The sequence below is a fragment of the Thioclava sp. PTB-PU3-1 genome (genome assembly GCF_055666785.1).
On the sequence record NZ_JBVNVL010000001.1, the window covers coordinates 838859 to 895152 of the forward strand.

Consider the following 56294-nt stretch of genomic DNA (forward strand, 5'->3'; position numbering starts at 1 on the left):
CCTCCAAGGCGGCGGCGCATTCGACGATCTCGAAGCGATTGGCGGGCACGATCCGCGCGCGCGAGGGTTCGTCATAGCGATGATTGGCGCGCCCGATCCGCTGCACGAGGCGTTTGACGTTCTTCGGCGCGCCGACCTGCAGGACGAGATCGACATCCCCCCAGTCGAGCCCCAGATCGAGCGAGCCGGTGCAGACCACCGCGCGCAACTCGCCGCTCGCCATCGCCTCCTCGACCTTGTGGCGCGCCTCGCGCGAAAGCGAGCCGTGATGCAGCCCGATCGGCAATGCGTTGTCGTTGACCTCCCAGAGCGCCTGAAAGAACAGCTCGGCCTGCGCGCGGGTGTTGAGGAATACGAGGCTGAGCCGCGCGTCCTCGATCGCCGCCATCACATCTCGCGCGGCGTGCCGCCCGCCGCCGCCCGCCCACGGTGCGGGACGCTCGGTCGGCAGCATCTCGATATCGGGGGGCGGGCCTGGATCGGCCATGATCACCCGCGCGCCGCCCATGAAATCGGCCAGCGCCTGCGGGGCTTCAACCGTGGCCGACAGCCCCGTGACGGTCAGGCCCGGCGACAGGCTGCGCAGCCGCGCCACGCCCAGCATCAGCTGATCGCCGCGTTTGCTCTCTGCCAGCGCGTGGATTTCATCGAGCACCACCCGCTTCACCCCCGCGAAGATCTTCGGGGCCTCGGGGTAGGACAGCATCAGCGCGAGGCTCTCCGGCGTCGTCAGCAAAATCTGTGGTGGATCGACCCGCTGACGGCGACGCTGCGTGGCGGACGTGTCGCCGGTGCGATCCTCGATCCGCAGCTCCAGCCCGATCTCGTCCACCGGCGCGCGCAGGTTGCGGGCGATGTCCTTGGACAGCGCCTTGAGCGGCGAGACATAGAGCGTGTGCAGCCCCTCATAGCCCTCGGCCAGATCGACGAGCGACGGCAGAAACCCCGCCAGCGTCTTGCCGCCCCCGGTTGGCGCGATCAGCAGCGTATCTTCGCGCGCCGACAGCACGTCGAGCTGATGCCTGTGCGGTTGCCAGCCGCGGCTGGCGAACCAGTCGGCGAAGCGTTGCGGCAGGAGGGGCGTGGCGGCGGTGTCGGGCATCGCGTGAAAGGTAGGCGTGAGGAGCGGATGCGCAAGCTTTGCGGCACCTCTTGGCACAGGCGGCCAGCTCGGGCCGCGCCCGCCCCTTCTTTAAAGCAATCAGCCTTTGCGCCGCGACGCGGCTCTCCCCAACATCTCGCACCATCGCACACCCCACCCGCGCCATCTCGCCACTGTTCATCGGTCGATCCATGTTATATTCAGGCCCGCGACAGGAAATTGCCCGAGTCCCCTCGGGCGCGACAGAAACGGAAATCTTATGGCCTTTTATCGTTCCCGTAGATCCACCCATGGCCGCAACATGGCGGGTGCGCGCGGTCTGTGGCGCGCCACCGGCATGACCGATGACGACTTCGGCAAGCCGATCATCGCGGTCGTGAACTCCTTCACTCAGTTCGTGCCCGGTCACGTCCACCTCAAGGACCTCGGCCAGATGGTCGCGCGCGAGATCGAGTCCGCGGGCGGCGTCGCGAAGGAATTCAACACCATCGCCGTCGATGACGGGATCGCGATGGGCCATGACGGGATGCTCTATTCGCTGCCCTCGCGCGAAGTGATCGCCGATTCCGTGGAATACATGGTCAACGCGCATTGCGCCGATGCGATGGTCTGTATCTCGAACTGCGACAAGATCACCCCCGGCATGATGATGGCCGCGATGCGCCTGAACATCCCGGTGATCTTCGTCTCGGGCGGCCCGATGGAGGCCGGCAAGGAAGGCGCGGAAATCATCGGTCACGACCTCGATCTGGTCGATGCGATGGTGGCGGCGGCCGACGACAAGTATTCCGACGAGGACGTGCTCGCGATCGAGAAGGCCGCCTGCCCGACCTGCGGGTCGTGCTCGGGCATGTTCACTGCGAACTCGATGAACTGTCTGGCCGAGGCGCTGGGTCTGGCACTGCCGGGCAACGGCTCGATGCTGGCCACCCATGCCGACCGCAAGGAACTGTTCCTTGAGGCAGGCCGCAAGATCGTCGAGATCACGCGCCGCCATTACGAGCTGGAAGACAAGGGCCTGCTGCCGCGCGAGATCGCGACGTTTGAAGCCTTCGAGAACGCGATGAGCCTCGATATCGCGATGGGCGGGTCCACGAATACCGTGCTGCACCTGCTGGCGATCGCGCATGAGGGCAAGGTCGACTTCACGATGGAAGACATCGACCGCCTCTCGCGCAAGGTTCCGGTGTTCTGCAAGGTGGCGCCTGCCAAGCAGGACGTCCACATGGAAGACGTCCATCGCGCGGGCGGCATCATGGGCATCCTTGGCGAGATGAACCGAGCCGGTCTGATCCATCAGGACGTGCGCACCGTGCATTCGGAAACGATGGCCGAAGCCCTGTCGAAATGGGACGTGATGGTCGCCAATGACGACGCCACGGATCAGTTCTACCGCGCGGCGCCGGGCGGCGTGCGTACGACGCAGGCCTTCTCGACCGAGAACCGCTACAAAGAGCTCGACCGCGACCGCGAAGGCGGCGTGATCCGCACCGCGGAACATGCGTTCTCGCAGGATGGCGGTCTGGCTGTTCTCTACGGCAATATCGCCGAGCAGGGCTGTATCGTGAAAACCGCAGGCGTCGACGACTCGATCCTGAAATTCTCGGGCCCCGCGAAAGTGTTCGAGAGCCAGGACGACGCGGTGTCGGGCATCCTGACCGGCAAGGTCGTCGAGGGCGAAGTGGTCATCATCCGCTACGAGGGCCCGCGCGGCGGTCCGGGGATGCAGGAAATGCTCTACCCGACCTCCTACCTCAAATCGAAGGGCCTCGGCGCGAAATGCGCACTGCTGACCGACGGGCGCTTCTCGGGCGGCACTTCGGGGCTCTCGATCGGCCATGTCAGCCCGGAAGCGGAAGAAGGCGGCACGATCGGCCTCGTCGAGACCGGCGACATCATCGAGATCGACATCCCGAACCGCACGATCAACCTCGCCGTGGCCGACAACGTTCTGGCCGCGCGCCGCGAGGCGATGGGGCCGCTGCCGTGGAAACCGGCAGAGCCGCGCAAGCGCGCTGTCTCGACCGCGCTCAAGGCCTATGCGCTGCTGGCCAGCTCGGCGGCGAAGGGTGGCGTGCGCATCCTGCCCGAGTGATCGCACCCGAACGCGAATTGGAACGGCCGCCTCTCGGGGCGGCCGTTTTCATTCAGGCGGCATCGCTTTCGGGCAGGCTTTCTTCCCAACCGAGCCGCTTGCGGATCGCATGGGCGAGGTAGCTCATCGCCAAGGCCGAGACCCCGCCCAGCACCGTCCCCGCGACCCGGCCCCAAGCGTTCGACAAAGGCGCATCATTGCCCATCGAGACCATCACCACGATCAGCGCGGTCAGGAAGGCCACAAAGGTCGGGTAATGCGCGGGCGGCGCGAACAGGATCGCAGTCACGCCGAAGATCACATAGAGCCCCGGCATCACGAAACTGTCTGGCCCCAGCCACAGCACAAGCAGGCTCGCCCCCAGCCCGCCTGCGAGGGTCGCGAGGCTGCGCACCAGCACCCGGTCCCATGTCATGCCGGGGCGCGGGCGCAGCATCAACAGCGCCGAGAGCGGCGCCCAGTAGGGATGGTTGATCGAGAAGGCGACCGCGACGCCGTAGGACAAGCCCACCGCGCCCATCGCCTGCAGCCCCTGACCGATCAGCGAGTTGAGCGGCGCGACGCCATCGGGCGGCACCTGCCCATCGAGCTTCGGCCCCGTCTTCGGCGCGAAGTGTTTCCAGATCACCCGCACCGCCTCTTCCACCGCCAGGACCCAGACCATCGCGCCGCCGACAGCAAGCAGCACCGGCCCGGGCGACGGGATGAACTGCACGAGAAAGGTCGAGAGCGAGAAGAACAGCCAGCTTTGCAGAAACAGCCACCACAGGCTCATATCCCGGCGCGACAGAAGGCCCACGGCAAAGGCGCCAAGCAACATCCCCGGCACACTCAGCGCGACGCCCCCGATCATGACTTTCGCCGCGATCATCCCGGCGAATATGCCGACCAGCTTACCCGCAATGTCGAGGAACGTGACCGGCCAGCGCCGATTGCGGATCGACTTGCCCTGCCCCGTCGAGGTGGCGAAGCCCGCGCCAAGCGCCGCGAGTTCCTGCCCGCGCGGCAGATCGAGTGACAGCACGATCGCGACCAGCCCGCTCAGCGCAAGCGCTGCGGGCAAGCCGCGCGACCAGTTCAACTTCTGAAGTTGCGTAGGGGAGATAGTCACCAATTGCACCGTGTACCACCTTTCGATGCAGGCAAAGCGCCTTACCGACGCGCTGGTTCCCCGCTAGACGCCGATCCGGTCCAGAAGCCCCGCCACCATTCCGTGATAGCCCGAGCCGAACAGGCGCAGATGCACCAGCGCGGGCCAGAGCTGATAGATCGCCCGCCGCGCCTGCCAGCCGGGCTCAAGCGCGCCGTAACCCACGGCGAATTCCTGCCCGGGCGCGCCGAAGAGATGCAGCATCGCGAGATCGACCTCGCCGTCACCGTAATAGCAGGCCGGGTCGATCAGCCCGCTCAGATGCCCCTGGTCGGCCAGCACGTTGCCCGCCCAGAGATCGCCGTGCAGCAAGGACGGGAACGGGCGTGGCGGCAGATGCTCGTCAATCTGCGCGGCGAGCGTCTCGACCCGGCGGGCGAGTGGCACGGGCAAGGCGGGCAGCGACGGGCGCAGCCGCGCCTCGGCCCAGAATTCGGGCCATGTCGGGCGCGCTGCGTTCGGGATCGGCACCGGGCCGAAGGCATACTCGTCGGGCCAGCCGTAGGGCGCCTCATCCGGTGCCCCCGGCGCGCGGTGCTGGCGCCGAAGTATCTCGCCCAGTTCCAGCCACCCCGCACCCCTTAGGCCTCCGTGCTGCGGCAAGGCCTCCATCACGAGGCAGACCCGAGAGGCCGAGATCACCTTCGGCACCCGCGCGCCCGCCTCAGCGAGCGCACGCAGCATCTCCGCCTCGATCTCGGGGTGAGGCCCGCCCTTGGCGATCACCCGCTCTCCGGTCGGCAGGTCTAGCGCCAGCACCGGGCTCAGATCGCCGCCCGCCAGCGGCTCGGCCCGTCGCGGGGTGATTTCCAGCAGGCGCGCGGCCTCTGCCAATATCCGCGCCGTTTCGTCCATGTCGCCCTCCTGTTTTCGGTCGTTTGCCTTTTCTTGCGGCACCACAGGCGAATATCCGCTCTGTGCGACAGGATTACGGTTGCGTGACGGGTTCCATCCGGTGCAAATGCCCAATGTTGCCGTCGATCAGCCTCCCCATGGCGGGTCAGTCCTTCGTGCAGCATAGACATTTTGGACGCCTTCGTGCCGAGACAATGCGTGCAGCGCGCTCGGGCCGGAGGATTTGTCCGTTTCTGTCCCTCGGGGGGCAACACGAGACCCTGACGGAGATATCCCCACACTCGTCTCCGTCGGGTAGCAGCCGCCGCGAACCCCTTGCGGCGGCTGCGTCTAGCCCCGGCCCCGGTCAGCGCAGGAAGTTGTCGCGCATCAGCGAAACCACCTCATCGGCGCGCCCGTTGAGCACCGCCTTCACGCCAAAGAGCGCGGTCGAGCCCACTTGTGCCGGTTCGATCTTCGGCGGCATCACCAGCTCCATCCGGTTCACCTTCACGTCGAGCAGCGCAGGCCCCGGTGCGGCGAGCCAGTCGCGCACAGCGCCGTCGAGCTCGGTCGCGCTCTCGACCCGCATCCCCTCCATCCCGATCGCCCGTGCCATCGCGCCGAAGTCGGGATTGTGTAGCTCGGTGAAGGCGTCGAGCATCCCCTCCACCCGCTGCTCCATCTCCACGAAGCCGAGCGAGGCGTTGTTATAGACCAAGAGCTTCACCGGCAGCTTCTCCTGCACCAGCGTAAGCAGATCGCCCATCAGCATGCTCATTCCGCCATCGCCGCACATCGCGATCACCTGACGCTCGGGGTAGGCCTCCTGAATGCCCAGCGCCTGTGGATAGGCATTGGCCATCGTCCCGTGCAACAGCGAGGTCAGGAAGCGCCGCTCGCCATTGGCCGAGAGGTGGCGCAGCAACCAGACCATGGGCGAGCCGCCATCTGCGGTGAAGATCGCATCCTTCGCCGCGAACCGGTCGAGCAGCTCGGTCAGGTGCTGCGGGTGGATCAGGCTCGGGTCGGGTTCTTCCGCGCTATCGAGGTAGCCCTTGAGGTCCTCGGCATAGGCTTTCAGCGCCCGATCAAGATGTTTGCCGGGCTCGCGCGGGACAAGGCGCGGCAGCAGCGCGTCGATCGTGTCGCCGACATCGCCCGCTAGTCCCAGATCGATCGGCGCGCGCCGTCCCAGCCGGGTGGGATCGATGTCGAGCTGCACGATCTTGGCCTTGCCCGGATAGAACTGCGTATAGGCGAAATCGCTGCCCAGACAGAGCAGCAGGTCGCAATCGCCCATTGCCTCCATACCCGCGCGATTGCCCAGGATCCCGGTCATGCCGACATTGTTGGGCATGTCCGGCTCGATGAATTCCTTCGCCCGCGTCGTATGCGCGACCGGTGCGGCGAGCCGCTCCGACAGTGCCCGGATCTGGGCGGCGGCTCCGCGCGCGCCGATACCCGCGTAGATCGTGATCCGCTCGGCTTCGGCGATCATGCCCGCCAGCGCGTCCAGTTCCGCCTCCGACGGGCGCATCACCGGCTGCGGACGATGCACGGCCCATTGCAGATCGTCCTTCGTAGTCTCGCGGAACATGTCGCCATTGACGATGACCACCGCGACGCCGCCCTTGGTCAGCGCGGCCTGCGCCGCCTGCACGGTGATCCGGCGCGCTTGGTCAGGATGGCTGATCCGCTCGCAGAACACCGAAGCCTGCTCGTAGACCTTCTTCTGATCGACCTCCTGCGGGAAGCCCAAGCCCTCCTCCGCGCGCTCGATATTCGAGGCGATCAGCACCACGGGCGCGCCGTTGCGGTGGCTCTCGAAGATACCGTTCACGAAATGCAGGCTGCCCGGCCCGGTGGTGCCTGCGCAGACCGACAGCTCCCCGGTCATGTAGCTCTCGCCACCTGCCGCGAGCGCGCCGACCTCTTCGTGGCGCACATGCACCCAGTTAAGGTCCGACCGGCGCACCGCATCGGTGAAATGGTTGATCGTGTCGCCCACGATCCCGTAGACGCGCTGCGCCCCCGCCGAAACGAGGGTTTCGGCGATGATGTCGGATACGCTCTTGCTCATGTCAGGCCTCTTTCAATTCGGCTTTGTGATGCAGGCTGGTGCGCTTGGCATCGAGGTCGATGCGCGGCTTGAAGCTGTCGGCATCGGCCGCTTCCCACCAGTCCGCGTAATCGGTGCTGCTCGGATCGTCGTTGAGGATGTTCGCGGGCAAAAAGGGATAAATCTTGTCGATGGTGCGGGCCTCGCGCACGGCAGTGCGATGCACGATGTGATGGGGCTGCAGCTCGCTCGGATGCTCCAGCCCGGCGGCTGCGACGATGTCGGCAAGCGCCTCCAGCGTCTTGGCGTGAAAGCGCGCGGCACGGGGGCCCTGCACCTCGGGCACGAGGCCGCGTTGGCGGCTCTTGTCCTGCGTGGTCACCCCGGTCGGACAGGTGCCCAGATGGCACCGCTGCGCCTGAATGCAGCCGATCGAGAACATGAAGGCCCGCGCGGCATTGCACCAATCCGCCCCGATCGCGAGGTTCTGCGCCAGCCCATAGCCGGAATAGACCTTGCCGGACGCCGCCAGCCGCACTTTGTCCTTCACGCCCGCGCCAACCAGCGCGTTGCGCATCAGAACGAGCCCGTCGATCAGCGGCATTCCCACATGATCCGACAGCTCTAGCGGCGCGGCCCCAGTGCCGCCCTCGGCTCCGTCGACGACGACGAAATCGGGATAGATGCCGGTCTTCTGCATCGCTTTCACGACCGCGAAGGCCTCATGCGGCTGACCGATGCACAGCTTGATGCCCACCGGCTTGCCGCCCGAGAGATCCCGCATCCGGGCGGCGAATTCCATCATCTGCGCGGGCGTCGAAAACGCCTTGTGGCCGCGCGGCGAGAGGCAATCCTGATGCGCGGGCACCTTGCGGGTCTCGGCAATCTCCTCGGTGACTTTCGCCGCAGGTAGCAAGCCGCCATGGCCGGGCTTCGCGCCTTGGCTCAGCTTGATTTCGGTCATCTTGACCTGATCACGGCTGGCCTGCTCGGCAAACAGCTCCGCGTCGAAATTCCCCTCATCGTCGCGCGCCCCGAAATAGCCCGAGCCCAGCTCCCAGACGATGTCGCCGCCATGGCTCTGGTGATAGGGCGAGAAGCCTCCCTCGCCCGTGTCGTGGTAGAACCCGCCCTGTTTCGCACCAAGGTTCAGCGCCTCGACCGCATTGGCCGACAGCGCGCCGAAGGACATGGCCGAGATATTGAGCACCGACGCCGAATAGGGCTTGGCGCATTGATCGTTGCCGACCGTTACGCGGGGGCTTTTGTCGGGATGCTCAGCGGGCGCGATGGAATGGTTCACCCATTGATATTCAGCGCCTTCCACATCGCGCTCAGTGCCGAAGGGATGGGTGTCGGTCTGCCCGCGGGCCCGCGCATGGACGAGGTTGCGCGCCTCGTAGGGGTAGGGTTTGCCCTCCAGATCGCCCTCGACGATATAGGCGCGCAGGAAAGGCCGCAGATCATAGGCGAGCCAGCGGATGCGCGCCGCGCCCGGATAGTTGCGCGTGATCGTCCAGTCTTTCTGGAAATAGTCATAAAGGCTGAGCGCCAGAAGCGGCACCGTCACAAGCAAAAGGATCAGCCACCAAGGGCTGATCCAGACGACCAGCGCGAGCGCCAGCACAGATACCAAGAGCGAGCCGAGGGGGACGATGTTGCGGATGATGCTGTTCATATCGTCCCTCCGGCTCTGCGTGGCTCAGATTGTCGCCTTGGCGCCTTTCGGCCCGACGAGCAGCCAGATGATGAAGCCGATAATCGGCAGGATGACGATCAACAGGATCCACAGCACTTTCTTGCCGGTGGATTCGCCCGAGCCAAGGATCGACACGATGGCCCAGATATCGAGGATGAGGACGACGAGGCCCCCGATCATGCTCAGCATAACTTCACTCCTTTATCGGTTTTTTCCGGCACTTACCGGCGTTCCTTGGCAGGGAAACTTGCGCCTTCAGCGCTTTGTTCCCCGTTTTCCCCGATTCAAGCGGAAGTGATTGATCGCCAAGGCGGTCGCGCGCGTAGAGCGGCCGCCTTGGCATTGGGATCGCGCCTTCGGCTCAGCGCCCCGGCGTCAGCTTGCGGATCAGGACGTAGAAGGCGGGCACCATGAAGACGCCGATGAAGGTCGCGGCCGCCATGCCACCCAGCACGCCGATCCCGATCGCGTTCTGCGCCGACGCCCCTGCCCCGGTCGCGATCGCCAGCGGCACCACGCCCAGCATGAAGGCGAGCGAGGTCATCAGGATCGGGCGCAGGCGGAGCCGTGCCGCCTCGATGGTCGCGGGGATCAGCTCCTTGCCCTCGGCCTCCAGGTTCTTGGCGAATTCCACGATCAGGATCGCGTTCTTCGCCGCTAGGCCGATGGTCGTGAGGATCCCCACTTTGAAGTAGACATCGTTCGACTGCCCGAAGACCCAGGCCGAGACCAGCGCCCCCAGAACCCCCACCGGCACGGCGAGCATCACCGAAAGCGGGATCGACCAGCTCTCGTATAGCGCGGCGAGGCAGAGGAAGACGACCAGCACCGAGAGCGCATAGAGATAGGGCGCCTGATCGCCGGACTGGCGTTCCTGATAGCTCAGCCCCGTCCAGGCAACCGCGTAGCCGCCGGGCAGGTCACTGACCAGCTGCTCCATCGCGTCCATCGCCGCGCCGGAGCTTGCGCTGTCCGAAGCCTGACCCGAGATCTCGATCGCATTGGCCGCGTCATAGCGCGACAGTTTCGGCGCGACGGAGACCCATTTCGTCGTCGCGAAAGACGAGAACGGCACCATTTCACCAGAGGCGTTGCGCGCATACCAAGTGTCGATATCCTCCGGCTGCATCCGGTAAGGCGCATCCGCCTGCACGATCACCGGGCGCAGATTGCCGTTGAGATCGAAGTCGTTCACCGATCTCCCGCTGAAGATCACCGAGAGCATCGAATTGAGATTGCTCAGCGTCAGCCCGAAGCTTTCGGCCTTCTGCTGGTCGATATCGAGCTGCAGCGCCGCTTTGTTCTCGTCGCCGCTGACGCGGACATTGGTCAGGCGGCTGTCGGATTTCGCCTCGGCCACGAGCTGCTCGCCCGCCTCCTTCAAGGCCGTCGTGCCGTTATTGCCCTGATCCACCAGATACATCTGGAAACCCGAGGAGTTGCCGATACCGCGGATCGCGGGCGGTTGCAGGAAGAAGACCTGCCCCGCGCGCAGCCCCGCGAAATGCGCATTGGCCCGGCCCGAGATGGCGGCAGCGGTCTGATCCGCGCCGGTGCGGTCGTCGAAATCCTTCAGCTTGGCGAAGACCATCGCGGTGTTCTGCCCGCCGCCGCCAAAGGAAAACCCGAGCGTCGCGAAGACCGACGACACATCCGATTTCTCCTGCGTCAGCAGGTATTGCGTGATCTGGTCGACCACATCCGAGGTCTGCGCCGTGGTCGACCCCTCGGACAGGTTCACCATCGCCATCAGCACGCCCTGATCCTCTTGCGGCAGGAAGGACGACGGCAGCCGGGTCATCACACCCCACGCCCCCGCCAGCACCAGCACGAGAACCAGCGCCATCAGGAAAGGTTTGCGCACGATCCGGGCCACCGCGCCCGCGTAGCCGCCCTGCATCTTCGCGAAGCCCGTGTTGAAGGCGCGCGCAGGCGCAATCGCGCGACCCGTCGAAGGCCGCAGCAGCTTTGCCGCCAGCGCAGGCGTCAGGATCAGCGCGACCACGGCGGAGAGCACCATCGCCGTGATGATCGTGACCGAGAACTGTCGGTAGATTACCCCCGTCGAGCCCGGGAAGAAGGCCATCGGCAGGAACACCGCCGAGAGCACCAGCGCCACGCCGATCAGCGCCCCGGTGATCTGCGACATGCTTTTCTCGGTTGCCTTGAGGGGGCTGAGCCCCTCCTCTTCCATCACGCGCTCGACATTCTCCACCACGACGATCGCGTCATCGACCAGCAGGCCAATCGCCAGCACCATCGCGAACATCGTCAGCGTGTTGATCGAATAGCCCGCGACCAGCAGCACCGCGATTGTGCCCAGCAGTACCACGGGAACCGCGACGATCGGGATCAGTGTCGCGCGCCATTTCTGCAAGAAGACGAGGATCACCAGCAGCACCAGCACGATCGCCTCGGCCAGCGTGTGATAGACCTTCTCGATGGAGAGCTGCACGAAGGGCGAGGTGTCATAGGCGATCTGGAATTCGACGCCCTCGGGCAGCGACGACGACATCCGATCCAGCGTCGCACGCACCGCAGACGCCGTATCCACCGCGTTCGCGCCGTTCGCGAGGTTCACGCCGAACCCCGCCGCATTCATCCCGTTGAACTTGGAGTTGCTGCCGTAATCCTCCTGCCCGATCTCGATCCTCGCCACGTCGCCCAGATAGACCGCCGAGCCGTCGGCCTCGGTCTTCAGGAGGATCTTCTCGAACTGCTCGACCGAGGTCAGCTGGCTCTGCGCGGTGATCGTCGCGGTGAATTGCTGCCCTTCGGTCGTGGGCAGATCGCCGAGTGAGCCGACCGAAACGGTCGTGTTCTGCGCCTGCACGGCCGAGGTCACGTCGGTCGGCGTCAGCTGATATTGCTCGAGCTTGTAAGGATCGAGCCAGACCCGCATCGCGTAGCCGGAGCCGAAGACATTGATCCCGCCCACGCCCGAGGTGCGCTCGATCGCGCCTTTCACTTCGGTGTCCAGAATGTTGCCCAGCTCGACGGTCGAATATTTCCCATCGGTCGAGACCAACGCGCCGACCATCAGGATATCCGAGGACGAGCGCGACACGCTCACCCCCGACGACTGCACCGCATCGGGCAGCGAATTCTCGACCTTGCGGATCTTGGTCTGCACCTCGTTCTCGGCGTCGATCGGATCGACCGAGCCGTCAAAGGTCAGCGTCAGCCGCGCCGAACCCTGATTGGACGAGCTCTCCATGTAGAGCAGCCCGTCGAGCCCGGTCAGCGAGTCTTCGATAGGCGTCGTCACCGAGTTCTCGACCGCCTGCGCGGTAGCCCCGGAATAGCTGGCGGAAATGCGGATCGTAGTCGGCGCGACTTCCGGGTATTGCGACACGGGCAGCTGGGTGATCGCGTAGCCGCCGGCGAGCATCGTGACCAGCGCGAGCACGATCGCGAAGACAGGGCGATGGATAAAGAAACGGATCATGTTGAGCTTACTCCGCCTTCGCCGTGTCGTTCGAGGCGTCGGCGGTACTGTCGGAGCTATCCGGAGCGGCGTCCTGCACCACGCCCTGCGCGTTGATCGTCACCGGCACCGTCTTGATCTCGGCCCCGTCGCGCAGGTTCTTCAGCCCGTCGAGGATCACCTGATCGCCGTTCTCGATGCCGTCGGTCACGATCCACGCGTTCTGATAGGTGCCCGCCGTCGTCAACGTCACCTTCTTCGCCGTGCCATCGGCGGCGATGAAGGCCGAGAGCGACCCATCCCCTTCCCGCGTCGTCGCGCGCTGCGGCACGAGGATCGCCTGCGTCGTGCCCAGCGTGATCTTCGCGCGCAGGAACTGGCCCGGCAGGATCAGCCGGTCGGGATTGTCGAACTTGAACCGGAAATCGACGGTGCCGGTGGTCGCGGACACCGTCGCACCGGGGCTGACAAGCGTGCCAGTGCCGTCATATTCCGCGCCGGTCTCGAGCAGCAACGAGACCTTGAGCTGATCACCGCGCTCAAGCGTGCCCTGATCGATGCGCTGGCGCACCCGCATAATCCGCGCGGCACTTTCCGAGACATCGACATAGATCGGATCGAGCCGCGTCACCGTCGTCAGCGCATCGGACTGGTTCGCAGTGACCAGAGAACCGACCGAGACGTTCGCCACATCCGGATAGCCGTCGATGGGCGAGCGGATCACCGTGCGGTCGAGGTTGAGCTGCGCGGTCTGCAGATCGGCCTCGGCACTCAACGCTGAGGCCTTGGCTTGGGCCAGCGTGACCCTGGCCGACTCCAGATCGCTCACCGAGATCGAGGTCTTCTCAAGCTTGGTGTAGCGGTCCACCTGCGACTGCGCGGCCTGCACATTGGCGTCGGCGCTCGCCTTCTCGGCCTCGGCCGCGGTCAGCTCGGCCTGATAGGTGTCGTCGTCGATGTGAAACAGCGCGTCGCCCGTCGCGACCTTGTGGCCCGCCTCGTAGTCGATGGAGGCAATGGTGCCCGCGACGCGCGGGCGGATATCGGTCTGCTCAAAAGCCACCGCGCGGCCCGGCAGGGTGACCGTGTAAGGCACCGATTGCGTCTCGACCTGCTTCACGCCGACCTCGGTCGGGCCTTGAGTGCCACCCGGCATTCCTTGCGCCATCGCGCCCGTTGCAATTGCCACGGCCACCAGCGTCCCCACCGCCGCGCGCGACGTCCACTTACCTAAACCCATTCCTGTCGTTCTCCTGTCCGCAGCCCGTTTGATCCGGGGAATTCGGTTTTCCTACGGTAGGCTCCGGACATTCTGTCGCCACGTGTGCGAGAGCGGACTTGCGCCCTGCACATGGCTGGACCGGCAACAAGGGGCACCGAAGTGCCCCTTATCCTTGTTATTATTCAATGGAATAGCAGAGTTTCGAACGCATCTCACCCTTACGCGAGACCGTCCTCTGGCACTTGTTCCGGCGCCTGAAGATGATGTCACGATTTCGCGATGAGGCGGCTCAGGGCGCATGTCACGGAGCCGTTCAGTTCAACGTACCGGGCGAGGCGAAACCGTATTTGTGGTAGATCTTCTGCCCGTCGCTCGAAGTCAGGAAGGTCACGAAATCCTTCGCGGCTTCCGGATGTGGCGCCGTCTTCAGCACGCCAGCCGTATAGGTCAGAGTCGAATTATCGCTATCGGGCAGCTTGACCATATCGATGCCTTCATCCGCCCGCTTGGAGTGGAACTCGGCCTCCGTCAGCCAGACCGGCGCGGCATCGGCGAGCCCCGCCATCACCCGCATCGGCGACTGGCGATGGTGGATATGGGTCAGGTAGGTCGAGCCGTCCCGGACCTTGTCCTTCATGATCTTGTCGTCGAGCGCCTGCCCGTCTGCCTTGACGTAGCTCTTCTCGATCACCTTCGCGATGCCCTCCCAATCGGGGTTCGGCATCGTCACGCGGGTCGCAGGATCGGCCAGATCGGCGAGGCTCTGGATATGCAGTGGATTGCCCTTCGCCACCATCAGCGCCAGTTCGTTATCGGCATAGTCCTGCAAATCGGAGAAGGCCTTCTCGTCCTTCTGCATTGCCTCCATGGCGCCCTTGCCGCGGGTCAGCACGTCGGGCTTCATCGCGATACGCAGATTGCCGATGGCGAAGGCTCCGTCATGGTTCTTCACCGCGTCGAGCAGGATGCCCGGCGGCAGGGTGACGTAGAAGATACGCTTGTATTGCGGATAGGCGCGCTGGAAGGCAGCGATCAGGTCCTGCACCACCATGTATTGATTGCCCGCGAAATAGATCACCAGTTGCGGATCGACGATATCGCCATGCAGGTCGGGAAGATTGTTCACCTCCGGCACCGTGAAGTTCTTCGCATCCGAAGGCGGATTGTCCCAAGGCGCGAAGATGCTGGCCGAGCGGTTGAAGGTCGTCGGCCGGTCGGTATAGCCCGAAAGCTCCTGCCAGCTTTGCCCATCGTTGGACTGGGCCTGTGCCATCAGCGCGGTGAGCGCCAGTCCTGCAGCCACGGCGAGCGCGGTTGTCCTGAGCGATGCCATCGTGATTTCTCCTCCCTGTTGTGATGATGCAGCGCGAAATATCGCCGCACTCACTTCAGCCTAAGGTGGAGTTCACACCCGCCCACTCACGTCTCACTCACAGGCCCTCTCTTTCGCGCGAGGTCCTGTGTCATTTATTGAAAAGGGGCGCCGAAGCGCCCCTTTTCCATCTCGGTCGGTCCGATCAGCGCCTCACAGCGTGATGCGGTAGAGCGCGAAGCCCCCCTCGCCGTCGCCCGCCGGTTCGATGTCCAGCCCGCGCGATTTGACGTCTTCGAGATAGTCCTGCGCTTTGGGCCCGGTCTCGAACAGCACCGTGGCGCCCCCCGCAGGCGCGAAGGACCAGTTGGCGTCGGCCTTCGGATTGATCGTGCCCTTGTCGTGGATGTAGCGCACGATCACGTCGCGGTTGGTGTCGGGCGCGCGATAGATCACCGTCGAGCCATCCGCACCGGGGAAGCTGCCGCCACCCGACGCGCGGTAGTTGTTCGTGGCGATCACGAACTCGGCCTTCGGGTCGATCGGCTTGCCGTCATATTTCAGATCGACGATGCGGTTCGTATCGGCGTTCACCACCGCACCGTCCTTGTCGAACTTGGCGGGCTGGGTGATGTCGATCTGATAGGTCACGCCGTCGATCACGTCGAAATTGTAGGACGGGAAATCGGGGTTCAGCAGCTTGGCATCCTTCGCGCCGGGCTCAACCTGGTTGAACATGCCCGCCGAGCGCTCCAGCCAGTCCTTCACCTGCGCGCCGGTGACCTTCACCGCCTGCAGCGTGTTCGGATAGAGGTAGAGGTCGGAGACGTTCTTGATCGCCACCGGGCCTTTGGGCACATCGGTAAAGTAATCCGGGCCGCCGCGCCCGCCCGCCTTGAACGGCGCTGCCGCCGAGAGAAGCGGCAGCTTGCCCTCGGGCGTGCCCTCCAGCAGCTTCTTCACATACCAAAGCTGCGCATTCGAGACGATCTGCACCGACGGATCGTCAGCCACCAGCGCGAAGTAGGAGTAAAGCGGCGCCTCAGTCTCGCCGACCTTGGCGCGGACATATTTCAGCGTCTCCTCATGCACCTGATCGGTGGCGGCGAGGATCGGCTTGTAATCCGTGGTGAGCGGCGTGATCGAACGGTCCTCGCCGCGTGCGAAGATCGGGCGAATTTCCGAGGTATGGGTGTCGATCTTCCACTTGCCGCCGTCGCGGCTCAGCATCAGGTCGATCAGGCCCATATGGTTACCCCAGAAGCCCGCCTGCACCGCCGGCTTGCCCTGCAGCGTGCCCTTGTCGTTGTCGATGCCGGGGCCGGAGAAATCCTTGCCGGGGAAGTTCAGGTGCTGGTGCCCGGTGATCACCGCGTCGATCCCGTCCACGCCCGCGAGATAGAAGGCCGCGTTCTCCATCCCGTCGCTTTGCGGGCCGTTGTCGATGCCCGTATGGGCGAGCGCCACGATGAGATCGGCGCCCTCTTCCTTGATCTGCGGCACCCAGGCTTTCGCGGCCTCGACGATATCGCGGGTCTGGTAGTTGCCTTCGAGATGCGCACGGTCCCATTGCATGATCTGCGGCGGCACAAAGCCGATCACGCCAATGCGGATCGGCATCTTGTTTCCCGCCCCGTCGGTCAGGTCGCGATCGAGGATCAGGTAGGGCGGCAGATAGAGGTCGTCTTCACGCGGGGACGCCCCGAGCTTATGGGCGAAATTCGCGCAGACCATCGGGAAGTTCGCGCGGTCGTTCACCTTCTTGAGGAAATCCATCCCGTAGTTGAATTCGTGATTGCCCAGCGTGCCGCAATCATAGCCCAGCAGGTTCATCCCCGCGATAACCGGGTGGGTGTCGCCCTCTTTCATCCCCTTGGAATAGGCGATGTAATCGGCCATCGGGTTGCCCTGCATGTAGTCGCCATTGTCGAACATCATCGTGTTCGCGGCTTCCGCCCGCACGCCTTCGATCAGCGTCGCGGTGCGCGACAGGCCGACCGTGTCGACGGGCTTGTCGGCATAATAGTCATAGGGCCGAATATGGCAGTGAATATCGGTCGTGCAGAGCAGGCGCAGGTGGGCCTGCCCTTCGGCGGCGCGCGCCGTGAACGGGTGGACCAGCGTGAGACCGCCCGCAGCGGTGGTGGTGATCAGGAATTGGCGACGCGAAATAAGCGACATAAGGGGGATCCTCCGAGACAATTGGCTCCTTGCCGGAGCGCTCTATCCGAGGATCGTAACAGTGCTTTGACCGTCCGGATAAATATCCTGACGTAAGCTCGCACAAATTGGTGTGAGCGGGCGAGAAAGCCCCGCCCGCCGCACAAGAATTCAGCTCTCCGAGAGCACTGCCTGCACTTCCGCGGCAGGGCCGGGATGGTGGCAGAAGACCTGCCGCCCGGCGACCTCTTCGGTGGGCGGGGTCGTGGCGCAGATCTCGCTCGCACGCGGGCAACGGGTGCGCAGCGGGCAGCCCGATGGCGGGTTGAGCGGGCTCGGCAGATCGCCTTCCAGCGCAATCAGCACCTTGTTGCGCTCGATCTCCGGGTCGGGGATCGGCACCGCCGACAGAAGCGCCTGCGTATAAGGGTGCTGCGGCTCGGCGAAGAGCTTCTCGGTCGCGCCCGCCTCCATCATCTGCCCCAGATAGAGCACCATCACCTCGTCGCAGACATGGCGCACGACGCTCAGGTCATGGGCGATGAAGATGATCGTGAGACCGAGATCGCGGCGCAGGTCTTCGAGAAGCGCGATCACCTGCGCCTGAATCGAGACGTCGAGTGCGGAGACCGGCTCGTCGCAGATCAGCAGCTTCGGCTCCACCACCAGCGCGCGGGCGATGCCGATACGCTGACACTGACCGCCCGAGAACTCGTGCGGGTAGCGGTTGATCTGGTTCGGCAACAGGCCGACCTTCTCCATAACCTCGCGGACCTTCTCCTTGCGCTCCTTGCGGCCCATCTTCGGGCGATGGGTGCGCAGCGGCTCGGCAATGATCTCGCCCACGGTCATGCGCGGGTCGAGCGAAGCCAGCGGATCCTGAAAGATCATCTGGATGTCGGAGCGGTATTTCAGCATCTGGCGCGGCGAGAGCGGCAGAAGGTCCGTCTTGCCCTGCCAGATGATCTCGCCCTCGGCGGGCAGCATCTGGATCAGCGCGCGGGCCAGCGTGGACTTGCCACAGCCGGACTCGCCAACGATGCCGAGCGTCTTGCCCTGCTCGAGCTTGAAGCTCACACCATTGACCGCGCGCAGTTTCGGCGGCTCGGTCCAAGGCAGGTCCGAGGCGCGGCGGATGTCGAAGGTGACCCGAACGTCGCGGGCCTCGATCAGCGGGGTCGTCATGCGGCGGCCTCCTCGATCGTTTCAATGGAACGGTGACAGGCGCGGGCGCGGCCCGGCGCGAATTCCGTCAGCGGCGTCATCACGTCGGCGCATTTTTCTTCGACGAAATCGCAGCGCGGACAGAACGGGCAGCCCTTCGGCGCGCCGGTCATGTTCGGCGGATTGCCCCGGATCGGGGTCATCGCGCGATCCGCATCCAGACGCGGCAGCGCGGCCAGCAAGCCCTTGGTGTAGGGATGGGTGGGGTTGGCGAACAAGGGATCGACGGGCGACTGCTCCATCACCTGACCGCCATACATGACGATCGCGCGCTCGCAGAATCCCGCGACCACGCCGAGGTCATGGGTGATCAGCACGGTCGCCATGCCCAGCTCGCGGCGCAGTTCGCCCAGCAGGTCCATGATCTGCGCCTGCACGGTCACGTCGAGCGCGGTGGTCGGCTCGTCCGCGATCAGCACGTCGGGTTTGCACAGAAGCGCCATCGCGATCATCACGCGCTGGCGCATCCCGCCCGAGAATTCATGCGGGAAGAGGCGCACGCGGTTCTTCGCGTCAGGGATCTTCACCAGTTCGAGCATTTGCGCAGCTTCGGCCACGGCGGCGCGCTTGCTCAGCCCCTTATGCAGCATCAGCACTTCGGCCATCTGGTCCGAGATCCGCATATAGGGGTTGAGCGCGGTCATCGGGTCCTGAAAGACCATCGAGATCCGGTCGGCGCGCAGCTTGTTCAGCTCGGGTTCGGGCAGGTTCAAAATCTCCCGCCCCTCGAATTTCACCGAGCCCGAGGCTTTCCCATTCGCGGCCAGCAGCCCGAGGATCGAGAAGCTGAGCTGCGATTTGCCCGAACCGGACTCGCCCACGATGCCCAGCGCCTCGCCCCGCTCAAGTGCGAAGCTGACGCCGTTGACGGCGTGGACCTCGCCCTCCTGCGTTGCGAAACGGACGTTGAGGTCGTTGACTTCCAACAATGGCATATCAGCGCTCCTTCGGGTCGAGCGCGTCACGCAGCCCGTCCCCTACGAAATAGAAACCGAACAGGGTGGTGACGAAGAAGAACAGCGGGAAAGCCAGCTGCCACAGCGTGCCGTAGCTCATCGTCCCCGCCCCTTCCGAGATCAGCGCCCCCAGCGAGGTCTGCGGCTCTTGCACGCCGAGCCCGAGGAAGGAGATGAAGCTCTCCGTCAGGATCATCAGCGGCACCAGCAGCGTCGCGAAGACCACCACCACGCCCACGAGGTTGGGCAGGATGTGACGCCGGATGATCGTCGGTGCTGGCACGCCGATGGCGCGCGCGGCCTCGACATAGTCGCGGTTCTTCAGGGTCAGTGTCTGCCCCCGCACGATCCGGGCCATCTCCAACCAGGATATCAACCCGACACCCACAAAGAGCATCCCGATGGAGCGGCCATACATGACCAGCAGCAGGATCAGCACGAACATGTAGGGGATCGCCAGAAGGATATCGACGAGGCGCATCATGAAGCCATCGACGCGGCCCCCGAAATAGCCCGAGATCGCGCCGTAGACCGTGCCCACGGAGACCGCGATCAGCGTACCGATCACGCCCACCAGCAGCGAGATCTGCGTGCCCTGCACGGTGCGCGCGAACAGGTCGCGACCCAGATCGTCGGCGCCGAAATAGTGGCCGTTGGCGAAGGACGGCGCGGAGGCGGTCGCATCGCCCATCACGTTGTAGTCGATGTCGGAATTGTTCCACGCCGCGATCAGGTTGCCGAACAGCGCAAAGGCCACGACGAAGGCCAGCAGCCCCAGCCCGAAGATCGCGGCCTTGTTGTTGAAGAACCGCCGGCGCGCATCCGCCCAGAGCGAGCGGCCCGCCACGTCTTCGCGGCTCGTTGCCTCGGCGAGCGAGGTCATCTTGGATTCATCTATGACCATGTCAGTACCGGATTTTCGGGTCGATCCATCCGTAGACGATATCGACGACAAGGTTGAACAGGATGGTCAGCGTGCCCAGCAGGATGGTGATTCCCATCATCACCGCGTAGTCGCGGTTGAGCGCGCTATCCACGAAGCTTTTGCCGATCCCGCCTGTGGTGAAATACACGTCCACGATCACCGAGCCGGTGATCATCGAAACGAACGCCGGACCGAGATAGGAGATCACCGGCAGCAGCGCAGGCTTCAGGGCGTGGCGCATGATGATCTTGCGCTTCGGTAGGCCCTTGGCCCGCGCGGTGCGGATGTGGTTCGAGCTGAGCGTCTCCAGCATCGACGAGCGCGTGATCCGCGCGATCGAGGCCATGTAGGAGGTCGAGAGCGCGATCACCGGCATGATCCAGAAGCGCGGATCGTCGAAGCTCCAGCCACCGCCGGGCAGCCAGTGCAGGCTCAGCGTGAAGACCAGCACGAGGATCGGCGCCATCACGAAGTTCGGCAGCACCTGCGCGCCGATGGAGATGCCCACGGCGAGATAGTCGAGCCACGAGTTGCGCTTGATCGCCGCGGTCACGCCAAGGGTGACACCGACCAGAACCGCGGCGATGAAGCTCAGGAAGCCATAGGTCAGCGTGACCGGGAAGCCCTGCGCGATGATGTCGTTCACCGAGCGGTCTTTATACGAGAACGAAGGCCCGAAATCGAAATGGGCGACCACGTTCCACAGATAGGTCGCGATCTGCTTCCATAGCGGCTGGTCGAGCCCGTATTTCGCGTTGAGATTGGCGAGCACCTCGGGCGGCACGGCACGTTCGGAGGTGAACGGCCCGCCGGGCGCCGTGTGCATCAGCAAGAAGCTCGCGATGATGAGCACCAGAAGCGTCGGAATCGCGATGGCGAGACGCTTGAGAATGTAGACGATCATAAGAATGTCCCGAAATAGGTCGGGCGGGCCGATTGCGCGGCCCGCCCGTTATCGTTTCAGCCGGCTTACTTCGCGACCTTGTACATGTTCTTCGCGTACCAGTTCAGCTGGACGTTATCGAACGGGTAGCCTTTGATCTGCGGGTTCAGCAGCATCGGCAGCGAGTAGGCGTAGATCGGCGCAAGCGGCATGTCCTCCGCGAGGATCTTCTCCGCCTTGGTGTAGTCCTCCTGCGGATCGGCCGCCGTCTTCGAGTCCTTCATCAGCTTGTCGTAGTCGGCGTTCTTCCACTGACCCGAGTTCTGATCCGACCACGAGGTGTTCACGTCGAGATAGGTCGAGGCCTCGTTGTAGTCGGCACACCATGCGGTGCGCGCCACGTCGAAGTCATGCTGGCCGTTGAGCTTGTCGAGATAGACCTTCCACTCGTAGTTCTCGAGGGTCGACTGCACACCGAGCTGCTTCCAGAACTGCTGCACCGCGATCGCGATTTTCTTGTGGTCGGCCGAGGTGTTGTACATGATCCGCAGGTTCAGCGGGTGATCGGGACCGTAGCCGGCTTCCTTCAGAAGCTCTTTGGCTTTGTCCATCCGCTCCTGCTGCGTCATGTCGGCATAAGCGACGTCCGGTGCCTTGAAGTTTGCGGTCGCCCAGTGGGTCCAGGTGTAGGCCGGTTTCTGGCCGCCCTTGAGGATCTTGTCGACGATGATGTCGCGGTTGATCGCATAGGACAGCGCCTTGCGGACCTTCACGTCCTTGAGCGCCTCGGGGCCGTTCGGGCCGACGTTGAAGCGGTAGGCATAGACACAGGAGCGCGGCGGAGCGTGGGCCGCATCCGGGTATTCCTTCTTCAGGCGCGGATATTGACCGGCCGGGGTCTGCACGAAGTCCAGCTCGCCCGCCTCGTAGCGCGTCAGCGCCTGGTCGTTATCCTGCATCGGGATGAACTTCAGATCGGTCAGCGTGACGTTCGCGGCGTCGTAATAGGCGTCGTTCTTCGTCAGCTCGATCGAGTTGCCGATCTTCCAGCTTTTCAGCTTGTAGGGACCGTTGACGACCATGTTCTCGGGCTTGGTCCAGTCGGAACCGTATTCCTCGACGACCTTCTGCGGCACCGGGAAGGTCGAGGACAGCACCAGCATCTGGCGGAAATAGGGGATCGCGCTGTCGAGCGTCACCTGAAGCGTGTGGTCGTCGAGCGCCTTCACGCCCAGCTCGCTCGGCTTCTTGTCGCCCGCGATCACGTCATGGGCGTTCTTCACCTGCATCAGCTCGATATACCACGAGTATTGCGAGGCGGTCGCCGGATCAGCGAGACGACGCCATGCATAGACGAAGTCCTGCGCGGTGACGGGGTCGCCGTTCGACCACTTCTCGTTGCGCAGGTGGAAGGTGTAGGTCTTCTTGTCGTCGGACACCTCGTAGCTCGTCGCGAGCGCGGGCACGAGTTTACCGTGATCGTCCTGCTGGTAGAGACCTTCGAACATCTGCTGAAGAACGTCGTTGCCGTCCTTCGAGGTGCTCAGATCGGGATCGAGCGTCTTCAGGTCGTCCTGCAGCCAGTAGGTAAAGGTCTGGTCAGCGGCGAGCTTGGTGCCTTCGGGCACTTTGCTCGACTGAGCGAGAACGGGTGCGGCGCTGCCCAGCATAAGGGCAAAAGCGGAAATCGCGGCAATCGACTTCAAGGGATACCTCCAATTTTCCGGGGTCCGGTCGCGCGCAACGCAGGGGTGAGCGCGGGGCCCCGATTTTTCGTTGATGGGGCATCAAGGGCAGGATCGCGGCGCGGCGCAAGTCTGACGTCACGGTGCTCACACCCATGTGAGAGCGCATTTCTCGGACCTCGGCGAAATCTTTCTGAAACTTGCGTGGCGCCCTTGAAATTTGCAACGAACGCCAAGCTCCGTCGCGTGAGCCGAGGAATGCTCACGACCCTTCCGCGACCGAATCTCTGCGCCCGCGATACATCCGCTTGCGCGCCTTTCTTCCTATGTATTTTGACACATCCAGAAGTTGTTCCGCGCGGGCTCGCCTTCGGGCGTGCTATTGACCAGCCTCGCCCCCCTGCTAGCTACCCTTGGCGTTACAGCCCCGAGAGAACGGACCCCGAATGGCCGAGACCGACCAGAAGACCCCACTTTCGCCCGCACGCCGCTGGGCGGCTGCAGCCGTGCTGCTGCTGGCGAATTTCATGAACCTGATCGACATCACGATCGTCAATGTCGCCCTACCCTCGATGAAGAACGAGCTGGCGGCCCCGCCGAACCTGATCGAATGGATCGTCGCGGGCTACACCTTCTCTTTCGCGATCCTGCTGCTGCCGGCGGGACGGATGGGCGACCTCTTGGGGCGGCGCAAGCTGTTCGTGTCGGGCATCGCGCTATTCACTGCCGCCTCGCTGATCTGCGGCATCGCGCCGGGGATCGGGACGCTGGTCACCGCGCGCATCGTGCAGGGCGTGGGCGCTGCGATCATGACGCCGCAAACGCTGGCGCTGGTGCCGCGGCTGTTCCCGCCGGAGCAACGCGGCGCGGCCTTCGGCCTGTTCGCGCTGACCGCCGGGCTGGCCTCGGTCGCGGGGCCGATCGTGGGCGGGCTGCTCCTGACCGCTGACATCTACGGACTGGGCTGGCGGCCGATCTTCCTCGTGAACATTCCGCTGGGCATCGCGGCCTTCATCGCGGCGCTGATGCTGGTGCCCAAGGGCGAGGGCAACCGCAAGCTGGGCATCGACAAGGTGGGCATCGCGATCGCCGCCGTGGCAACGTTGGCGCTTCTGTTCCCGCTGGTAGAAGCACCGTCGATCGGCTGGCAGGGATGGATGTATCCGATGGTGATCGCCGCGCCGATCCTTGGCTGGGTCTTCATTCGCTGGCAGCGGCATCAGGAAGAACGCAACGCGCCCCAGCTTCTGCCGATGCGGCTGCTGCGCTCTGGCTCGTTCCTGTCGGGGAGCCTTCTGAACGCGGCGCTGTTCACCGCGGTGCCGAGCTATTTCTTCACCATGGCGCTTTATCTTCAGGCGGGTTACGGGCTCACGCCCCTGCAATCGGGGCTGACGACGACGCCCTTCCCGCTGGGCGTGCTGCTCGCCTCGGCCACGACCGGCTGGTTCGGGTCGCGCTGGGTCCGCTGGCGCGTGATGGGCGGCGGCATCCTCATCGCGACGGGCTTCGCAGGGCAGCTGTGGGCAATCTGGACGATGGGCGACGCGATCAGCTGGTGGCGAATGGCACCTTGGTTCTTCTTTGGCGGCTTTGGCCTGGGCAACACCGTCTCGCCGCTATTTCAGGTCTCGCTCTCGGCGGCGGATAGCAACGACAGCGGCTCGGCCTCGGGCGCGGTGCAGGCGATCCGGCAGGTCGGCATCTCCTTCGGCATCGCGATCATGGGCGGGATCTTTTTCGGCATGCTGGGCGGCGCGGAACCGGGCGATCACGAGGCCTATCGCGGCGCGATGATGTCGGCGATCGGCTACGCAATGGTCATCGCGAGCGTGGTGATCCTCACACCGTGGTTCACGCCGATGAAGATCGAGCGCGCCAAAGACTGAGCGGGCGGCGCCCCCCGCGCCATCCCCTTCCTGCCTCGCACGCGATGACATGATCGTGCGCCACAACTGTCACGCGACCCTCGCCCCGAGCGCCGCGCGCCCCATCTACCCAACCCAGAGGGGCCGTCCGAACCTGGCCCCCGACAGATGCGAAAGGAGCGATCCATGCGTTACAGACCTCTTGGCCCCAGCGGCCTTCTCGTCTCGGAACTTTGCCTCGGCACGATGACCTTCGGCGGCTCGGAGGGCATGTGGGGCCAGATCGGCCAGCTACGTCAGGATGATGCCGACGGCCTCGTGAAAACCGCGGTGGACGCGGGCATCAACTTCATCGACACCGCGAATGTCTATGCGGGCGGCGAGAGCGAGCGCATCCTCGGTCAGAGCCTGCGCAATCTCGGCATCGCGCGCGACGAGGTGGTCATCGCGACCAAGGTGCTCGGCCCGATGGGCGAGGGCATCAACCAGCGCGGCGCCTCGCGCTATCACATCATGGAGCAGTGCAAGCAGAGCCTCGAGCGGCTGCAGCTCGACCATATCGACCTCTACCAGATCCACGGCTTCGACCCGATGACGCCGATCTCGGAGACGCTGGAGGCGCTGACCACGCTCGTGCAGCATGGCCATGTCCGCTATATCGGCCTGTCGAACTGGGCCGCATGGCAGGTGATGAAGGCGATCGGCATCGCCGAGGCGCGCAAGCTCGCCCCGATCCTGTCGCTGCAGGCCTATTACACGATCGCCGGGCGCGATCTGGAGCGCGAAGTCGTGCCGATGCTGCGCGACACCGACATGGGCCTGATGGTCTGGAGCCCGCTTGCAGGCGGTCTGCTCTCGGGGAAATACGACCGCGACGGCAAGGGCTCCGACGGGCGTCGCGCCAATTTCGACTTCCCGCCCGTCGAGAAGGACCGCGCCCATAACGCGATCGACGCGATGCGCCCGATGGCCGAGAAGCGCGATGCGAGCGTGGCGCAGATCGCGCTGGCATGGCTTCTGCATCAGGAGGTCGTCACCAGCGTCATCGTCGGTGCGAAGCGCAAGGACCAGCTGACCGACAATATCGCCGCGACCGAGATCACGCTCGACGCGGAAGAGCTGGAGACCCTCGACAAGGTCAGCGCCCTGCCCGCCGAATATCCGGGCTGGATGCTGGAGCGTCAGGGCGGCTACCGCCAGCGCTAAGCACGAAGCGAACCGATCGGCGCGCCCGGGCGGGTGTTGGCTTGGCCAACCCTGCCTTGGCGCGCCTTTTCATGTCTGCGACCGGAGCCGCAATCGATGCACGCGTACGCAGCGGCCTCAAATCGGTTCACTTTTTCATGGACCTCAAAAGACACAGAGCGCGTTGAGCGGGAAAGCACTTACCAAGGAGAGTTCCTTTGGCACATTCCCGCTCAGCATCACGGCCACGCAGCATCCTGATTGTTCTGGGGGCGTTGATCGGCGCCGCCATCGCGATCTGGAATTACGTCACCCCCCTGACCGGCGTGACCGGCACATTCGGCGCGGGGCTGGTGATCGCCTCCTCCATTTTGATCGCACTCGCAGGGATCGTGATCCAGATGACCGAACCCGGAGCGATCCGCACGATTCTGCGCGTCCTCGTCGCGCTCGGCCTGCTGGGCACCGCAGCGGCCGCCTATTTCCTCCACGAATGGTGGCTGATCGCGGCGATGGGCGTCGTGCTGATCGGCCTTATCTACGACATCGCCTCGAGCCGGGGCGCGCGTTCGAAAGGAGCCTACGCATGAACCGCAAGACCGTCTCGCTCGCCTTCGCCCTCGCCTTCTTTGCTGCCGCCGGGTACGCGCAGGACACGACCGCGACCGACAGCACCGCAACCGACAGCGGCACCGCGACCTCTACCGACAGCAGCTCGACCGATACCGGCACTTCGGCGACCACGGACGCAGCTACGACGTCCGACACTGGCACCGACACCAACTCCGATACTGGCAGCACCAGCGACACCGGTAGCCAGTCCGGCACCGATCAGCAGACCGACAATCCCGCGGCCAACGAGGCCACGCCGCCCGGCCCCGACGCCAATGCCGATCAGCCCAAGCCGGTCGCCGAGAGCGTGGCCCAACCGATGCTCGCCAGCGGCCCGCGTGAACGCAACGGCACGCCGCTGGTGCCCGAGCAGCCCGTCTGGAACAGCTTCCACGGCCAGCTCTCCGCACAGAAATATTCGCCGCTGACCCAGATCAATCCGGACAATGTGGGTGACCTGGAGAAGGTCTGGCAGGTCCATACCGGCGACGTCTCGGACGGTTCGGGCGACAAGCCCGCCACCGTCTGGTCGGCCACGCCGATCTTCGCCAATGACACGCTCTATATCGGCACGCCCTTCTATCGCGTGCTGGCGCTCGACCCGGCCACGGGCGAGCAGAAATGGGCCTTCGACACGAAATCCAAGCTGGAGGCGCTGACCCAGCCCGCGCTGAAGAACCGCGGCGTCGCCTATTGGCAGGCCGAGAACCCGGTCGCGGGCAAGGTGTGCCAGAAGATCGTCTATATCGGCACGATGGATGCGCAGCTCTTCGCGCTCGACGCCGATACCGGCAAGCCTTGCCCCGATTTCGGCGAGGATGGCGTGCTCAACGTGGATAAGTGGAACACGGTCAATGACAGCTTCCCGCTTTCCGTGCTGCAGCCGCCGACGGTTGCGGGCAATCACCTGATCCTTGGCTGGGCCGGTCAGGACTGGGAGTCGGCAGAGGCTCCTCCGGGCGCGGTCTTCTCGGTCGATGCGCAGACCGGGGAGCTGCAATGGTCCTTCGAGACCCTTCCCGAGAATATCCGCCGCAAGACCGGCACCGCGAACGTCTGGACCGCGATGTCCGTCGATCCGGGCCTGAACATGGTCTATCTGCCGGTGGCCTCGCCCTCGCCGAACTATTGGGGCGGCAACCGGACCGAGCAGATCCCCTATGCCACCTCGACCACCGCGCTCGACCTCGATACCGGCAAGGTCGTCTGGTCGCGCCAATGGGTGCATCACGACATCTGGGACTATGACATCAACTCCGCCCCGACGCTGATGGACATCACCGTCGACGGCAAGGAAATCCCGGCGCTTATGCAGGGCACGAAGATGGGCTTCCTGTTCGTCGTGAACCGCGAGACCGGCGAGGATGTCTGGCCGATCGAGGAACGTCCCGTCCCGCAAGGCGACGGCAGCGTGAAAGGCGAGGTCTATGCCAAGACCCAGCCCTTCCCGACCAAACCCGCGCCGCTTCTCGACCAGTCGAAAAAGCCCGAGGTCTGGGGCATCGCCGATCTCGTCTCCGGCGGGGCCTGCTCGAAGCTGTTCGACAACCTCACCTATGAGGGGATGTACACCCCGCCCACCACCAAGGGCGAAGGAACGCTGGCCTATCCCGACAGTGCGGGCGGCGTGCAATGGGGCGGCGTGGCCTTCGATCCCGACGCGCAGATCGCAGTCGTGAACACGAGCCACATCGTGCAATATATCAAACTCTGGGAGCGCCAGGACTACGAGCAGAACGCCGGTGGTTCGGGCAACGAGAACGGCTTCTACCCGCAGAAAGGCGCGCCCTACGGCATGAGCTTGGGCAACGCGCTGAACTCGCTCGGGATGCCGTGCTGGAAACCGCCGTTTGGCGAGCTGGTCGCGATCGACATGCATACCGGCGACGTGAAATGGCGCAAGCCGCTCGGCAGCTCGCAGAAATACGGGTTCTTCATGCCCGAGAGCATGGGCTCGCCCACGATCGGCGGTCCGGCGGTGACCAAGTCGGGGCTGATCTTCATCGGGGCCACGATGGATGCCAAGGCGCGCGCCTATGACATCCAGACCGGCAAGGAGCTGTGGTCCTCGCAGCTCGAAGCCCCGGTCGTCGCGAACCCGGCGATCTACGAGTATAAAGGGCGCGAATACGTGGCCTTCATCTCGGGCGGCAACTCGATCCTGAAGCCCACCGTGGGCGATCTGGTGGCCGTCTACGCGCTGCCGGAGAACTGATCGCGGCGTAAACACATCGCGGGGGCGTGGCACGACGCACGCCCCCCTGCCCCGACGCAAAGAGCGTCCCTAAAGCCCTCACCGCAACGTGAGGGTTTTCTCGCAGGAACCGTTCCGCGCGCGCGGGGTTCCCCATTAAGCTGGTTTGAACGCCCGCCTCCCCAAACGGCTGCGCCAAACCTGAATTCCGGACAAGGGGGACCCCATGAAGGTTTCATTTCACGTCAATGGCGAGGCCCGCGCGCTTGACCTCGACCCGCGGGTGACGCTGCTCGACGCACTGCGCGACCATCTCGAACTCACCGGCTCGAAAAAGGGCTGCGATCATGGCCAATGCGGCGCCTGCACGGTGCTCGTCGACGGGCGGCGGGTGAACTCCTGCCTCAGCCTCGCGGTGATGCATGAAGGCTCCGAGATCACCACCATCGAAGGGCTCGGCACGCCCGAAAATCTCAACCCGCTGCAACAGGAATTCGTCTCCTGCGACGGCTACCAATGCGGCTATTGCACACCGGGGCAGATCATGTCGGCTACCGGGATGCTGGCAGAGGCCGCCGAGGGTGCGCCCAGCCATGTCAGCGACAGCCTCACCGGCAAGTCCGAGCTGAGCGATGCCGAGATTGCCGAGCGGATGAGCGGCAATCTCTGCCGCTGTTCGGCCTATCCCTTCATCCGCGAGGCCATCTCGCGCGTGGCCGAGGCGGAGGAGAAGTAATGAGACCTTTCGACTATCTTCGCGCAAATACACTCGATGACGCGGCCTCCAAGGCGGGTGACGGCGCGCAGTTCATCGCGGGCGGGACCAACCTGCTGGACCTGATGAAACTGCAGGTGATGACCCCCGAGACGGTCATCGACATCAACAATATCGACGGGCTGGACAAGATCGAGCCGCATGAGGGCGGGCTGAAGATCGGGGCGCTGGTGCGCAACGCCGATCTCGCCGCCGATCCGCAGGTGCGCCGCGCCTATCCGGTGCTGTCGCGCGCGCTGCTGGCGGGCGCTTCGGGTCAGATCCGCAACAAGGCGACCACGGGCGGCAACCTGCTGCAACGCACGCGCTGCCCCTATTTCTACGACCCGGCAATGGCCTGCAACAAGCGCGACCCCGGCGCAGGCTGCGCCGCCAAGGGCGGTGTCAGCCGCATGCTCGCGATCCTGGGCACCTCGGCCGCCTGCAGTGCCGCACATCCCTCCGATATGGCGGTGGCGATGCGCGCGCTCGATGCGCAGGTGGAAATCCGCGGCACCGATGGAGCAACCCGCACCGTGGCGATGGACGAACTCTATCAACTTCCCGGCGAAACGCCGGAAGTGGAGACGAGCCTGAAGCCGGGCGAGATCATTACCGCCGTGATCCTCCCTGCCCCGCAGCCGAACGCGACGCAAAGCTACCGCAAGATCCGCGACCGGGCGTCCTATGCCTTCGCGCTCGTCTCGGTCGCCGCCGTGGTCGAGATGGAGGGCGAGACGATCAAGCAGGCCTCGCTCGCCTTCGGCGGCATCGGGCCGCGCCCCTGGGCGGATGCGCAGGTCAATGCGATGCTCGAAGGCGAGACCCCGTCGGAGGAGCTGTTCGGCAAGGCCGCCGATACGCTTCTGGCCGAAGCGGTCACCGATGAGGGCAACGATTTCAAACGCGAAATGACCCGCCGCGCGCTGATCGCGGTGATGCGCGAGGCGACGGGCATGGCCCCGGCCTCGACCGGAACGGACAAGGTGGAGGCGCTGGCATGAGCGACACGTTCACGATGGATGAAGCGCAGCCGCGGCTGCTCGACGAAACCAAACAGGGGCTGGTGGGCGCTCCGCTCGACCGCCCCGAGGGCAAGCTGAAAGTGACCGGCACCGCGACCTATGCGGCCGAATTCAAGCCTGAAGGCATGGTGCATGGCGTGATGCTGCGCGCCACGATCACGCGCGGCAAGGTCACCGGCTTTGATGAGACGGAGGCGAAGAAGCTCCCCGGCTATCTGGGTCTGTTCCATGGCCCGGAATTCGTGCGCAACCCGGCGCAGGGCATGGCGGGCGCCGCGCCCGTGCAGCCCGGCGACCGCGTCGATTATCACGGTCAGCCCATCGGTCTCGTCGTGGCCGAAAGCTTCGAGACTGCGCGCGACGCCGCGGCCCGGATCAAGATCAGCTACGAGCAGAACCCCGGCGCACCGGTCGATCCGGCGGGCGTGGAGCTCGAGCTGAACGAGAAGCGGGAAAGCATTCAGGGCGATCTCGACGCGGCAATGGAGAAAGCCGCGCAATCGGTCGATCTCGAATACACCACCGCCGGCCACGTCGCTGCGGCGATGGAGCCGCATGCGGGTATCGCCGAGTGGAAGGACGGTCGCCTCGTTCTACATGGCTCGCTGCAAATGGTTCGTTTCAACAAAGAGGAATTGGCCGATGCGGTTGGCATCGAGTCCGACAAGGTCCACATCCTCGCGCCCTATGTGGGCGGCGGGTTCGGCTCCAAGCTGGGCATTTCCTCCGAGCATGTCGCGGCGGCGCTTGCCGCGCGCGAACTCGACCGTCCGGTGCGCATCGTGCTGAGCCGTCAGACCGTCTTCGATGCCGTGCTGCGCCGGACCGAGACATGGCAGCGCCTGCGCCTTTCGGCGGACGCGAGCGGCAAGCTGACCGGGATCGGGCACGAAGATCGTGTCTCCAATCTCGAAGAGGAAGCCTTCTCCGAACCGGTCAATGCCGCGAGCCGCTTCATGTATGACGCGCCCAACCGGGTGATGCGTCAGCACATCTCGCGCAACCACCGCACGCCTACGGGCTCGGTCCGCGCGCCGGGCGAAGCGGTTGGCACCTTCGCGCTGGAAACCGCGATGGATGAGCTGGCCGAGAAGCTGGGTCTCTGCCCGGTGGAACTGCGCCTGCGCAACATCCCCGAAAAGCACCCGGACACCGGTCAGGCCTATTCGGCCCGCGCGCTGGAAGACAGCCTGCGCGAAGGCGCGAAGCGCTTCGGCTGGGATCGGCGCCCGGAAACCGGAACGCGTCGCGAAGGCGAATGGCTGATCGGCATGGGCGTCGCGGCTGCGGGGCGGGCGAACTTCCTCGTGCCATCGGCGGCGCGCGTGACGCTGAGCGCGGATGGCGCTCTGGTCGAGACCGACATGACCGATATCGGCACCGGCAGCTACGCCATCCTCGGCCAGATCGCGGGCGAGATGCTGGGCCTGCCGATCGACAAGGTCTCGGTCCATCTGGCAGATAGCGACCTGCCGGGGGCCTCCGGGTCCGGCGGCTCCTTCGGGGCGTCGTCGTCGGGGTCTTCGGTCTTCCTCGCCGCACGCAAAATCCGCGAGCAGCTTGCCGACAAGCTCGGCTGCAAGTTCGAAGAGTTGAGCCTTGGCAATGGCGAGGTTTCGGGCGGCGGCAAGACCGCGAAACTGGTCGATCTGCTAAGCGATCCGATCAGCGCCGAGGGCAAAATCGAAGGCGGCAAGACCGCCAAGAGCCACTTCTCTGCCGGCTTCGGCGCCCATTTTGCCGAAGTCGCGGTGAACGAGGTCTCGGGCGAGGTGCGCGTGCGCCGGATGCTCGGCGTGCTCGGCATCGGTCGCGTGCTCAACGAGAAGACCGCGCGCAGCCAAGCCGTCGGCGGCATGGTCTGGGGCGTCGGCTCGGCACTGCACGAAGAGCTTGGCCACGATCCGCGCACCGGCCATATCGTCACGCGCGATCTGGCGAATTACCACGTTCCGTCGCACGCAGATATCCCGCGCGAGATGGAAGTGGTGTTCCTGCCCGAGCGCGATGACGAGGCGAACCCGATCCAGTCCAAAGGCGTGGGTGAGCTTGGCATCTCGGGTGCGGGGGCCGCGGTGATCAACGCGATCCACAATGCGACGGGCGTGCGGCTGCGCCACTATCCGGCCACGCCCGACAAAGTTCTCAAGGGGTTTGCAAATGGACGGTAGTCCGCTTCGCCAGCGTGCGCGCGCTGAAACTCGGTTGGGCATGGCGGAAATGCCACTGCCCGCGCCGGGACGGCTGGCCGCGCTGGCCATTCTGACACGGATCGAGGGGGCGGGCTATCGCCCCCTCGGTGCTACGATGAGCCTCGATGATCGGGGCGACATTCGCGGCCATCTCTCAGCGGGTTGCATCGATGCCGATATCGAACACCACCTGAACAAGGTCGCGCAGGACGGCTGCACCCGGCATCTGCGCTACGGCGAGGGCTCGCCCTTCATCGACCTCGTTCTGCCCTGTGGCGGGGCGCTCGACATTACGGTGATCCCTGCCCCGCCCGTCGCCGATCAGGAGCGCATGGCCGAAGCGATTGACGCTCGGATGCCTTTGTCGCTGCACCTCTCGGGCACGCAGGGCACCCTGACACTCGAGCCGCAACCCGAGACCGATCTGAGCCTGCACCTCGTGCCCGAGCCGCGTTTCGTGATTTTCGGCACTGGGGTGGAGGCCGAAACCTTTGCGCAGCTCGCCGCGGGCGCAGGCTATCAGGCCGATCTCATCATGCCCGATCCAGTAAGTCTGCCCGGCGTGACGAGCCACGAATTCCGGCGCAGCAATCCGCTTGGAGACATCGCGCCCGACCCGCGCATGGCGGCGCTGTTGTTCTTCCACGATCACGACCGGGAAATCCCGATCCTCGCCCAGCTTCTGGAAAGCGACGCCTTCTTCATCGGCGCGCAGGGCAGCCGTCGCACGGCACGCCAGCGCGCGGTGGCGCTACGTCGCAAGGGGCTGTCGGAGGCCGCGATTTCGCGGCTGCGCGGTCCGGTCGGCCTGATCGAACAGGCGCGCGAGCCGCGCTTGCTGGCGGTCTCGGTGCTGGCCGAAGTGCTGCAACTCGCGCGGGTCTGAGACTTGGCGCGCAAGATCATGGGCGTGGTCCTGGCGGCAGGCGCGTCGCGGCGCTTCGGCGCGCGGGATAAGCTGGCCGCGCGCGCGGGCGGAGAGGCCGCGCTTGTGCTGCGGTCCGTGAAGACGCTTCGGGGCCTTGGCCTCGCGCGACGCGCTGCGATCACCCGCAGCCCCGGGCTTCCCAAAGAGCTGCGTGGCGCGGGCCTCGACCTTCTCTGCATCGGAGCGGGGCGCGCCCAGAGCGCGAGCCTGCACCGCGCGATCCGCGCTGCTCAAGCCAGTGGCGCGAGCCATCTGCTGATCGTTCTCGGCGATATGCCCGAGGTCTCGCGCGCGCATCTGCGCCAGCTTCTCAAGACACCCGGCCCCCATCCGGCGATGGCCACTTCGGACGGTCGCCTCGCGCCCCCGGCGCTGATCCCGCGCAGGCTGTTCGGTGCGGCTTTGCGGCTGACAGGCGACCGGGGCGCCGGGGCGTTGCTGCGTCGCGCGCCGGACCTGCGACGCGTTGCGCTACCGCCCGGCACGCTCCGCGATATCGACCGGCCTGAAGATCTTCGCAACGCCCCACAATAGGCGCGCGGAACGGGAACTGCGCCGATACGCCCGGCGTTTTCGCTCCATGAAAGACCTGCCCGATCTCGTCTACTATCCCGATGACCGACCCGGCATCACGCGCAGGCGTTGCGGGCGCGGGTTTTCCTATGTGGCCCCTGACGGGACGACCATCGCGCGCGGCACAGAGCGCAAACGGATCGAGGCACTGGCCGTGCCGCCCGCCTATGAAGATGTCTGGATTTGCCCGCGGCAGAACGGCCATCTGCAGGCGACGGGCCGCGACGCGCGGGCGCGCAAGCAATATCGCTACCATCCCGACTGGACCGAGTTTCGGTCGCAGAGGAAGTTCAACCGGCTCGCGGAATTCGGCACCGTCCTGCCGCGTCTGCGCCGGGCGATCCTGAGCGATCTGCGCGGCCATGATCCCGGGGATCGGGCCTTCGCGCTGGCCGCAGTTCTGGCTCTGCTGGACCGCGCCGCGATCCGCGTCGGCAATGCCGATTACGCTCGCGAGAACCGCAGCTTCGGCGCGACCACGCTGCGCGGCGCGCATATGACGCTCGACGGCGGCACGCTGCGGCTGGCCTTCACCGGCAAGGGCGGCACGAAGATCGAAAGCGAGCTGCGCGACAGGACGTTGGAGCGCGCGCTGACGCAGCTCGACGATCTGCCCGGGGCAGAGCTGATCACATGGATCGACGAGGATGGCGACCCGCATTCGATACGCTCGGAGGAGGTAAACGCCTTCCTCGCCGACCGTACCGGCGCCGAGGGGCTGACCGCTAAGACCTTCCGCACGTGGAACGGATCGGCGGCAGCCTTGGAGGCCGCGCTGCGTCAGGCGGATGACGGGCGGGTGACGATCAAGGCGATGGCAGAGGCCGCCTCTGAGCGACTGCACAACACGCCCACGATCGCGCGCAACTCCTACATCCACCCGCAGGTGATCGCGCTGAGCGAGGCGGAGCCGGAAGCGCTTGTCGCTCTTGCGCAAACTGCGCCTGCGGTCGACGGGCTGCGCAAGGTCGAGGCGCAACTTCTGCACCTTCTCGACGGCGGCATGCGATGAGCGCGCCGCTCACGCAACCTCACATTGAAGCGCGAAATCGCGAGCCGCGCGTGATCCGCATCGCCATATCTCCCGTATCCCCTGCACGATCCACCACCGGATCTGCCCACGATCCAACACAGGGAGAAAGAGAATGCTGAGAAGAACCTTCATGGCCGCAGTGCTCGCCGGTACCGCACTCGTTTCCGCCCCCGCCCATGCCGACAATCATGGCGGAATGGATATCGTCGACACCGCCGTCAACGCTGGCAGCTTCGAGACGCTCGTGGCCGCCGTGCAGGCCGCCGGTCTGGTCGAGACGCTCAAGGGCGAAGGCCCCTTCACCGTCTTCGCCCCCACGGACGAGGCTTTCGCAGCCCTACCCGAAGGCACCGTCGACGACCTGCTCAAACCCGAGAACAAGGACAAGCTGACCTCGATCCTCACCTATCACGTCGTGCCCGGCAAAGTGATGTCCGGCGATCTGAGCGACGGGATGATGGCCAAGACGGTGCAGGGCTCGGAAGTCATGGTGAAAACCGACCCCGCCGTGATGGTCGATGAAGCCAGCGTGACCCAGGCCGATATCGAAGCCAGCAACGGCGTGATCCACGTGATCGACAAGGTGATCATGCCCGAGTGATGGGCTTATGTGAAAAGCCCCAGTGACGGGGAGGTCTGTCGGAAGGTCCCCCTCACGGCAGACCGCTCCCGGACCGTTCGCGCAGCTTCGGATGCGCGGGCGGTTTATTCTTTGAGGTGCCCACGGGGCCGCAGGTCGGGGTCGGTCAGGCGTAAGCGCTCAGAAGGGTGCCGCTCCCGCTCGGATCGCCACCGCCGGGAACGATCTCGCTTTGGCTCGGCAGGTCCTCCTCGTGAATGACCGGCGCATCGGTCATCCGCGACAGGTTCTGCGCGATCGCCTCGATTGCGCTGTGGCACGCGTGATCTCCATTGTGCTTGGGCACGAAAATCCGCGTCAGATTGTGCGCCTGCATGATGTAAGACAGCACATGCGCGATCGAACCATGCTCCTCGGGATCGGACAGCGCCCCATCTTCATAGGTCAGGAAAGACGCACAGATCGGCGTCGCGCCACAGGCACCGAGCCGGGCGATCAACTCGCCACGCCCGCCGCCTTCCTGAGACAGGCAAACGATATGGGCACGGTCGCCCTTGAGAGCTTCGATGAACGCCCCATGGCAATCGAGATCGCAATTTCCGGGGTGGAGCATCAGAACGAGCGCGCCCTCCTCTGACGCGGTCGGCTCCATATTTCTAGACATCATGGTCATATCAGACCTCCTCCTTTGAAATAGAGCGATGCGCGCCGGGGTCGAATTCCCGGCCCTCTTCGCCGCGAAGCCATTCGGCGGCGCGTCCGGTAATGCGCAAAGCGGGTGTGCAGGCGGCGAGCTGATCGAGGAAGCTGCGCGCCCAAGCACCGGTATCGGTCGCGTGGACGACTTCCATGCAGGCGGCGTGGCGCGCGCGGCGTTCCTCCAGCGGCATCGTCAGAGCGCGACGGATCGCCGTGGCGGTCTCGTCGACGTCATGCGGATTGACCAGCAGCGCCTCGGTCATGTCCTCGGCGGCGCCCGCGAAGCGCGACAGCACCAGCACGCCCGGATCCTCCGGATCCTGCGCTGCGACATATTCCTTCGCCACGAGGTTCATCCCGTCGGCAAGCGGCGTCACCAGCGCCGCCCGTGCGCCGCGCAGCAGCCCCGCGATCTCGTCGCGCGGCACCGGGCGGTGCAGGAAACGGATCGGCGCCCAATGGACCTCGCCGAAGCGCCCGTTCACCTGACCCGCGATCTGCTGCAGATCGGCGGTGATCTCCTGATAGGCCCGGACGCTTTCGCGCGAGGGTGGCGCGATCTGCACCAGCGAAGCGCGCGGCCCCGTGTCGTAGGTCTCCAGATAGCGCTCAAACGCGCGAAAGCGTTGCGGCAAGCCCTTGGAGTAGTCGAGCCGGTCAACGCCGATGACATAGGCGTCTCCGAACAATTCGTGCGCGGGCGGCGGCGCGCAGTCCTGCGCCGCCCGGGCGAAGCTCTCAGCTGAAATGCCAATCGGGAAAGACCGGACGGACACCTCCTGCGCGCCGAATTTGATCGCGCCGTTGGGCAGCATTTCTGCCCTCGGATCGGCGCGGAACATCTCGAGGCATCGCGCCACGTCAGCCCGCGTCTGCAGGCCGACCAGATCGTAATGCGCCAGCCAGCGCGCGAAGGCGGGCGGGTCGGGCAACACATCGAGATCGGTGATGTTGGGGAAAGGAATATGCAGGAAGAAGCCGATGCGGTTGGTCACACCCAACCTGCGCAGATCCTCCGCCAGCGGGAAGAAATGGTAGTCGTGAATCCAGATGTGGTCCTCGGGCGAGATCACCTCGGCCATCTGCTCCGCGATCCGGCGGTTCACGCGCAGGTAGCCTTCGTCGAAGCTGCGATTGATCTCGACCAGATCGGTGCGGTGATGCGCGATCGGCCAGAGCACGGAATTGGCGAAGCCCAGGTAATAGGCCGCGCGGTCTTCCTCGGTCAGCCGGAAGGCGAGCTTGTCATATTGCGTCCCGCCCATATCGATGAGTGCGGGCTCTTCCGGGCCCGTCTCGGGATGCGCACCGATCCAGATGCCGCCTTTCTCACGCAGCGCCTCGTGGAGCGCCACCACGAGCCCGCCCGAGGGCGTGGCCTCGGAAGGGATACGGTTGGAGACGACGATGAGGCGGGCGGACATGACGAAAGAGACCTCCGAAATTGGGCGGCTGAATGGGTTTGTCCCTGTTGGGATGTTTCGCCCGAGCAACTCCTCCTTACGCATGGCAGTTCCTCTCTCTGAGGGCGAAAACAGCCTCTCGGCCGAAAAAAGTTCATATCTTTAACATAAGACAATCAACCGGCTCACCGGGATGCATTTTTTTACACATTTTCAAGCCCTTCCGCGATGTTTTGTGACATCTCTCCCAGCTCGCGCGCATACGGCGCCGGACACATGGCGGGTGACAATTTCTCCGCCGCGACGCGCTTTGGGCACGGAACCACGCCGCGCGCGACAGGTTGGCCTGTCACACGACACAAGCCGCGACGGAGAGCACCATGTCAGACCCCGGACCGCATCGCGCCGACCATGCGGACCCCAAGCCGGCCGGACTGCGCGCGAAGGCCTCGCGTGAGCGGATCGCCTTCTGGCTGCCGATCGCGATCTTCGCGCTTCTGGTGCTGGTTGCACCCGATATCCTCCTGCTGGTCTTCGCGGGACTTCTGGTCGCGGTCTTCCTGCGGATGGGCGGCAACGCCATCGCGCGCAGGCTGCATATCCGCGAAGGCTGGGGGCTCGCGCTCTATTCGATCATCTTGGTCTGCCTCGCGGTTCTGTTCTTTCTCTACGCCGCGCAGGGACTGTCCGATCAGCTCGACCAGCTCACGACCGCCCTGCCCAAGGCGATGAAGCAGGTGCAGGATTTCATCGACTCGCATGGCTGGCTGCATTCGATCACGCGTTCGATCGACCTCGGCTCCATCGCCCCGTCGAGCAAGGGGGCCGCCACGACCGTGATGATGTCGATCGGCGTGATCGGGAACGCGATGCTGATCCTGTTCATCGGCGTCTATGGCGCGGTGGAGCCGCAGCTTTATCGGCGCGGGATTGCAGCACTGTTCCCCTCCTCCAAGCGTGACTGGGTCGTCGCGAGCTTCGCCACCGGCTGGGCGGCGTTGTCGGGCTGGCTGTTTGCACAGCTGATCTCGATGACGGTGATCGGCCTGCTGACCTTTGTCGGGCTGTGGCTACTGAACGTGCCGCTGGCCGCGATCCTTGCGATCCTTGCAGGGCTTCTGACCTTCATTCCGAATATCGGGCCGGTCCTGTCGGCGATCCCCGCCTTGGCGATGGGCCTGACGGTCAGCCCGATGACGATGCTTTGGGTCGTGGTCCTCTACCTCGCGGTACAGGCGCTCGAGAGCAACCTGATCACGCCGCAGATTCAGGAAAAGGCGATGTCGCTGCCCCCGGCCCTCATCATCGCCTTCCAGCTTTTGATGGGCAGCTTCTTCGGTCTTCTCGGCCTTGCGCTGGCGACCCCGCTGCTGGCCGTTCTGATGATGATGACCCGGCGCCACTACCTGCCGCTGGTCAGGCCCGAGACCGCCTGACCGCACACCCTCTTCCAACTTTCGGAGCCTCCCGTGACCATTTTCCTGATCTTCCTCGGCGCCGCCATCGTTGCGATCTCGCTTTGGGACATTCTGCTCTGCGCGCTTGGTGCGGGCCAGTCCGGGGCAATCTCGCTGGCGGTCGCGCGGTTTGGCTTCAAGCGCATCCGCAGCTTCGGGCAAACGCGGATCGCGCATCGCATCTGCGGCCCGGTGACGATGGCATGGCTCGGCGGCGTCTGGATCATCATGGTCGCGTTCGGCTGGAGCCTGATCTTCTTCGCCACGACCCGGTCTCTGGAGACGACCAAGGGGCTCCCCGCGGCGAGCTTCGGTGACAGCCTCTCTTATGCGGGGCATCTGCTCTCGACGCTGGGTGGCGGCTACGCGACGCCCGCAGGCACCGGTTGGTCGCTGATCTCGGTCATCACGGGGGTGACAGGGATGCTGGTGCTGACGCTCGCGGTAAGCTTTGTCTTCTCCACCACGCAGGCGGCGGCGCAGGGCCGTGCGGTGATGGCGCTGGCCGAGGTCTTCCCGCCCGGCTCCGACGAGTTCACCGGGCAGTTCCTGCCGCAATTATCAAGCTACGTGGCGCAGGTGAAATCCATCCCCTTCGCGCTGTTCTACAGCACCGCGAGACCCGAGCGCCGCCTGCCGCGCGGCATCTATCGGCTCTGGCACGACGACCGACTCACCGAGGATCAGCGCCGCGCTTTGCGGATTATCCTGCATGAATTTCCCGGGCTCGAAGGCGTCCCGCCCGAGCAATTCGACGACACGCTCCAGCATTGGGCGCAGCGCCACGATCTGTGTCCACAGGACATGACGCGCCGCGCGTGATGCGGTGCGTACAGATGATCTGACGGCAAACGCGGCTTAGCCGAAGGGCGCGATCTCGAACCCGGCCCCGGTCAGATGCCCGCGCAGCGCGCGCGCCATCGCCAGCGCCTCCGCCCCGTCGCCATGCAGGCAGACCGTGTCGATCTTGCAGGGAATTTCCTTGCCGGACGCGGTCACGATCGCACCCTTGCGCAGCATCGTCTCGATCCGCGCGCCGACCTCTTCGGCGTCATGCAGAACCGCACCGGGTTTCGAGCGCGACACCAGCGAGGCGTCGTCCTCATAGGCGCGATCGGCGAAAATCTCGCCAGCCCAATTGGCCTGCAAGTCGCGCGCGACCTGCTCCATCGCGGTTTGCGGCAGCACGACGAGGATGATGTCGGGCTGCACCCTCAGCGCCGCCGCATAGCAGGCGCGCGCGATCTCGGCATTTTCCGAGGCCATGTTCGACAGCGCCCCGTGCAGCTTGAAATGCCGCACCGCGCCGCCCGCCGCGCGGGCCATCGCCTGCGCCGCGCCCAGTTGATAGGTCACCAGATTGGTCAGTTCCTCGGCGCTGAGGCTAAGCCTGCGACGCCCGAAACCCTGCAGATCGGCAAAGCCCGGATGCGCGCCGATGCCGACGTCATTGGCCACCGCCGCGCGCATCGTCTGCGCCATCACATCCGGATCGCCCGCGTGAAAGCCGCAGGCGACATTGGCCGAGGAGATCACCTCCATCAGCGCCGCGTCGTTGCCCATCACCCACGGGCCGAAGCTTTCGCCGATATCGGCGTTCAGGTCGATCTTAGCCATTCTCTTCCTCCAACTCGCGCCCTGCCGTCACGCCGCTGATCAATTGGTAACCGAGCAGATCATGAATGTCGTGCGGATCGCGGATCAGCGGGCGCAGCTTGGCGCGTTGCGCCTGCAGCTGCGTCTCCCAGCGCGGCGCCAGCGCGTCGGCCTCGTCCAGCGTCACCGTTTTGAACCGCAGCTTCGTTCCCGGCGCGGCCTGGGCCACGCGCGGCAGATCGCAGGGCAGCACGGTGCCGATCCGAGGGTAGCCGCCGATGGTCTGGCATTCGGCGAGCAGCACATAGGGCGTGCCCGCGCCGGTCATCTGGATATCGCCCTCGAAGATCACATCCGAGGCGAGCCCCTTGGCCATGTCCGAGGTCAGCGCAGGCGCATCGCTTTCGAGCGCCACGCCCTGACGATTGCCCTGCCGTGCGCGGGTGAATTCGGTCGTGGTGAGCCGCGCGAAGGTATCCTCGTCGAAGAGGCCCGTCTGCGGCCCCGGGATGATCCGCAGCGTGCCGCCCGAGAAACGGTCGTCCTGCGTGAGAACCATCGCGGGCGCATCAGGCTCGGGGTCGACGCCCAGCGGCAGGCGCGCACCCGACTCCAGCGCCGATCCGATCCCGGCGGCGAGATGCGCCGAGCGGCTGCCCAGCACTTCGGGCGTCTCGATCCCGCCCGCGAAGGTGAGATAGCCGAACATGCCCGTGCGCGCGGCTCCGATCGACAACACCTCGCCCGGTTCGATCTTGTGGCTCGCGCCCCAGCGCAAGGGGCGCCCGTCAAGCTCCGCCTGCATCGGCGCGCCGGTCAGCGCGATCCGCGTCGGGGCCGTGACCTCGAACCGCCCGCCGCTCACCGCCATCTCCAGCGCGGGCAGCGGGCTGCGCGATCCCAGAAGCGCCGCCGCCTCGACCAGTGCGAGCGGATCGACAGCGCCACCGCGCGAGATACCTTGCGCCATGCGGCCGGGGCGGCCCATGTCTTGCACGCTCACGCTTGGCCCCAGGGCGCGCAGGATCACCGATCCGCCGCTCATGACCGCACCTCGCAGTGCGCGCCGCCCATCGGATCGCCCGCTTTCAAAAGCGCGTCCATTTCGGTGCCGGAGACCGGCGCGAGGCGAACCTCGTCGCCCGCATGCAGCGGCACGGGGTCGGATTGGTCGGGGCGGAATACGTCGAAGGCCGTCTGCGCGATCTGATGCCAGCCGGTGGGCGACGCATTCGCGAACAGGACCAGTTGGCGCACCGCCACGCAGAGCGCGCCTTTCGGAACGCGCGGGTTCAGCTCGGACCGGCGCGCGAGATTCCAATGCTCGGGCAGCAGGCCCAGATAGGGCTGACCGGGCGCGAAGCCGATGGCGAGGACACTCAGCGGGGTCGCGGTGATCTCGTCGATGGCGGCCTGCGGGGAAAGACCCGCAAGCTTCGCCGCCTCTTCTAGATCGGGACCATGTTCGCCACCGAACGCCACGGGCAGATGCCAGACACGCTGCGCGGGATGCGGTGCCGCACTCTGCCAATCGGCCTCGGACAGCAGGGTCTCCAACCGCTGGGCCATCTCGGCCCGCGTTACCGCCTCCGGATCGAAACGCAGTAGAACCGACACGAGGCTCGGGACGATTTCGCGCAGGCCGGGCAGATCGCTCTCCGTCACGCGCTGATGAAAGCTCTGCGCCGCCGCGATCGCGCGCGGCTCTGCGACCAGCGCGAACCGCACGAGCAGCCCGTTCCCGCCAGCCGGCAAAATCTGCGGCCTGTGCGCTTGGGCCGTTCCGGGCCGCAATGCTTCTTCGAGCATCATGTCAGGGCATCTCCACTGGCTCAGACCGCGATCTAAAAAGTTATCGTTGACTTTGATTTCATTTTACTGACAATTTGTCAACGTTATGAAAAGGAGGCGGACACGAATTCCGCCGCGACCCGACAGGAGAGAGATATGATCAGATTTGCTGCAAGCTTCGCGGTTGCGCTGGGGCTGGGCACGGCCGTTCAGGCGCAGACCTGGGACATGCCGACGCCTTATGGCGACACCACCTTCCACACCGTGAACATCCGCGATTTCGCCGAGGACGTGTCGAAAGCGACCGACGGCAAACTGGAGATCAAGGTGCATTCGGCGGGCTCGCTCTTCCCGCATTCCGAGATCAAGAACGCCGTGCGCTCGGGTCAGGTGCCGCTTGGGGAATTCTTCCTCTCGACGCTCTCGAACGAGGATCTGGCTTTCGGCGTCGACAGCCAGCCCTTCCTCGCCACCAGCTACGATCAGGCCGAAAAGCTGTGGGAGGCGCAGAAGCCCGTCATCACCAAGCTTCTCGACAAGCAGGGCCTGATGCCGCTGTTCTCGGTGCCGTGGCCGGCGCAGGGCCTCTATACCAATGGCGAGATCAAGTCCGTCGATGACCTCGCGGGGCTACGCTTCCGTGCCTATAACCCGGCGCTGGAAGAATTCGCGACGCTCGCCAAGGCCGCGCCCGTGCAGGTCGAAGCGGTCGACATTCCGCAGGCCTTCTCGACCGGTCAGCTACAGGCGATGATCACCTCGCCCTCGACCGGTGCGAATTCGAAGGCGTGGGACTTCGTCGACACCTACACCAAGATCGACGCCTGGCTGCCCAAGAACATCGTCGTGGTGAACAAGCGCGCCTTCGACCGTCTGAGCGAAGACGAGCAGAAGGCGGTGATGGATGCCGCAGCCACCGCGCAGACCCGCGGTTGGGAGATGTCTGAGAAAGAGGCCGCCGAGAAGACCGCCGTGATGAAGGAAAACGGCATGGCGATCGTGGATCCCAGCCCCGAGCTTGAAGCCGGGCTGAAGAAGATCGGCGACGAGATGCTGGCCAACTGGAAAGAGAAAGCCAGCCCCGACGCGCTTGAGGTGCTCAAGGCCTATCAGGGCAACTGAGCCCGCCCGATCCGGCCCTTCCGCGTCCCGCGCGGGAGGGCCTTTTTCGATGCTCACCCCCACTTCAAGCCTTTGGAGCTTTCGCCATGCGTCGCCTGCTCGATCAGGTCTATCTTCTGTCCGGAGGGATCGCGGCCGTCTCGATCCTCGCGATCTGCCTGCTGGTCACGGCACAGGTCGGGCTGAACGTGCTCGCCCGTCTGGGCGGGCCCGCCCTCTCCTACACGATCCCGTCCTATGCCGATTTCGCGGGCTATTTCCTCGCGACGGCAAGCTTCATGGCGCTGGCCCATACGCTGCGCCACGGCAGCCATATCCGCGTCAATCTGGTACTGACCCGCCTGCCCGCGCGCGGCCAATGGGTGGCCGAGATCGTGGCGCTCGCGCTTGGCTTCGTGGCCAGCGTCTACGCTGTGTGGTTCGCGACCTCCCTGATGCTCGAGAGCCTGCATTACGGCGATATGTCCACCGGCATCGTCGCGATCCCGATCTGGATCCCGCAATGCACGATGGTGGTGGGGCTGGGCCTTCTGGCGCTCGCCTTCATCGATACGCTGATCGAGAGCATCCGTGCCAAGCGCCCCGTGCTCGTCGATGATGTTTCGGAGTAAACCATGTCCGATCCAATGACCTTCGCAATTCTTCTGGGGCTGCTTCTGGTGCTGCTTGCGGGCGGCGTCTGGGTGGCGCTGTCGCTGCTGATCGTGGCGCTGGCGGGGCTGGCCTTCTTCTCCGGCGCGCCGACCGGGCTGGTGATGGCGACCACGCTTTGGGGCCACAGCCATAGCTGGCCGCTGGCGGCTCTTCCCCTGTTCATCCTCATGGGAGAAATCCTGCTCCGCTCACGACTGTCCGAGGATATGTTCTCCGGCCTCGCCCCTTGGCTTGGTCGCGCGCCGGGCCGCTTGCTGCACGTGAACGTGCTGGGCTGCGCGATCTTCGCCGCCGTTTCGGGATCGTCGGCGGCAACGGCGGCCACGATCGGGCGGATGTCGGTGCCCGAGCTCACCCGCCGCGGCTATCCCGAGAGCCTGATCCTCGGCACGCTGGCGGGCTCGGCCACGCTTGGCTTCCTGATCCCGCCTTCGGTGATCCTGATCGTCTATGGCGTCGCGACCGAGCAATCCATCGCGCGCCTCTTCATCGCGGGCATCCTGCCGGGGCTGATGCTGGTGAGCCTGTTCGGCGGCTATGTCGCGCTGCGCGCCTGGATGAACCCCGCCGCGATCCCGCGCGAGGACATCACCCTAAACCTGCGCGAGAAGCTGCGGGCGTCGCGCCGCCTGATCCCGATCGTGATCCTCATCGGTGGCGTGATCGGCTCGATCTATACCGGTGTCGCCTCGCCCACCGATGCGGCGGCCGTGGGCGTGGTCTTCTCGGTGATCCTTGCGATGGCGACGGGCAGCTTCCGCTGGCGCGACTTCAAAGAGGCGCTGTTCTCGGCCACCCGCACCAGCGCGATGATCGCCTTCATCCTGCTGGCGGCCTCGGTGCTGTCTGTCTCGATGGGCTTCACCGGCATCCCGCGCAACCTTGCGGCGTGGATCGGCACCTTCGGGCTGTCGCCCACCGCGCTCTTGGCGGTGCTGACGGTGTTCTTCATCCTGCTAGGCTGCTTCCTCGACGGGATCTCGGTCGTGGTGCTCACCACCTCGATCATCCTGCCGATGGTGGAAGCCGCCGGGATCGACCCGCTCTGGTTCGGCATCTACCTCGTGCTAGTCGTCGAGATGAGCCAGATCACCCCGCCCGTGGGCTTCAACCTCTTCGTGATCCAAGGGCTGACAGGCTTCAACATCCTCAAGGTCGCCCGCGCAGCATTGCCCTTCTTCGGGCTGCTGTTGCTGGCGGTGCTGCTGATCACGCTGGTGCCGGGGATCGTGACCTACCTGCCCTCGCTGATGGGCAACTGAGCCAACGACCCGCGCGGCCTCACAGCGAGGAGGCCGCGCGGCTCGCCTGATCGTAATAGCCCGACAGCACGCGCAGGGCCGAGGCGATCTCGCGCAGATCCTCGCCCGCCATGCCGCCTTTCTGGATCGGCTCGAGCAGGCATTCCTCGCGCACTTTGCGATAGCGTTCGCACAGCTCGCGCCCGCTTTCCGAGGTGCGGTAGAACACTTCCTTGCCGCGCTTTTCGGAATCCAGCAGACCCAGCTTCAACAGCTTGCGCAGCGCATAATTGACCGTATGCGTGTCCTCGATATTCAGGAGGAAGGTGATGTCGTTGAGCCGCTTTTCGCGGTCGCGGTGATTGGTGTTGTGCAGCACGAGGATTTCGAGCGGCGAAAGCTCCATCCCCGAGGCCGCCATGCAGCGCTGCATCCATCGCGCGAAGGAGTTGTAGGCGATGATCATCCCGTATTCGAATTCCGAGGCTTCCCAGCCCGGCCCTTCGGCCAGATGGCGGGATGAGACGATGCGGCGTTCTCCTGCAGGCATGAGCGGCGCTCTCCTTTCGTGCGTTTACGCCCTCACCTTATAGACATTTCGCTGACATTCTATCCTTGAGAGAAATTCGGCGCGCGCTTTTGCAGGTTCGCCATCACCATTTCCATCTGCGCGGGACCGCCGATGATCTCCGCCTGCAGCTCGGCCTCCAGCGCCAGCCCATCGCCGGGCGGCATCGTCCATGCCTGCTCCACCAGCGCCTTGCTCGCAGCCAGCGCCTCCGGGGAGCGCAGAGCGAATTCGGCGGCCATGTCGCGCGCCGCCTGCAGCGGGCTCTCGGCCACGCGTGTGATCAGCCCCAGCGCTTGCGCCTCCTCGGCCTCCAGCACCCGGCCCGTCATCATCAGCTCTTTCGCGACATCCGCGCGGGTCAGTTTCGGCAGGCTCTGCGAGATGCCCATATCGGGGATCAGCCCCCATTTCGCCTCCATGATCGACAGCCGCGCATCGGGCGCCGCGATCCGGAAATCCGCGCCCAGAGCCAGCTGCATCCCTGCCCCAAAGGCCACGCCTTCGATCGCGGCGATCACCGGCACGGGCAGTTGCGCCCACCGCGTCACCGGGCGCTGAAAGCGGTTCGCCCCCTGCGCATCGCGTTCGGCCATCTGCGCCGTAACGCCCGCCAGATCGGCCGCGAAGCTTTGCATCACGGTCAGGTCGAGCCCGGCCGAGAAACAGCCGCCCGCGCCGCTCAGGATCACCGCGCGCAGACCCTTTTGCTGCGACAGGCTCTGCGCCGCGTCAGCCAGGGCGTCGAACATCTCCAGGGTCCAGGCGTTCTTCTTCTCGGGGCGGTTGAGGGTCACCTCCGCCACGCCTTGCGCGCTCACCGAAATCTGCACCGGGTCGGCCATGTCCATCCTCCTCGCTTGGGTCTGCGCACTATGCAGACCCGCCGCCCCCTCGCAAAGCGGAACGCGGGGTCATATGTCAGGGATCAACTGCCGCGCGGCGTTGGACAGCTCTGCGCGGCGCGCTAACTCTGCCCCGACGGAGGTTCCCCATGCAGCAATTCTCACTTCTCGATCTGTCGCCCGTGCCCGAAGGGAAAACCGCAGCCGATGCGCTTGCGGGCACCGCAGATTTGGCCCGGATGGCCGAAGACGCGGGCTATCACCGCTTCTGGCTGGCCGAGCATCACAACATGCCCGGCATCGCCAGCGCCGCGACCTCGGTTCTCATTGGCCATGTCGCCTCGGTGACCAAGACGATGCGCGTCGGCGCGGGCGGCATCATGCTGCCCAACCACGCGCCGCTGGTGATCGCCGAGCAGTTCGGCACGCTCGCCACGCTCTATCCCGACCGGATCGACCTCGGTCTGGGCCGCGCGCCCGGCACCGATGGCGGCACCGCCCGCGCCCTGCGCCGCAACATGTCGCCCGAAGACACCTTCCCCGCCGATGTGCAGGAGCTGCTCGCCTATTTCAGCGACGAGGCAGAGACTTTCCGGGTGCGCGCCATTCCGGGCGCGGGCACGCATGTGCCGATCTGGATCCTTGGCTCGAGCCTCTACGGCGCGCAGCTTGCCGCCTATCTCGGCCTGCCCTATGCCTTCGCGTCGCATTTCGCGCCCGACATGCTGGGCGACGCGCTCGACATCTATCGCCGGAGCTTCCGCCCGTCGGCCTATCTCGACAAACCCTATGCGATGATGGCCGCCGGGGTGTTTGCCGCCGACACCGATGAGGAGGCGCAGTATCTGCGTTCGTCTCAGGTGCTGGCCTTCGCGCGGCTGCGCTCGGGTATGCCAGGCAAGCTGCCTTATCCGGTCAAGGATCTCTCCGAGGTGCCGCCGCAGATGATGGTTCAGGTGCAGCGCGCGCTGTCCTGCTCGGCCACCGGCTCCAAGGATAAGGTGCGCGATGATCTGGCGCGCCTGATCGCTCAATACGAGCCCGACGAGCTGATGGTGACCGGGATGATCCACGACGCCGATGCGCGTCAGAAGTCCTTCAAGATCGCCGCCGAGGTCCTGAGCGAATTTCGCGAGCAACCCGCCGCGGCCTGAGGCACGGCGCGACACTCAGACATGCAAAGAGGCGGGCCCGAAAGCCCGCCTCTTTTCGTTTCAATCCGTTCGACTTCAGTGCCCGGTGATCGCCGGGAAGGCCACCAGCAGCCCCACCGCGAAGATCTGGATCGCGATGAAGGGCAGCAGCGAGCGGAAGATCTCGCCCAGAGAGATGTCCTTTGGCGCCACCGATTTCAGGTAGAACGCGGCAGGCCCGAAGGGCGGTGACAGGAAGCTCACCTGCATGTTCATCGCGAAGACCACGCCGAACCAGACCGGATCGTAGCCGAGGTCTTTCACGATCGGCACGAAGATCGGCATCGTCAGGAGCGCGATCCCCACCCAGTCGAGGAACATCCCGAGGAAGAACAGGATCGCCATCATCGTCAGGATCACGATGATCGGGGTGTCCGAGACGCCTTTCAGCAGCGACGAGACGAAGTCGATCCCGCCCATCAGGTTGAACACGCCGACCAGAGCCGAAGCGCCGATACCGATCCAGACGATCATCCCGCAGGTCGCGAGCGTCTGCAGCGCCGCCCCTTTGAGCATCGAGAGCGTCAGCTCGCCCCGGATGATGGTCGAGAGCATCACGCCCGCCACACCCAGCGCCGAGGCCTCGGTCACCGAGGCGATGCCGCCATAGATCGAGCCCAGCACGAAACCGATAACCAGCACCGGTAGGACGAGTCCCTTGAGCAGCTTGATCTTCTCGGACCACGGACGGTCGTCGGGCTCCGGCATAGGGGCCAGATCGGGGTTCAGCTTCACCCGGATGATCACGAAGATCACGTAGAAGGCCGCGAGCATGAAGCCCGGAATGAAGGCCGAGGTAAACAGATCGCCGATGGAGACGTTTGCGGTCAGGCCGTAGATGATGAGAACGATCGACGGCGGCACCATCGTGCCCAGCGAGCCGCCCGCGCAGATCACGCCGATGGCGAGCTTGCGGTCATAACCCTGACGGATCATCTGCGGCAGGGCCAGAAGGCCCAGCAACACGATCTCGCCGCCGATGATGCCCGACATTGCCGCGAGGATGACCGAGACGAAGATCGTCTGCACCGCGACTGCGCCGCGCATCCGGCCGCCGACGAGTTTCATCGCCTCGAACAGATCGCGCGCGATGCCGGATCGGTCCAGAAGCGCCGCCATCATCACGAACATCGGCACCGAGACGAAGACGAAGCTCGAGACGAAGGAATAGACGCGGCTGGTGATCAGCGGCACCGCCATCGGCCCGAACCAGCCAAGCGCGAAGATCAGCGCGACGAGCAGCGTCACGAAGGCGAGCGGCATGCCGGTCAGCAGAAGACCGATCAGCAGCGCGAAAAGAAGAACCGTGCCGTAGCCGATGCCCAGCGCAGAGAGGTCGAAACTCAGAAGATGTTCGATCATTTACCCGCCTCCGATGCGAAGGCGCCGCGCAGGTAGTTCACCGCCATGATGATGAATTGCACAACCATGAGACAGAGCACCACGAGAAGGAAAATCTTGAGATAGGCCGGGAATGGCGGATCCCAGGCGCTGCCCGAGGTCTCGAAATGGACATCGCCACCGGGGCGGAACGTCGCCTTCATCACCATGCCGTAGGCGGCCCAGGCGAAGAAGCCGGCCGCGAAGAGGCAGATCAGCGAGATGATCGCGTCGAGGATGCGCTTCGCCCGGCCGGTGACCATGTCGTAGATCAGCACGACGCGGATATGGCTGTTGCGCACGACGCAGTAGAGCCCGCCATAGACGAAGGCCATAGCGCAGAGGAAGATCGTCGTCTCATGCGCCCAGATCGTCGGACTGTCGAAGCCGTAGCGCAGCACGACCTCATTCAGAAGGATCAGCGCGGAGGCGATGATGCCGAGCGCGAAGACGATGCCCACCGCGTTGATCGCGCGGCCGAGGATGCCCGCCTCGGGGATGGTCGCCGCCTCGTCCTCGGTCTGCACCGGTTCCGGCGTGTGCGGATCATGTGCGGGGTGATCCACCCCGTTATTCTCGGGTTGTGACATTGCAAAAACCGCTGCTGTCAGGAAACTGGAAAAGATGCGGGGCCGCGATCGCAGCCCCGCACCGATAGGAGATCAGAGAAGGTTGTTCTTCTTCAGGTAGTCGGTCAGGACGTCATAGACGTGCTGCGCCTTGTCCGACTTCTTGGCAACCTTTTCCCACTGGGTGATCGCGATGCGGCGGAACTTGGCGCGCTCTTCATCCGACCAGTCGTGGATGTGGATCTTGCCGCCTTCTTCAGCCTTGGCCACGGCCTTCTTGTCGGCCGCTGCGAGGTCGCTGACTTCCTTGTCCGCGAATTGCTTCACCGACTCTTCGAAGGCTTTCTGCAGCTCGGGCGAGAGCGAGTCCCATTCCTTCTTGTTCATCGCAACGCCCACGAGCGGCATCGAGTGGAAGCCCGGATAGACCGGGTTCGGCGCGATGTCGTTGAGGCCCTGCGCCTGGTTGGTCGAGAACACGGTGTAGTCGGCCGCGTCGATCACGCCCTTGTCGAGCGCAGTGTAGACTTCCGAACCCGGCAGGTTCACCGGAGCCGCGCCAGCCGCCGCGAAGACGTCCTGCACGAGACCTTCCGGCGCGCGCATCTTCAGACCCTTCAGGTCCGCCACGCCGTCGAGCGGCACTTTCGAGACGAGCGACTCGAGGCCCGTCGTGGTCGAGCCGACGTAATGCAGGCCGTAGGGCTGGAACAGGTCGTTCGCGAGTTGCTGGCCACCGCCATTGTTCATGAAGTCCAGCAGCTGATCAGTGCTCGACCATGCGCCGACCGGGTTACCCAGCAGCGAGAAGGCCGGGTCTTTCCCCGCGAAATATGAGATGTCGGTGACGATGCCGTCGATGATGCCGGCGCCGGTGGCGTCGAGCGTCTCGTTATGCTCGACGACGGAGCCCACGGGCATCATCTCGACCTGAATCTGGTTGTCGGTGCGCTCCGCGAGGTCCTTCGCCCAGTTCTGCTGCAGTTCGAAGTTCGGGTTACCCGCCGGGTCCGAGCTCTGGAACTTGTACTTGTGGGTTTCGGCATTCGCAGCGCTGGCCAGCGCCACGATGGCGACGCTCGCGAGGGCGATTTTACGGATCGGTTTCGTCATGGTGTCCTCCCTTAAAAGACGAAATCAAACTTGAGGAGCCGCGAGGCCCCAGGCGTTCAATATCTGCGCACAAAGCGCCTCGGGCGCTTCGCGGATATCGCAGCTCAGCGGGGCCTCGTCGGGCCCCGGCATTTCCAGATCGGCCAGCTGACTGTCGAGCAGCGCGATCGGCATATAGTGGTTTTCGCGCGCGGCCATCCGCTCGGCGATCAGGTCGCGCGGCCCGGTGAGATGCGCGAGATGCATCACGCCGAGGCTCTGGCGCAGGCGATCCCGGTACGAGTGCTTGAGCGCCGAACAGGCGAAAACGACCGTCCTGCCGTCGCGCCCCGCCTCGATCACGCCCTTCGCCACGAGGTCGAGCCAGTCCCAGCGCATCTCGTCGTTGAGCGGCAGACCAGCAGCCATATGCGCGACATTCTCGGGCGGGTGAAAATCATCAGCATCAAGGAACACGCCGTCCACCGCTTGCGCCACGCGCTGCGCCACCGTCGTCTTGCCGGTGCCGCAAACGCCCATCACAAGGACCGGTGTCGCGTTCGCATTGCTGCTGTTTACCATCTTGCCTTACCGGGTTCGCAGGTGTTTCTTGGACACAGAGGCGTAATGTAAGCGGTTACATTCGTCAATCGCCCTTTTAAAAAAGGGGTGCGACCACGGGGAGGGGCAATGAATAAAAACAATGTAAATAAATCAGTTACGATGCGCGACGTCGCCGATCATGTCGGTGTAAGCGTTGCCACTGTTTCGCGCACCCTGCGCAATCCCGAGGTCGTCTCGCCGGCGGTGCGGGACAAAATCGCCGCCGCAATCGAATCGCTCGGCTACCTGCCGGACCCTGCGGCCCGCGCCCTCGCGTCGACACGGTCGGACATTATCGGGGTCATTTTGCCCTCGGTGTCGAACAACGTCTTCGCCGATGTGATGGATGGGATCTATTCGGCGGTCGAGGGCACGCATCATTCGGTGCAGCTTGGTTATTCGCGCTACGCGCCGCTGTCGGAAGAGAACCTGATCCGGGTCTTCTTGCGCCAGCGCCCCGCCGGGCTGATCGTCGCCGGGATCGACCAGACCGAGGCCGCGCAGGCGCTGTTGCGCGAGGCGGGCTGTCCGGTGGTGCAGATCATGGAGACCGGCAGCGCCCCCTATGACCGGATGATCGGGTTCTCGCATTACGACGCCGCCCGCGCCGCCACCGCGCATCTGATCGCGCAGGGCTATCGCCGCCCCGGTTTCTTGGGCGCGCGGATGGATCCGCGCACGCAGCGCCGTCTGCACGGGTTCCGCGACGAGCTGCGTACGCATGGCATCGAGGAAGGAAAACGCATACAGACGACCACCCGCCCCTCCTCTGTGACGCTGGGCAGTCATCTCCTCGCGCAGCTGATGGATCTCGCCCCCGAAACCGATGCGATCTTCTGCATCAATGACGACCTCGCTCTGGGGGCGATGTTCGAAGCGCAGCGCCGCAACCTGCGGATTCCGGACGATCTGGGCATCTGCGGGTTCAACGACATGGAGATGATGGCCGCCGCCGAACCGTCGATCTCCTCGGTGCGCACGTTCCGCCGCGAAATGGGCGAAGGCGCGGTGCAATTGATCCTCGATGCGCTGTCGGGGAGTGCGGCGCAGGAAAAGGTCGTCGACCTCGGCTTTCAGATCATCCAGCGTCGATCCACGCGCGGGCACTGAGCGGGCTGATGGCGCTGACCGCCTCGACCCCTGATTAAGGAATGCTCTGGAGTTCGGTCGTTCTCCTCGCCCTCGTGGCGGTTGCGGCCTATCTCGGAATTGAGCGGGTCGAGCGCGTGGTGCTGCGCCGCTGCGGGGCCGAGCAACGCGCCAGATAAGATCGGGAGAGACATGACATGACGCCAGCCGTTTTCGCCATTCCGGGGGATATCACGCAACTGACCGGCGGGTTCATCTACGAGCGCAAGCTGCTCGAGGCGCTGCGGGCCGAAGGTCGCCGTGTGGAGCATCTGGAACTGCCGCCCGGCTTCCCCGATGCGACGCCCGAGGAGACCAAGACCGCGCGCCGCCAACTGACCGCCATTCCCGCGGAGGTGCCGGTGATCCTCGACGGGCTGGCCTTCGGCTCGATCGACCCGGAGGTGCTCGACGCGATGTCCGCGCCCGTGGTGGCGATGCTGCACCATCCGCTGGGACTCGAGACCGGGCTGACCGAGGATCGCGCGCGTCATCTCCTGACACGGGAGGCGGAGAACCTGCGCCGCGCCGCCCATGTCGTCGTGCCGAGCCCGCATACCAGCGCCATTCTGCAAAAGGAGTTCGGCGTCACGCCGGAGCGGATCTCTATCGCGCTTCCGGGCTTCGACCGTCCGCCGGCGATGGAGAGCGCGAAACCCACTCCGCCGCTGATCCTCGCGGTCGGGCTATTGGCGCCGCGCAAGGGGCATGACGTGCTGATCGACGCCTTGGCCGAGATCGCCGATCTGGACTGGCGCGCGCAGATCGTGGGCAGCGCCCACGACCCGGAGGTTGCCGATGCGCTCGCGGCGCGGATTGCACGGCTCGGGCTGAGCGAGCGCGTGCAGCTTGCCGGACGGATGGAGCGCGACGCTCTGAATGCAGCCTATAGCGAAGCCTCTATCTTTGCGCTTGCCACGCGCTACGAGGGCTACGGGATCGTCTTCGGCGAGGCGATGCTGCACGGGCTGCCTATCGTAACCTGCCGCACGGGCGCGGTGCCCGACACGGTGCCGCCCGATGCCGGGATCCTCGTGCCGGTGGATGCGCATCTCGACTTCGCCGAGGCGCTGCGACAGCTTCTCCAAGACGCAGATCTGCGGGAGCGAATGGGCGCGGCCTCGGCGGTGGCGGGCACCGCCCTGCCGGATTGGCGCGACACAGCGGCGATCATGGGGTCGGTGCTGGACAGCCTCTGAGCTGCACCGAAAATCGGGCGATTTCGCCTCTTACCTCCGGGCGCGCGAATTCACGGATCGCGCCTTCGGTTCCGACACGATTTTTTGCCCTATGTGATTGATCCGAAAAGGAACGTTGAGCGTGCGAGGCCGTTTCATTTTCGTAATTTCAAAAGGAGGCATCTCATGAAATCCAAGACCCGCACCCTCACCGCTGGTATCGCCGCAACCTTGATGGGCACGATGGCGCTCGCTGCATCGCCCGCCAATGCGATGGACCACGCGAAAGGCGTCAAGCCGCGTCCGGATCTCGACAAGCACGTCGCTGCAGCACTGCAGCAATGCGCCAGCCTCCAGGAGACCTGCCAGCAGGTCGCGACCAATTCCGCAGCCGTTCTGGTCTTCCCCGAAGTGACCACGGTCGACCTCGGCATCGGCGGTTCGGGCGGCTCTGGCGCGCTGATCGAGAACGGTAAGGTTCAGGGCTATTACGACATCGGCAAGGCCTCGGTCGGCCTCCAGCTCGGCGCCAAGCAGGCAAGCCAGATCTACGTCTTCCCGACCAAGAAATCGGTCAGTGAAGTGCAGAACGGCGGCGAATGGCATGTCGGCGCAGGCGCGGGCATCACCGTCGTCAACGCCAATGCCACCGCGAATGTCGAGAGCGGCAAGCCGCGCGTCTATGTCTTCGACAGCTCGGGCCTGAACGGCGGCGCAAAGGTCAGCACGCTGCGCATCTGGAAAGACGGCGACAACAGCTGATCGCAGGCGTCTTCCCCGTCTGGGGAAGGCCCGCGATGAGAAAGGCCCCGGGGTTTGCTTCACCCCCGGGGCCTTTTGTTTGTCCGGCGAAGTGGCGCGCGGCTCAGGCCTGGCGCGCGTCGCTGATCGCCTTGCGCAGGGTGTCGGCATCGACCGCGCCGGGATAGACGTCGCGCCCGACGATATAGGCGGGCGTGCCACGCAGCCCGATCGCCACCGCCTGCGCATCATTGCGCGAGAGCAGCGCGTCGATCTCCTTGCGGTTGGCCTTGTAGCCCTCCATCGCCTTCTCCGGATCGACACCGGCCTCGGAGAGCGTCTTCTCGATCAGGTCGTTCGACAGCTTTCCTTGCGTCGCCATCAGCGCCTCGAGACCCGCTTCGTATTGGCCCATGCTCTGCGCGCCCAGCACGAGCTGCGAGGCGTAGACCGAAGGCGCACCGAAGATCGGCCAGTCCTTCATCACGACGCGCAGATTGCCGTCTTCCTTTGTCACCTTCTCGACCACCGGGTGGTTCGATTTGCAGTAGGGACACTGGTAGTCGAAATACTCGACCAGCGTGATGTCCCCATCCGGGTTACCGAGCGCGGGCGCTTTGGGGTCGTGGAACACCGCTTCGGGCGAAATATCGGCCTGCGCGAGGCTCGCCGTCGGTAGGATCAGTGTGGAGCCTGCGGCGACGCCTGCGAGGGTGAGGAAATTCCGGCGATCGATCATGTATCGTCTCCTGTGGTTTGGGGGAAATCTTCGGGGGAGTAGGGAACGGGCGGCAGCGGCTGGCCCGGCGGCACCGTGCCCTTGCCGCTCTCGGCACGGGTCAGCACGACGACATGCGTGCCGGAGCGGACGCGGTCGGCGAGGTCGATGATGTCCTGATTGAACAGCCGGATGCAGCCCGCCGAGGTCGCCTTGCCGATTGAACTGTCATCCATCGTTCCGTGAATGCGGTAGAGCGTGTCCTTGTTCCCGCGATGCAGGTAAAGCGCCCGCGCGCCTAGCGGATTGTCGAGCCCGCCTTCAAGCCCGTCCTTCACCGGGCCGTAAAGCTCGGGGTCTTCCTTGATCATGCTCTTGGTCGGCGTCCAGCTCGGCCAGTCGCGCTGATAGGGGATATGCCCCTCACCGGAAAAACCGCGCCCGTCCTCGCCCACGGCGACCGTGTAGCGCAGCGCGCGGTTGTTCTTCTGCACGAGGTAGAGCTTGCGCGCCCAAGGGTCGACGACGATCGTGCCGGGCGGCTCGTCAGTCCAGTAATCGACCTCCTGACGGGCTTTCTCCTCGCTCAGCAGTTTCGGGTCCACCGCAGGGATCGTGCGGCCATCATCTTCCATC

At 65.0% G+C, this 56294-nt stretch carries 49 protein-coding genes (2 of these 49 running past the window's edge); 21 read left to right on the forward strand and 28 right to left on the reverse strand.

The genetic code is table 11. From position 1 onward, the window contains the following. On the reverse strand, window positions 1-1102 hold the beginning of the coding sequence (locus tag ACZ7GB_RS03875) for a ligase-associated DNA damage response DEXH box helicase (RefSeq protein ID WP_472157694.1). The gene continues 1304 nt to the left of window position 1, outside the view; the window shows 1102 of its 2406 coding nt (coding positions 1-1102); it begins with the start codon at window positions 1100-1102; the stop codon falls past the left edge of the window. A gap of 259 nt (window positions 1103-1361) precedes the next feature. Here ACZ7GB_RS03875 and ilvD point away from each other — a divergent pair, with 259 nt between their 5' ends. After that, window positions 1362-3197 (forward strand): dihydroxy-acid dehydratase, encoded by a 1836-nt coding sequence (gene ilvD / locus ACZ7GB_RS03880; RefSeq protein WP_274963721.1) that lies wholly within the window; start codon window positions 1362-1364, stop codon window positions 3195-3197. A 52-nt stretch (window positions 3198-3249) separates the two neighbouring features. Here the strand turns inward: ilvD and ACZ7GB_RS03885 are convergent, their stop codons facing one another. From ACZ7GB_RS03885 to ACZ7GB_RS03950, 14 genes are all read right to left on the reverse strand, one after another. Then, window positions 3250-4308 (reverse strand): FUSC family protein, encoded by a 1059-nt coding sequence (locus ACZ7GB_RS03885; protein WP_472157695.1) that lies wholly within the window; start codon window positions 4306-4308, stop codon window positions 3250-3252. Between the two features lie 63 nt (window positions 4309-4371). Continuing rightward, the gene (locus ACZ7GB_RS03890) at window positions 4372-5202 is read right to left on the reverse strand and encodes a fructosamine kinase family protein (protein WP_078599553.1); all 831 of its coding nucleotides are present in this window, start codon (window positions 5200-5202) and stop codon (window positions 4372-4374) included. Window positions 5203-5548: 346 nt separating this feature from the next. Then, window positions 5549-7264: a thiamine pyrophosphate-dependent enzyme gene (locus ACZ7GB_RS03895; RefSeq protein ID WP_078599554.1), complete on the reverse strand. Its 1716-nt coding sequence runs from the start codon at window positions 7262-7264 to the stop codon at window positions 5549-5551. A 1-nt stretch (window position 7265) separates the two neighbouring features. Beyond that, complete coding sequence (locus ACZ7GB_RS03900; protein ID WP_472157696.1) at window positions 7266-8921, reverse strand: FMN-binding glutamate synthase family protein; 1656 nt, start codon at window positions 8919-8921, stop codon at window positions 7266-7268. 24 nt (window positions 8922-8945) lie between these two features. Continuing rightward, complete coding sequence (locus ACZ7GB_RS03905; protein WP_078569563.1) at window positions 8946-9131, reverse strand: PLDc N-terminal domain-containing protein; 186 nt, start codon at window positions 9129-9131, stop codon at window positions 8946-8948. A gap of 172 nt (window positions 9132-9303) precedes the next feature. Continuing rightward, on the reverse strand, window positions 9304-12390 hold the full coding sequence (locus ACZ7GB_RS03910) for an efflux RND transporter permease subunit (RefSeq protein WP_472157697.1): 3087 nt from the start codon (window positions 12388-12390) through the stop codon (window positions 9304-9306). Between the two features lie 7 nt (window positions 12391-12397). After that, on the reverse strand, window positions 12398-13609 hold the full coding sequence (locus ACZ7GB_RS03915; protein WP_472157698.1) for an efflux RND transporter periplasmic adaptor subunit: 1212 nt from the start codon (window positions 13607-13609) through the stop codon (window positions 12398-12400). 295 nt (window positions 13610-13904) lie between these two features. Continuing rightward, on the reverse strand, window positions 13905-14924 hold the full coding sequence (locus ACZ7GB_RS03920) for a molybdate ABC transporter substrate-binding protein (RefSeq protein ID WP_472157699.1): 1020 nt from the start codon (window positions 14922-14924) through the stop codon (window positions 13905-13907). A 192-nt stretch (window positions 14925-15116) separates the two neighbouring features. Then, on the reverse strand, window positions 15117-17084 hold the full coding sequence (locus ACZ7GB_RS03925) for a bifunctional 2',3'-cyclic-nucleotide 2'-phosphodiesterase/3'-nucleotidase (RefSeq protein ID WP_472157700.1): 1968 nt from the start codon (window positions 17082-17084) through the stop codon (window positions 15117-15119). 150 nt (window positions 17085-17234) lie between these two features. Then, window positions 17235-18248, reverse strand: a complete 1014-nt coding sequence (locus tag ACZ7GB_RS03930) for an oligopeptide/dipeptide ABC transporter ATP-binding protein (protein ID WP_078539849.1) — start codon at window positions 18246-18248, stop codon at window positions 17235-17237. Next, entirely contained in the window at window positions 18245-19222 is a 978-nt protein-coding gene (locus tag ACZ7GB_RS03935; protein ID WP_472157701.1) for an oligopeptide/dipeptide ABC transporter ATP-binding protein, read from the reverse strand. The genes ACZ7GB_RS03930 and ACZ7GB_RS03935 overlap by 4 nt, the downstream gene beginning before the upstream one ends. A gap of 1 nt (window position 19223) precedes the next feature. After that, window positions 19224-20147: an ABC transporter permease gene (locus ACZ7GB_RS03940; protein WP_078539851.1), complete on the reverse strand. Its 924-nt coding sequence runs from the start codon at window positions 20145-20147 to the stop codon at window positions 19224-19226. A 1-nt stretch (window position 20148) separates the two neighbouring features. Then, the gene (oppB, locus tag ACZ7GB_RS03945) at window positions 20149-21072 is read right to left on the reverse strand and encodes an oligopeptide ABC transporter permease OppB (protein ID WP_098410237.1); all 924 of its coding nucleotides are present in this window, start codon (window positions 21070-21072) and stop codon (window positions 20149-20151) included. Between the two features lie 65 nt (window positions 21073-21137). Next, the gene (locus tag ACZ7GB_RS03950; protein WP_472157906.1) at window positions 21138-22721 is read right to left on the reverse strand and encodes a peptide ABC transporter substrate-binding protein; all 1584 of its coding nucleotides are present in this window, start codon (window positions 22719-22721) and stop codon (window positions 21138-21140) included. A 461-nt stretch (window positions 22722-23182) separates the two neighbouring features. On the opposite strand from ACZ7GB_RS03950, the gene ACZ7GB_RS03955 reads away from it, so the two are divergent. The 11 genes from ACZ7GB_RS03955 (at window position 23183) to ACZ7GB_RS04005 (ending at window position 35701) form a co-directional block, all read left to right on the forward strand. Next, window positions 23183-24625, forward strand: coding sequence for an MFS transporter (locus tag ACZ7GB_RS03955; protein WP_472157702.1), 1443 nt, complete (start codon window positions 23183-23185; stop codon window positions 24623-24625). A 165-nt stretch (window positions 24626-24790) separates the two neighbouring features. Next, complete coding sequence (locus ACZ7GB_RS03960) at window positions 24791-25810, forward strand: aldo/keto reductase (protein ID WP_472157703.1); 1020 nt, start codon at window positions 24791-24793, stop codon at window positions 25808-25810. Between the two features lie 197 nt (window positions 25811-26007). After that, on the forward strand, window positions 26008-26379 hold the full coding sequence (locus tag ACZ7GB_RS03965; protein ID WP_078569574.1) for a hypothetical protein: 372 nt from the start codon (window positions 26008-26010) through the stop codon (window positions 26377-26379). Then, window positions 26376-28616: a pyrroloquinoline quinone-dependent dehydrogenase gene (locus tag ACZ7GB_RS03970; protein ID WP_472157704.1), complete on the forward strand. Its 2241-nt coding sequence runs from the start codon at window positions 26376-26378 to the stop codon at window positions 28614-28616. The genes ACZ7GB_RS03965 and ACZ7GB_RS03970 overlap by 4 nt, the downstream gene beginning before the upstream one ends. Window positions 28617-28821: 205 nt before the next feature. After that, window positions 28822-29331, forward strand: coding sequence for a 2Fe-2S iron-sulfur cluster-binding protein (locus ACZ7GB_RS03975; RefSeq protein WP_078599563.1), 510 nt, complete (start codon window positions 28822-28824; stop codon window positions 29329-29331). Next, window positions 29331-30353, forward strand: coding sequence for an FAD binding domain-containing protein (locus tag ACZ7GB_RS03980; protein ID WP_472157705.1), 1023 nt, complete (start codon window positions 29331-29333; stop codon window positions 30351-30353). Before ACZ7GB_RS03975 ends, ACZ7GB_RS03980 begins: the two co-directional genes overlap by 1 nt. Next, window positions 30350-32545: a xanthine dehydrogenase family protein molybdopterin-binding subunit gene (locus ACZ7GB_RS03985; protein WP_472157706.1), complete on the forward strand. Its 2196-nt coding sequence runs from the start codon at window positions 30350-30352 to the stop codon at window positions 32543-32545. Before ACZ7GB_RS03980 ends, ACZ7GB_RS03985 begins: the two co-directional genes overlap by 4 nt. 40 nt (window positions 32546-32585) lie before the next feature. Beyond that, window positions 32586-33452, forward strand: coding sequence for an XdhC family protein (locus ACZ7GB_RS03990; RefSeq protein WP_472157707.1), 867 nt, complete (start codon window positions 32586-32588; stop codon window positions 33450-33452). 3 nt (window positions 33453-33455) lie between these two features. Further along, window positions 33456-34028 (forward strand): nucleotidyltransferase family protein, encoded by a 573-nt coding sequence (locus tag ACZ7GB_RS03995; protein ID WP_078604039.1) that lies wholly within the window; start codon window positions 33456-33458, stop codon window positions 34026-34028. A gap of 46 nt (window positions 34029-34074) precedes the next feature. Further along, window positions 34075-35079 carry a DNA topoisomerase IB gene (locus ACZ7GB_RS04000; protein ID WP_472157708.1) on the forward strand — a complete coding sequence of 335 codons (1005 nt, stop codon included), beginning with the start codon at window positions 34075-34077 and terminating at the stop codon, window positions 35077-35079. A gap of 133 nt (window positions 35080-35212) precedes the next feature. Next, complete coding sequence (locus tag ACZ7GB_RS04005) at window positions 35213-35701, forward strand: fasciclin domain-containing protein (RefSeq protein WP_078569582.1); 489 nt, start codon at window positions 35213-35215, stop codon at window positions 35699-35701. Between the two features lie 145 nt (window positions 35702-35846). Here the strand turns inward: ACZ7GB_RS04005 and ACZ7GB_RS04010 are convergent, their stop codons facing one another. Both ACZ7GB_RS04010 and ACZ7GB_RS04015 read right to left on the reverse strand, forming a co-directional pair. Next, a complete protein-coding gene (locus ACZ7GB_RS04010; RefSeq protein WP_078545965.1) occupies window positions 35847-36353 on the reverse strand; it encodes a hypothetical protein in 507 nt (168 codons plus the stop codon). Window position 36354: 1 nt separating this feature from the next. After that, complete coding sequence (locus ACZ7GB_RS04015; protein ID WP_472157709.1) at window positions 36355-37803, reverse strand: alpha,alpha-trehalose-phosphate synthase (UDP-forming); 1449 nt, start codon at window positions 37801-37803, stop codon at window positions 36355-36357. A gap of 359 nt (window positions 37804-38162) precedes the next feature. On the opposite strand from ACZ7GB_RS04015, the gene ACZ7GB_RS04020 reads away from it, so the two are divergent. Further along, on the forward strand, window positions 38163-39218 hold the full coding sequence (locus ACZ7GB_RS04020) for an AI-2E family transporter (protein ID WP_472157710.1): 1056 nt from the start codon (window positions 38163-38165) through the stop codon (window positions 39216-39218). A 33-nt stretch (window positions 39219-39251) separates the two neighbouring features. Beyond that, window positions 39252-40061 carry a hypothetical protein gene (locus ACZ7GB_RS04025; RefSeq protein WP_472157711.1) on the forward strand — a complete coding sequence of 270 codons (810 nt, stop codon included), beginning with the start codon at window positions 39252-39254 and terminating at the stop codon, window positions 40059-40061. 36 nt (window positions 40062-40097) lie between these two features. On the opposite strand, the gene ACZ7GB_RS04030 is transcribed toward ACZ7GB_RS04025, so the two are convergent. From ACZ7GB_RS04030 to ACZ7GB_RS04040, 3 genes are read right to left on the reverse strand one after another with little or no spacing between them, the layout of a single operon-like run. Then, on the reverse strand, window positions 40098-40856 hold the full coding sequence (locus ACZ7GB_RS04030; protein WP_472157712.1) for a LamB/YcsF family protein: 759 nt from the start codon (window positions 40854-40856) through the stop codon (window positions 40098-40100). Then, the gene (locus ACZ7GB_RS04035; RefSeq protein WP_472157713.1) at window positions 40849-41880 is read right to left on the reverse strand and encodes a 5-oxoprolinase subunit C family protein; all 1032 of its coding nucleotides are present in this window, start codon (window positions 41878-41880) and stop codon (window positions 40849-40851) included. Before ACZ7GB_RS04035 ends, ACZ7GB_RS04030 begins: the two co-directional genes overlap by 8 nt. Continuing rightward, window positions 41877-42647, reverse strand: coding sequence for a 5-oxoprolinase subunit B family protein (locus ACZ7GB_RS04040; RefSeq protein WP_472157714.1), 771 nt, complete (start codon window positions 42645-42647; stop codon window positions 41877-41879). Before ACZ7GB_RS04040 ends, ACZ7GB_RS04035 begins: the two co-directional genes overlap by 4 nt. 135 nt (window positions 42648-42782) lie before the next feature. On the opposite strand from ACZ7GB_RS04040, the gene ACZ7GB_RS04045 reads away from it, so the two are divergent. From ACZ7GB_RS04045 to ACZ7GB_RS04055, 3 genes are all read left to right on the forward strand, one after another. Continuing rightward, window positions 42783-43748 carry a TRAP transporter substrate-binding protein gene (locus ACZ7GB_RS04045; protein ID WP_098410219.1) on the forward strand — a complete coding sequence of 322 codons (966 nt, stop codon included), beginning with the start codon at window positions 42783-42785 and terminating at the stop codon, window positions 43746-43748. 86 nt (window positions 43749-43834) lie between these two features. Then, a complete protein-coding gene (locus ACZ7GB_RS04050) occupies window positions 43835-44359 on the forward strand; it encodes a TRAP transporter small permease (RefSeq protein WP_472157715.1) in 525 nt (174 codons plus the stop codon). A gap of 3 nt (window positions 44360-44362) precedes the next feature. Continuing rightward, the gene (locus tag ACZ7GB_RS04055; protein WP_472157716.1) at window positions 44363-45664 is read left to right on the forward strand and encodes a TRAP transporter large permease; all 1302 of its coding nucleotides are present in this window, start codon (window positions 44363-44365) and stop codon (window positions 45662-45664) included. A gap of 19 nt (window positions 45665-45683) precedes the next feature. Here the strand turns inward: ACZ7GB_RS04055 and ACZ7GB_RS04060 are convergent, their stop codons facing one another. Both ACZ7GB_RS04060 and ACZ7GB_RS04065 read right to left on the reverse strand, forming a co-directional pair. Beyond that, window positions 45684-46193 carry a winged helix DNA-binding protein gene (locus tag ACZ7GB_RS04060; RefSeq protein WP_075776310.1) on the reverse strand — a complete coding sequence of 170 codons (510 nt, stop codon included), beginning with the start codon at window positions 46191-46193 and terminating at the stop codon, window positions 45684-45686. Window positions 46194-46252: 59 nt separating this feature from the next. Continuing rightward, window positions 46253-47056: a crotonase/enoyl-CoA hydratase family protein gene (locus tag ACZ7GB_RS04065; RefSeq protein ID WP_472157717.1), complete on the reverse strand. Its 804-nt coding sequence runs from the start codon at window positions 47054-47056 to the stop codon at window positions 46253-46255. Window positions 47057-47205: 149 nt separating this feature from the next. On the opposite strand from ACZ7GB_RS04065, the gene ACZ7GB_RS04070 reads away from it, so the two are divergent. Then, window positions 47206-48210 (forward strand): LLM class flavin-dependent oxidoreductase, encoded by a 1005-nt coding sequence (locus tag ACZ7GB_RS04070; protein ID WP_472157718.1) that lies wholly within the window; start codon window positions 47206-47208, stop codon window positions 48208-48210. Window positions 48211-48285: 75 nt separating this feature from the next. On the opposite strand, the gene ACZ7GB_RS04075 is transcribed toward ACZ7GB_RS04070, so the two are convergent. The 4 genes from ACZ7GB_RS04075 to ACZ7GB_RS04090 all read right to left on the reverse strand — a co-directional run bounded on the left by ACZ7GB_RS04075 (window position 48286) and on the right by ACZ7GB_RS04090 (window position 51872). Next, window positions 48286-49611, reverse strand: coding sequence for a TRAP transporter large permease (locus tag ACZ7GB_RS04075; RefSeq protein WP_078539874.1), 1326 nt, complete (start codon window positions 49609-49611; stop codon window positions 48286-48288). Then, window positions 49608-50219 (reverse strand): TRAP transporter small permease subunit, encoded by a 612-nt coding sequence (locus ACZ7GB_RS04080; protein WP_078519826.1) that lies wholly within the window; start codon window positions 50217-50219, stop codon window positions 49608-49610. The genes ACZ7GB_RS04075 and ACZ7GB_RS04080 overlap by 4 nt, the downstream gene beginning before the upstream one ends. Before the next feature lie 72 nt (window positions 50220-50291). Further along, window positions 50292-51311, reverse strand: coding sequence for a TRAP transporter substrate-binding protein (locus ACZ7GB_RS04085; RefSeq protein ID WP_472157719.1), 1020 nt, complete (start codon window positions 51309-51311; stop codon window positions 50292-50294). A 24-nt stretch (window positions 51312-51335) separates the two neighbouring features. Then, on the reverse strand, window positions 51336-51872 hold the full coding sequence (locus ACZ7GB_RS04090) for a gluconokinase (protein ID WP_472157720.1): 537 nt from the start codon (window positions 51870-51872) through the stop codon (window positions 51336-51338). A gap of 108 nt (window positions 51873-51980) precedes the next feature. Between ACZ7GB_RS04090 and ACZ7GB_RS04095 the strand changes: the two genes are divergently transcribed. From ACZ7GB_RS04095 to ACZ7GB_RS04105, 3 genes are all read left to right on the forward strand, one after another. Beyond that, a complete protein-coding gene (locus ACZ7GB_RS04095; RefSeq protein ID WP_472157721.1) occupies window positions 51981-53003 on the forward strand; it encodes a LacI family DNA-binding transcriptional regulator in 1023 nt (340 codons plus the stop codon). A 176-nt stretch (window positions 53004-53179) separates the two neighbouring features. Continuing rightward, window positions 53180-54220: a glycosyltransferase family 4 protein gene (locus tag ACZ7GB_RS04100; RefSeq protein ID WP_472157722.1), complete on the forward strand. Its 1041-nt coding sequence runs from the start codon at window positions 53180-53182 to the stop codon at window positions 54218-54220. Window positions 54221-54385: 165 nt separating this feature from the next. After that, window positions 54386-54961, forward strand: a complete 576-nt coding sequence (locus ACZ7GB_RS04105; RefSeq protein WP_152843152.1) for a YSC84-related protein — start codon at window positions 54386-54388, stop codon at window positions 54959-54961. A 103-nt stretch (window positions 54962-55064) separates the two neighbouring features. Here the strand turns inward: ACZ7GB_RS04105 and ACZ7GB_RS04110 are convergent, their stop codons facing one another. Both ACZ7GB_RS04110 and ACZ7GB_RS04115 read right to left on the reverse strand, forming a co-directional pair. Continuing rightward, window positions 55065-55679, reverse strand: a complete 615-nt coding sequence (locus ACZ7GB_RS04110) for a DsbA family protein (RefSeq protein WP_472157723.1) — start codon at window positions 55677-55679, stop codon at window positions 55065-55067. After that, window positions 55676-56294: the 3' portion of a L,D-transpeptidase gene (locus ACZ7GB_RS04115; RefSeq protein ID WP_472157724.1), read on the reverse strand. 134 nt of this gene lie beyond the right edge of the window; 619 of the gene's 753 nt are visible here — the last part of the coding sequence; its start codon lies off the right edge, out of view — the gene reads right to left on this strand; the stop codon is at window positions 55676-55678. Before ACZ7GB_RS04115 ends, ACZ7GB_RS04110 begins: the two co-directional genes overlap by 4 nt.

What these genes read in the sequence shown, in the direction of transcription:
- ilvD (WP_274963721.1), top strand. Translation starts at nt 1,362, where the DNA reads ATGGCCTTTTATCGTTCCCGTAGATCCACCCATGGCCGCAACATGGCG.
- ACZ7GB_RS03890 (WP_078599553.1), bottom strand. Translation starts at nt 5,202, where the DNA reads ATGGACGAAACGGCGCGGATATTGGCAGAGGCCGCGCGCCTGCTGGAA.
- ACZ7GB_RS03895 (WP_078599554.1), bottom strand. Translation starts at nt 7,264, where the DNA reads ATGAGCAAGAGCGTATCCGACATCATCGCCGAAACCCTCGTTTCGGCG.
- ACZ7GB_RS03900 (WP_472157696.1), bottom strand. Translation starts at nt 8,921, where the DNA reads ATGAACAGCATCATCCGCAACATCGTCCCCCTCGGCTCGCTCTTGGTA.
- ACZ7GB_RS03905 (WP_078569563.1), bottom strand. Translation starts at nt 9,131, where the DNA reads ATGCTGAGCATGATCGGGGGCCTCGTCGTCCTCATCCTCGATATCTGG.
- ACZ7GB_RS03910 (WP_472157697.1), bottom strand. Translation starts at nt 12,390, where the DNA reads ATGATCCGTTTCTTTATCCATCGCCCTGTCTTCGCGATCGTGCTCGCG.
- ACZ7GB_RS03915 (WP_472157698.1), bottom strand. Translation starts at nt 13,609, where the DNA reads ATGGGTTTAGGTAAGTGGACGTCGCGCGCGGCGGTGGGGACGCTGGTG.
- ACZ7GB_RS03920 (WP_472157699.1), bottom strand. Translation starts at nt 14,924, where the DNA reads ATGGCATCGCTCAGGACAACCGCGCTCGCCGTGGCTGCAGGACTGGCG.
- ACZ7GB_RS03925 (WP_472157700.1), bottom strand. Translation starts at nt 17,084, where the DNA reads ATGTCGCTTATTTCGCGTCGCCAATTCCTGATCACCACCACCGCTGCG.
- ACZ7GB_RS03930 (WP_078539849.1), bottom strand. Translation starts at nt 18,248, where the DNA reads ATGACGACCCCGCTGATCGAGGCCCGCGACGTTCGGGTCACCTTCGAC.
- ACZ7GB_RS03935 (WP_472157701.1), bottom strand. Translation starts at nt 19,222, where the DNA reads ATGCCATTGTTGGAAGTCAACGACCTCAACGTCCGTTTCGCAACGCAG.
- ACZ7GB_RS03940 (WP_078539851.1), bottom strand. Translation starts at nt 20,147, where the DNA reads ATGGTCATAGATGAATCCAAGATGACCTCGCTCGCCGAGGCAACGAGC.
- oppB (WP_098410237.1), bottom strand. Translation starts at nt 21,072, where the DNA reads ATGATCGTCTACATTCTCAAGCGTCTCGCCATCGCGATTCCGACGCTT.
- ACZ7GB_RS03950 (WP_472157906.1), bottom strand. Translation starts at nt 22,721, where the DNA reads ATGCTGGGCAGCGCCGCACCCGTTCTCGCTCAGTCGAGCAAAGTGCCC.
- ACZ7GB_RS03955 (WP_472157702.1), top strand. Translation starts at nt 23,183, where the DNA reads ATGGCCGAGACCGACCAGAAGACCCCACTTTCGCCCGCACGCCGCTGG.
- ACZ7GB_RS03960 (WP_472157703.1), top strand. Translation starts at nt 24,791, where the DNA reads ATGCGTTACAGACCTCTTGGCCCCAGCGGCCTTCTCGTCTCGGAACTT.
- ACZ7GB_RS03970 (WP_472157704.1), top strand. Translation starts at nt 26,376, where the DNA reads ATGAACCGCAAGACCGTCTCGCTCGCCTTCGCCCTCGCCTTCTTTGCT.
- ACZ7GB_RS03975 (WP_078599563.1), top strand. Translation starts at nt 28,822, where the DNA reads ATGAAGGTTTCATTTCACGTCAATGGCGAGGCCCGCGCGCTTGACCTC.
- ACZ7GB_RS03980 (WP_472157705.1), top strand. Translation starts at nt 29,331, where the DNA reads ATGAGACCTTTCGACTATCTTCGCGCAAATACACTCGATGACGCGGCC.
- ACZ7GB_RS03985 (WP_472157706.1), top strand. Translation starts at nt 30,350, where the DNA reads ATGAGCGACACGTTCACGATGGATGAAGCGCAGCCGCGGCTGCTCGAC.
- ACZ7GB_RS03990 (WP_472157707.1), top strand. Translation starts at nt 32,586, where the DNA reads ATGGCGGAAATGCCACTGCCCGCGCCGGGACGGCTGGCCGCGCTGGCC.
- ACZ7GB_RS04000 (WP_472157708.1), top strand. Translation starts at nt 34,075, where the DNA reads ATGAAAGACCTGCCCGATCTCGTCTACTATCCCGATGACCGACCCGGC.
- ACZ7GB_RS04005 (WP_078569582.1), top strand. Translation starts at nt 35,213, where the DNA reads ATGCTGAGAAGAACCTTCATGGCCGCAGTGCTCGCCGGTACCGCACTC.
- ACZ7GB_RS04010 (WP_078545965.1), bottom strand. Translation starts at nt 36,353, where the DNA reads ATGACCATGATGTCTAGAAATATGGAGCCGACCGCGTCAGAGGAGGGC.
- ACZ7GB_RS04015 (WP_472157709.1), bottom strand. Translation starts at nt 37,803, where the DNA reads ATGTCCGCCCGCCTCATCGTCGTCTCCAACCGTATCCCTTCCGAGGCC.
- ACZ7GB_RS04020 (WP_472157710.1), top strand. Translation starts at nt 38,163, where the DNA reads ATGTCAGACCCCGGACCGCATCGCGCCGACCATGCGGACCCCAAGCCG.
- ACZ7GB_RS04030 (WP_472157712.1), bottom strand. Translation starts at nt 40,856, where the DNA reads ATGGCTAAGATCGACCTGAACGCCGATATCGGCGAAAGCTTCGGCCCG.
- ACZ7GB_RS04035 (WP_472157713.1), bottom strand. Translation starts at nt 41,880, where the DNA reads ATGAGCGGCGGATCGGTGATCCTGCGCGCCCTGGGGCCAAGCGTGAGC.
- ACZ7GB_RS04040 (WP_472157714.1), bottom strand. Translation starts at nt 42,647, where the DNA reads ATGATGCTCGAAGAAGCATTGCGGCCCGGAACGGCCCAAGCGCACAGG.
- ACZ7GB_RS04045 (WP_098410219.1), top strand. Translation starts at nt 42,783, where the DNA reads ATGATCAGATTTGCTGCAAGCTTCGCGGTTGCGCTGGGGCTGGGCACG.
- ACZ7GB_RS04050 (WP_472157715.1), top strand. Translation starts at nt 43,835, where the DNA reads ATGCGTCGCCTGCTCGATCAGGTCTATCTTCTGTCCGGAGGGATCGCG.
- ACZ7GB_RS04055 (WP_472157716.1), top strand. Translation starts at nt 44,363, where the DNA reads ATGTCCGATCCAATGACCTTCGCAATTCTTCTGGGGCTGCTTCTGGTG.
- ACZ7GB_RS04060 (WP_075776310.1), bottom strand. Translation starts at nt 46,193, where the DNA reads ATGCCTGCAGGAGAACGCCGCATCGTCTCATCCCGCCATCTGGCCGAA.
- ACZ7GB_RS04065 (WP_472157717.1), bottom strand. Translation starts at nt 47,056, where the DNA reads ATGGCCGACCCGGTGCAGATTTCGGTGAGCGCGCAAGGCGTGGCGGAG.
- ACZ7GB_RS04070 (WP_472157718.1), top strand. Translation starts at nt 47,206, where the DNA reads ATGCAGCAATTCTCACTTCTCGATCTGTCGCCCGTGCCCGAAGGGAAA.
- ACZ7GB_RS04075 (WP_078539874.1), bottom strand. Translation starts at nt 49,611, where the DNA reads ATGATCGAACATCTTCTGAGTTTCGACCTCTCTGCGCTGGGCATCGGC.
- ACZ7GB_RS04080 (WP_078519826.1), bottom strand. Translation starts at nt 50,219, where the DNA reads ATGTCACAACCCGAGAATAACGGGGTGGATCACCCCGCACATGATCCG.
- ACZ7GB_RS04085 (WP_472157719.1), bottom strand. Translation starts at nt 51,311, where the DNA reads ATGACGAAACCGATCCGTAAAATCGCCCTCGCGAGCGTCGCCATCGTG.
- ACZ7GB_RS04090 (WP_472157720.1), bottom strand. Translation starts at nt 51,872, where the DNA reads ATGGTAAACAGCAGCAATGCGAACGCGACACCGGTCCTTGTGATGGGC.
- ACZ7GB_RS04095 (WP_472157721.1), top strand. Translation starts at nt 51,981, where the DNA reads ATGAATAAAAACAATGTAAATAAATCAGTTACGATGCGCGACGTCGCC.
- ACZ7GB_RS04100 (WP_472157722.1), top strand. Translation starts at nt 53,180, where the DNA reads ATGACGCCAGCCGTTTTCGCCATTCCGGGGGATATCACGCAACTGACC.
- ACZ7GB_RS04105 (WP_152843152.1), top strand. Translation starts at nt 54,386, where the DNA reads ATGAAATCCAAGACCCGCACCCTCACCGCTGGTATCGCCGCAACCTTG.
- ACZ7GB_RS04110 (WP_472157723.1), bottom strand. Translation starts at nt 55,679, where the DNA reads ATGATCGATCGCCGGAATTTCCTCACCCTCGCAGGCGTCGCCGCAGGC.